Consider the following 57,671-nt stretch of genomic DNA (forward strand, 5'->3'; position numbering starts at 1 on the left):
GAGCCAAATTCAGTAAACTTAACGGCATTAGAAATTAAATTGATCAGGACTTGTAATAGACGATTGCGATCGCCTATGATTTGCGGCAATCCAGATTCAATTTCTGTGAGCAACTGTAGACCATTAGTTTCAAATAATGCGGCTGTGGAAGTAGTCGCCCAATCCAATAACTCACCAGGGTCGATGGGCTGCATTTGCCATTCCACCTTACCTGCTTCCATCTTGGCAATGTCTAAAACATCGTTAATCAAAGATGTGAGTCGTTCTGCTTCCGACACAATAATATTGAGATTGTCACCCACCCGCTTGATGGTTTTTTGCAGTTTACGATCTTCGGTGGACAGGATGGGGAATACATCTTTTTGCAGTTTTTCTTGAATGATGGAGGCAAAACCAAGGACAGAAGTTAGTGGTGTTCTGAGTTCGTGGGAAACTGTGGAGATAAAATCAGTTTTCATTTTGTCGATTTCTTTTTCCGCCGTTACATCCCGAATCAACAGCGCTGAACCAAAGCAAGCGGCAACTTCCTGGGTGTCTGTCCGCTTAAAGATGGCTGTCCCTACGGCTTGCCCAATGCGGTCTTTCGCCAGTGCTACATCAGCAGTAAACACCTCTCCAGGATGGGATCGAGTATGTTCAATCAAATCTGCTAAACCGAATATAGGTAGTTCCTGATAATGTCCATTCAGGGTATTGGCTGTTAATCCGTGCATAGCTAAAAACGCAGGATTGTAATGGGTAATTTGTCCTGTGGTGTCCACTACCAACAAACCATCTGCCAAGTTATCTAAAATGGCATTTAATCCTTGGGCTTCAGCTAGGGTATTTTGCAGTGCCGCCGTCCGTTCTGCTACTCTGGCTTCCAGTTGCTGATTGAGTTGCCTTAGAGCCATTTCTGCCAGCTTGCGGTCATGAATATCGGTACAGGTGCCAATCCATTCTTGAATACTGCCATCTTGTTTTAAGACAGGGACACCACAAACCGAGAAGTAGCGGTAAGTGCCATCTTTGCCACGTAGCTGATATTCGGTTTGGTAAATACTCCGGTTCGCTACAGCCGCATTCCAGGCTTCTAAGGAACGGGTACGGTCATCGGGGTGAATGGGATCAAGCCAACCCCAACCCTCAACCTCCGCTTCATTCTGCCCTGTATAAGCTATCCAAGTGAGCATTTCGCTACTGATTCCCCATCCTTCTGGGGTTGTTCCCCAAACAATTTGGGAACTAGCAGTTACCAAAGAGCGATATCGTTCCTTCAGACGTTGATTTTCGGCTTCGGCTAACTTGCGATCGTGAATATCTGTACAGGTGCCAATCCACTCCCGGACATTGCCATCTTCTTCAATAACAGGAGCGCCCCAGACCCAAAAGTAGCGATAATTGCCATCCTTGCCACGAATCCGGTATTCAATTTGGTATTGACTACGGTTGGCTACAGCAATACCCCAGGCTTCCCCGGTGTAGCCCCGATCATCGGGATGAACAGCATCAATCCACCCTCCGTTCTCAGCTTCCGCTAAAGTTTGTCCTGTGTAAGCGATCCAGTCTTTGAGTTCAAAGCAAATTCCTTCTGGTGAACTGACCCAAATAATTTGTGTATTAGTTGTCACCAGAGAGCGGTATCGTGCTTCGCTCTGTTTCAAGATTTTTTCTGATTGTTGACGTTCTTTTTGGGTTTGTCTGATGTTGCTAATGTCTTCTACACTCGACCACATCAGCTTCTCGCCATCTTTCTCAATCATCACAGTGGAAACTTTCACCGGAACTAAGTGTCCATCCTTGTGCAGATACTCTTGCTCATAGGCTTGGTGACAACCGGTCTGTTCTAGTTGCTCTAGTATGGTTCGCTCCGAAGCGAGATAGTTTTCAGGAGTAATCTGCCAGTAGTTTAAGTTGAGGGTTTCTGGGACAGTTCTCCCCAAAATGGTGGCATAAGTGGGATTAACATCTATCAATGCGCCATTTTTTCGCCACAATACTAGACCAACAGGACATTTTTCCCAAAGGAGGCGATTACATTGATCAAGTTGGCTAGACATGGTTGTGGTTTCCTTGGTGATTGATTGGTGTAGGCTGAGAACAACAGAACCAGGACAACAAGGTGGCGTAAAGTTTTAACGAAATTGGGTTACGCTGAAAAATTTGGTAAATTTGCTCAGAAGATGCAGTATCAACGCCTGGACTCTGTTCGGAAAGTTGGCGGATCAGTTGAGTATGACGGAGCAGCAATTCTGTTGGTTTAAAGGTGGGAGTTGTCGAGGGAATGAAACCATCTGCATCAGCAGTTGGGGATAATTCGCTTGTAGGGGTTGGTAAGGTTGCAGTTTTCAGGTCAGGAATCAGACGATTTTGCTCTTTAGCCACTTCCATTGCTGAACAATTGACTGGAATTTGAATCCAAAATTCTGTACCTTGACCTGGTTGAGAACGACATTTGAGAATTCCATGATGTCTCTCTACAATAATTTGGTGGCTGATGGCCATGCCTAACCCAGTTCCTTTACCAACCTCTTTCGTTGTGAAGAAGGGATCATAAATGCGTCCCATGATATCTTCCTTGATTCCTGAGCCATTGTCGGCAATGTGAATCACCACCCATTGATCATCTAGGGCTTCGGTGCGAATGGTGATTTGGGGTTTAGTCAAAAGTCCATAGTCCATAGTCCATAGTTTAGGGTTGTTGACTGTTAACTCTTGACTGTTGACTCTTAACTCTTCTAAAGCATCAATGGCATTTGCCAAGATGTTCATAAACACCTGATTCAACTGTCCTGGGTAGCACTCAATTAAAGGAAGTTGGGCATAGTCTTTAACGACTTCAATTTCTGAATAATTAGGGCCAGCTTTCAGACGATGGCGGAGAATCATTAGCGTCCCGTCAATGCCATCTTGAATGTTGACGGTTTTCATTTCGGCTTCGTCATGGCGGGAGAAATTCTTCAGGGATTTGACAATTTCTACAATGCGATCTGTGCCAACTTTCATGGAGTCCAGCAATTTGGGCAAATCGTCCCGAATAAATTCCAGATCAATATTGTCTAAATCTAATTCCATCTCGGACGGAGCCACAGGTAAGAATTTTTGATACTCATGTAGTAGGTATAGTAAGTCATTGGCGTATTCGGCAACATACCTCAAATTCCCACAAATGAAGTTAACTGGATTGTTGATTTCGTGGGCAACTCCGGCCATGAGTTGCCCCAAACTCGACATTTTTTCGCTTTGGATTAACTTCGTTTGTGCTAATTGCAATTCATGGAGAGCTTGCTGAAGTTTTTCTGTTTGGGCTTTCGCTTGGGCGGTGGCTTGAGTGCTTTGTTCATAAAGCAAGGCTTTTTCAATAGCGATCGCAGTTTGTGAGGCAAAAATACTTACAAGCTTGAGGTGTTCAGCTTTGTATGCTTCGGTTTTGGTTGTACCAATGGCGATCGCTCCCAATATCCGATCTTTCGCTCGCAAGGGTACGCAAATCAGTGCGTTGACGTTTTTTTGCTCATATATCCGCCGATCAGCTGGTAAATTATTGATCAGTTCTGCCCGACCAGATTGTACAATGCTGCCAATAATTCCCTGGCCTGGTTGCGGTTGATTTTGGTGAAAAAGCTGACCAAATTCTGCAATAGTTTCAAAGGCAGTTTTATCTGGGCTGAGGAGCAGAATTATCCCCGCAGACGATTCCATCAGTTGACTCAATTCTTTGAGAACCAGTTGAGCAATCTGTCGAGTATCTAAACTTCTAGTCAGTTGAGTGGATATATCCTCAAACAAATCAATTTCTTGGTATCGCTCCAACAATTCTTTAGCCAGCTCTTTCTTCTCTGCTTCTTGTTTTGCCAAAAATGACAGCAAACTAGCTACTATGCTGGCCTGTTCTTCACCAACAACCCAACCGATGATCTCTCCCGACACTTCAATTGAATGTCGGTGTTGTGAAGTTTGCTCCCCAATACTCAGCAGTTTTGTGCCGTCTACTAGCTCCACATCAATCGCTACCTTGATTTGCTCAACTAAGTTTTGCAGAAGTAAAGGTAACTCTTTTTTGCTAAAAATCTTTTTGAGGTTAATTGCGGACATACAACACTTCACCTAAAGCACCTTGCAAATTAGCTACTGTCAAACCAACACGGTGATTAATTTCATCCCAGAACAGAACAACATCACTTGCCATTAGTTGCTGTCTTGCTTTTTGTCCGATGTACCTAGCACCCCCCCATAGAAGAGTTATTGCCATAAAATTTTAAAAATATATGAATTTACTATCAAGACTAGTCTTCCCAAAAAAAATGGCAGCATAACGGTAAAGTTAAGCTGCCGTAAAGTAGAAAGTAGGGAGCAAGAGGAGAATACCTTTCTTACTCACTACTCAGCACTAAAATTACAACCAAGCTCGGTCATATTGAACTGGCCAGTGTTTCTCGTGTCCTAGTTCTTTAGCTGCTAGGTGAGGCCAGTAGGGATTGCGGAGGAGTTCACGCCCTAATAAAACTATGTCGGCGACACCAGAGCGAATAATTTGGTCGGCTTGTTCTGGGGATGTAATTAAACCTACTGCCCCTGTAGGGATATTGGCTTCTTTACGGATACGTTCGGCAAACTGAGCCTGGTATCCAGGTTTTACAGGTATATTAATACCTGGTATAACCCCACCGGAAGAACAATCTATTAAGTCTACGCCTAGAGATTTTAGTTTGTCACTGATGGCAATACTTTGTTCAATATCCCATCCTTTATCTACCCAATCTGTAGCAGAGAGGCGTACAAATAAGGGGTATGATTCTGGCAATACCTCTCGCACTGCCTCAACTACTTCTCGTAATAAACGGGTACGATTTTCAAAGCTACCGCCGTAATCATCTTGGCGTTGGTTAACTAGGGGAGAAAGAAATTGGTGTAGTAAATAGCCGTGGGCTGCATGAATTTCTATAACTTTGAATCCAGCTTGCAGGGAACGTTTGGTGGCTTGGACAAAGGCTTGAATAACTTGCTGGATACCTTCAATACTTAAAGCTTCAGGTACTGGGCTTTCTTTACTAAAAGCGATCGCACTGCTAGACACCACAGGTCGCCAACCTTCCTGAGATTCATCTATAAATTTCCCCCCTTTGCTGGGTTTAGAGGTGCTGGCTTTTCTCCCTGCATGAGCTAGTTGAATAGCCGCTACTGCACCAAAGTTATGAATCAAGCTGACGGTTCTCGCTAAAGCTTCTATATGTGCATCCGACCAAATTCCCAAATCTTGGGGGCTAATTCGTCCGCGAGCTTCCACAGCCGCCGCCTCGGTCATTACCAAACCCGCTCCACCAACTGCACGAGAAGCTAAATGAACCAAGTGCCAGTCATTAGCAAAGCCATTGGTACTGGAATATTGACACATCGGCGATAAGGCGATGCGATTGCGAAAAGTAACTTCACGAATTCTTAGTGGTTCAAATAGATGAGTCATCAGTTATTAATTCCTTCTCTTGCTAGGTGAAAGAAATTTGGAAATATTGAAGTTAGGAGGAGACAGAAGGCTTTTCCTGGGGATACCTTTTGAGAAGCAAGTTACGTATCTAAAGCCATGAGCAACATCCTAAGTAAGATATTTGTCCCCCTGCTTTCTTCCCCCAAGCCCGCCTTCATTCTTGGCTGTAGAATTTTTTGATTGAGACTGGCTTCCGCTTTGTTAATGCTTCCTGTATATCTTCACAACTACATTCCCAAATATCTTGTTGGCCTTTTCCTTGATCAATTTTTAACTGTAAATTATCCGGTAATTTTGTGTTTTGCCAATGTGAATTAACTTCTACCCATAATAGTTCTCTTTCAAGTTGTCCAAAAAACATGATTGCTGTCCCCTTTACTACAAAAAACATTAATTATTTCTTCAGAGTTTTACTATTTAGTGGTCTTTAATTTAATATTTTATTAATGTTAATAGCTGAAATAATATGTTTGTAAATAGAGATTGAAAATGCTCTTCGACAAGATAAATATTTTGCATAAACCCTATGCTACATCCTTTTTCATCTATTTTAAATAGCGAATAATATTAGTTATTATTAGTAATTTTTTTAGGTAATATTGCTCATTGTCTGCCATATTCTCAAGGTAAATACTTGGTATTTTAAACTAGCATTGCCAGCTATTCCCACATATTTTATTAATCTAAAACACGATATATCTTATCTTTGTGGTTGAAAATTGTTCCTACAAAGATACTAGAGGTAAAATAGTTTTCCATTGTTGACTAAAATTACCTGAACTCCAAGTTGCTAAATTCTTTGATGGTTCACCAGCCATAAGTAAAACGTAAGTCTCCTAAGTGGTTCAACCTCAAGTCCCATGATTCAGATGAATATCTATTTAGCAATTTAATATCACTATAGTACATTAAATCTATGAGTTTACCGTATTAGATAAGTATGAGATTTGCATAGATTAAGGAAAAACACAAGGGGATATTAAGATTTAGTGATATTGCTAGGGAAAACTGTAATTTTGGCTACAAAAATTTGCCAAAAATAAAGGACAAGATTTACTCTTGTCCTAAATCACAAAAATAGCAAATGGTGTGTCAAATACGTCAGATGCTCCTGATGACATTAACTTTCTGTGGTCGTGTCTGTGTAAAACTGTAACCGACCAACGCTGAGACACTGCCCAGCAGTTTGCTTTCCAGAAGGAAAAGCTATTACATCAAATAAATATACCCCATCATAGGAAGGATTGCGATTAGGCCGCAGACCAATTGTCACGATTTGCCCAGGTGGTATAAGAAAATCAAAGGTGACGGTTATAATTTGTGCTTGAGCGTCCCTGATTAGCGGCTTCACTCCTAAGTTTTGTCCTTTGCTGTTGTGAGTACCGACAAAAGCGATCGCCTTATTTGGCTAAAACTCATTATTTTCAGTACCAATTCTTTGAGTAAAAGTCACTTGCTGTAATGCTTCCCTGGCTGTGGCTGCTACTTTTATAGTGAAATATAGCTGGGGAATGGGTGAAAAGTCTTTTTGTGTCTAGGTTGTATAATTTATTGATGTCCTAACACTACTGGCGACAGCTATACTATGTGGGATTTCCCCAGAGACAACGCACCACCCGCTATGGATAAACTTAAAAACCCTGTAAACTCTATAGCTTTCAAGGTTTTCAGTAAGTGCCAGGAACGAGACTTGAACTCGTGACACGAGGATTTTCAGTCCTCTGCTCTACCAACTGAGCTATCCCGGCTTGTTTTTTTTCTTGACCACGATTAATCAATTTAGCAAACATAAAACGATTTGGCAATAGTTTTCGTAAAAAAGATTTATGCTGCCTTGAAGTACAACTTTACCCAAATAAATACAGCCACAAACAGGAACACCTGGATCAGAACAATGCTAGGGCCAGAGGCGAGATTGAAAGCACCTGATAGCACAATGCCAATGATGCTACTGGCAGCACCAACTAGCATTGACATGACAAGATAGTGCTGAAAGTGGTGACTCATCAACTTAGCAGTAGCAGATGGAATCACTAAAAAGGCGTTCACTAGCAGGACACCAACAGCTTTAATGGCTACAGCTACTGCCAATGAAAGTAAGACTACGAACCCATAACGGTACAGCTGAACAGGAACACCCTGAACTTTTGCCACATCCAAGTTTAGGGTCAATAAAATTTGTTGTCGTAGGGTTGAAAGTAAAAATATACTACTGGTGAGCAGTACTAGAAATGTCAAAATTAAGTCTGTGCTATCAATAGCCAGAATATCGCCAAACAAGACCCCTATTAAGTTACCGCGATATCCTTGAATTAAGTTAGTGAGAATAACACCGATCGCCAAAGCACCAGAGAGAACTATACTGAGTACGCTATCACTACCTAAATCCGTCTGGTCAATTAAATAAAGGACGACAACACCAAAAACTAAAGTAAAGGGCAGTAGCATGGAAGTAGGGTTAACTTGCAACAGCACGCCCAACACTACCCCTACCAATGCTGCGTGACCAACGGCATGACTAAAAAATGATAGCTGGCGTAAGGTGACAAAACTGCCCAGTAAACCCCCTAGTACTCCCATTAAAACAGCGCCTGCGATCGCCCGTTGCATAAAAGGAAATTGCAGCAAACTCACCAAATCTTCAACACTCGCCACACCGATTAGACAGCAAGAGTTAGGAGGCAGGAGGTAGAAGGTTGTAGTTAGCATACAATCAGTTGTTTATTTTTATTATCAGAATTCATTGCATCCATATTCAAGCTAGTGGGTACTTTTACCACACATTACTACAAAGTATCTCTGAATTTCTCAACTTTTTAATGTGATTAAAGTATATAATTGCATTTATAATCTACTCTTGTTAATAAATTGTTTTAAACATCGATCTCAAATTTAACTATTCCTCAATTAAATAATTATAGTTGACAAGTTCACATGATTAAGACTCACACAAATTGTACTGTAGAAGAAATAAATGTAAGTAGTGTTACACCTCTAATAAATGAAGTCTTGAGTACTGAAAAATCACAGCGCATGGCTGATTTTTTCAGCTTTTTAGGCGATGCTAATCGATTACGGATTCTTTCTTTTTTAGCTGCGAAAGAACTATGTGTCAGTGATATAGCTACACTACTGGAAATGAGTGAATCTGCGGTTTCTCATCAATTAAGAAATTTACGCGCCATGCGTTTAGTCAGCTACCGTAAGCAAGGTCGTCATGTATTTTATCGCCTACATGATAATCATATTCTGGAGCTTTATCAGGCTGTGGCGGAGCATTTAGACGAAAAAGATTGACTCTAAATTCAGTAAATAAATAAAAGATTCTGGTCTACTTGGATATTGTGATTTTTCCTAATGATGATGTTCGTAGCGACTAAAACCAGGCCCGTAAGTTGCTAATAAGTTTTGGGGTGAAAGTGCTATTTCTGGCTGACCAGTACAAACAACGGTTTGGTTAAGACAAAGTACGCGATCGCAGTGGCGGCTGACCATATCAATATCATGGGAAACTTGTAAAACAGTCCAACCTTCCTGCTGCTTTAATTCGTTCAGCATGGCATAAAAATCGGCTGCACCCTGCATATCAACTCCCGCAAAAGCTTCATCGAGAACCAAAATTTTTCGAGGTATGACCAAACAGTAAGCCAGCAAGATCCGCTTTAGTTGACCACCACTAAGAGTCCCGATAGCTTGATTTCGCAGATGGTAAGTATCAGTTCTGTTAAGTGCTGTGGCGATCGCTGCTGATTTTTCCCGGCTTTGAATCCTTAACTTGGAGAAAAATGAAGATTTGTGATGGCGAGTTTCACCAACCCATCCTAGTCCTACCAATTCTTCCACAGAAATGGGAAAGCTACGGTCAAAAATAAAATTTTGTGGCATATAGCCTAAAAGATGGCGTAAATTTCCTAACCTATTTATGGGACGACCAAAGATTTCAATTTGACCGACGCTGCGGGGAATCAAATCTAAAATTGCTTTTACTAAAGTGCTTTTACCAGCGCCGTTAGGCCCAACTATAGCTGTATCTGTTCCTGGTAATAAAGTAAAAGAAACATCTCGAATCGCTAAATAATTACCTTGATATACTGTCAAATTTTCTACTTTTAAAATGGGCGAGTTCATTAGTCCTATCTGGGAAATATGTGAGATTGTCAAGAGATTTTCATAGTTGTTTGTGGGTGACTATCATGAGTAGATTACGGGGAAAAAGCGATGAAGACTCAGCATCAGATCAACTCCCTGCCACCGATAACATAACTCTGATATACCCAAGTCATGATTTCTACTTACAACCCGTTTCTATAGTTTGCAAATTATCTTTCATTGCTTGGAAATAATATTGGGGATTGGTATCACCACTTTCTAAAGAGTTGAGAGAATGCAAAGTTAAATTCAAATCTTTGGATAAACTGGTAAGTAATTTGTTGTCTACACCTGGTTCACTGAACAAAGCTTTTACTTTATATTTTTTAACTGTGTTAACTGTTTTTTGTACATCTGTTGGTGAAAGTTGATCTTCAGGAACTTGCACCACAGCAACTTGCCGCAAATTATAGCGTTGAGCCAGATAGGGAAAAGCATCATGGAAGGTAATAAATGTACAATTAGGAGTTTTCTGCAAAGTTTTCTGAAACTCATTATGTAAATTGTCTAACTCTTTCATATAAGCCTCAGCATTAGCTTGATAGGTCGCTTTATTTGCCGGGTCAGCCGCAATTAAGCCATCTCGAATATTTTTTACTTGCTGTTTTGCTAACACTGGATCTAGCCAAACATGGGGGTTACCTTCAGAATGTTCATGGTCATGATCGTGGTCTTTGGTTCCTGTTTCTACAACAGGTGAAATTTCATTTAAAACTTTGATGTTTTTACTAGCATCTATTTGGGTTAATTGAGGATTTTGGGCATTTTTTACCGTATTGTCGAGAAATTCTTCCAAACCTAACCCATTTTTGACTAAAACATTAGCTGTGGCGATCGCTTTCACATTACTTGGTGTTGCTTGGTAATCATGTACTTCCGTATTAGGTGGGATTAAAAGTGATACATCTGCGGCTTCTCCAGCTACAGCTTTGGTAAATAAATATGTTGGTAAAATCGTTGCTACTATTTTAGTTTTTGGCTGCTGCACTGACGGAATAGAGGCAGCCTCCTTTGCTGTTGGCGACTGTTGGGCAGTTGTTCCCTGATTACTATTCGATTGGCCACAACCAACCGTCATGGACAACATTAGCAAGGCTATTAAGGACATGATGCCATTTTGCTGTCTACCTACTTTACTTCTGACGTGAGTCCAAATCACTGTATTTTCCTCTCCATAAGGATGCTGATGCGGTTGTTGCCACAATCAACATAGATTTTGACAATGATACTTATTGTACATTGCTATATTATAATAATTCTCATTCTCATATACTGAAGACAATAAATTTCTTGCCAGCAATCACCGGAGTGTTTTGCGGGTGTTGTGTTACATATCTCTCACTCCACCGAATGTACTGGTTGAGAGATGTTCTCTTTACATAAAATGGATCAATTACGAATTCTTGACTTTTAATGTGACAAAAATTGCTAAGTGCTGCTAATATCTTGGGAATACTTTTGAAGTAAATATTATTTCAAATGAACTTGGTATATCTATTGCCAAGAAGAAGATGTGTGTGAGTAAAGTGTGAGGAGAAAAATGCAGAAAATATGGAAGTATTGGCTGGTTAACCCAGTAATTTGCAGCACAATGCTATTTTCTGGCGCTGCGGCCTTTGCAGGAGAAACCCCTGCCACAACAGAAATAAATGAAACCTCAGAAACCTCAAAAATAGCTAATGCAGAACTAGCTACTCAACAAGAGGTAATGTCACAAGTTACCTCAGTTTCTCAGTTTTCCGACGTACAACCTACAGACTGGGCTTTCCAAGCATTGCAATCACTGGTAGAACGTTATGGTTGTATTGCAGGGTATCCCAATGGGACATACCGTGGTAATCGCGCCCTGACCAGGTATGAATTTGCCGCAGGTTTGAATGCTTGTCTGGATCGAGTCAATGAACTCATAGCTACTGCCACGGCGGAGTTAGTCACAAAAGAAGACTTAGCTACACTACAAAAGCTACAAGAAGAGTTTTCTGCGGAACTAGCAACATTAAGAGGTCGAGTTGATGCTTTAGAAGCACGTACCTCGGAATTAGAAGCCAATCAATTCTCGACTACAACAAAGCTGCAAGGACAAGTAGTATCAGTTATCAGCGATGTCTTATCAGGCGATCGCGTCAATAATGCAGATATCGTCGATACAAATACTACTCTGGGAGTACGGGCGCGATTAGAACTTGTCTCCAGCTTCACTGGGCAAGATACCTTGTTCACCAGAATTGAAGCTAACAACATTACTAGCCCCGACATTAATACTCCAGAAGGTAACCTATTCTTCGCTAGTGCTGCACCTAGTACTAACGCTGCTATTGGTACTTTGTGGTATGGCTTTCCCTTAGGCAAGAACACCCAAGCCAAGCTAATTGCTGTTGGCGGCGCAGCAGACGACCTCACCAGTACCGTAAACATATTTGATGGAGATGGTGCTTTTGGTGCTTTAACTACCTTTGGTACACGTAACCCGATTTATGGGCAGATAGGTGGTACTGGTCTGGGTGTCACTCACCAGTTTAGTGATAAATTAGCCTTGAGCTTGGGTTATTTGAGCGGTACAGCAAATAACCCATCACCCCAAAACGGTTTATTTGATGGCGCTTATGGTGCATTAGCGCAACTGACAGTTAGACCAAGCGATCGCACCAGTGTTGGCTTAACATATATCAATTCTTATCGGCAACCTCTAGCCACTGGTAGTAACGCTGCAACCACCTTCCAAGGTTTAGACGAAAGATTCTCCAGCAATTCCTACGGTCTCCAAGCTTCTATCGGTCTCAGTGAAAAATTAGTCTTGGGTGGATGGGCTGGTTACACCAATAGCCGCATCTTGACAGGCGATCGTGGAGATGTTGATATTTGGAACTATGCTGTTACTCTTGGTTTCCCCGACCTTGGGAAAAAAGGTAACTTAGCCGGTATCATTGCGGGGATGGAACCAAAAGTCACAAGTTCTAGCGTTGCTGGACTAGATAGAGATAGAGATACTTCCTATCATGTGGAAGCATTTTATCAATACAAAGTCAGCGATAATATCACCATCACACCAGGCATTATCTGGTTAACATCACCAGACCACAATGACAATAATGATGATGTTGTTATTGGTGCGTTGAGAACCACATTTAGTTTCTAATTTCTCTAAACTCACCAAAAAGACGCAAAGTGATTCTTTGCGTCTTTTTTATGGGTAATTGGTAATAGGTAATTGGTAAGAATTTTCTTTTACCCTCTGCACTCAGTCTCCAATCCCTAAGCTTATTCCAAACCATCATTACCAACAGCAGCCCTAACCAGTGATGTAAACTCATCTAATGTGAGATTGCCGTATCTGAGTCTGTCCACTACAGCACCCCTAATAGACCCGCCTACATCGTATGGAAGTTTAGCTAGTCCACCAGTATGTAGTGTTAGGGCTGGATATGCTGCATGAGTAATAGGATCTATATACGAGAATGCTGTAACTGTATACGCACCGTTGAATCCTGCAAAATAAGTTCCTTTCGGTGCGACCGCCTCAGCCGCAATAGTTGATAGATAAGCACCAGGAGTAAGATACACTGCTGCACCTGCAAAGACAGCAGGCTCTCCAGAACTGAAGTCAGAGATTGGGTCTTCTATTATTGCTTGGGCTGATGCTGGAGTTGATGCAAAGCTTAAGCAAGCAATAAAACCTGTTAGAGCTAGACTAGCTTTCAATATCAAGCCAGTAACGCCAGAAAATAATTTCATATAAATCCTATGTTTTTAGGGGTTGAGCTTGATTTGTTAGATATTTGGATATACTCTTTACAAGAATTGAGAGATGTTTAACTTAAAGATGAACTAATAACAAATATATGTTATCTAGATAATTTTATGTATATAAATAAAGGCAGTTAATTAGACATTAAATCGTCATAATAATAGACATAAAACTCTCAATAATGTTCTTCTTATTCTTTCTAATTGCTCAAAGTATTACGAATAAAAATAAACACCATCAATAACATGATAAATTTTAGTATTTAGTCTTATTATTACTCTTCATGCCGATCGCCTAAATTTCTGTTCTTGATGGCGCTGCTGTAACTTGTGCATATGATTGAATAAATGCCAGCAATATTCTTCCGGCAATCCGCAGGTAACTGCACCCCTAAGAACAACATTGAAGTACCAGTCATTAGGTGCAACTTCTTCCTCTGATTTATTCACCACTACGTATGTGCGAACATCTTGATACACTCGACTGTGGCTGTGAATCTCTACTGATTCATGACGATAGAGGTTTTGGGATACACCTTCACGTTGATCTAAGTATTCACTTAAGCGTAAAGGTAATTGGTAAAGTACGCCTTTAACACTGGCTTTGGGGTCTTTAACTATATCTAAAACACCACATTTACGGCTTGGTAAATAGAGATAAAATCCCAAACGATAACCTTTCAATACTCCAGGGCCGATAATATAAGGGTGCGTGTTCTCACCAAGCGATCGCTTCAAATCCACCGGACACATACAACTGCCATAGGCAAAATAATAAAACATCGGCTCTTTGTGAGGCGGCGACTTTGTCTCTAAATGTACAGGATGATGAGATTGCACCCAAGTATGGTGTGGGTGCGTACTTTGATGGCTCATTGATCCCTGGAAGTATATGGTACTATCAGAGTTATACTACATTCATCTTCAGTATTCAACTAAATCTCGATAGATAAACCGTAGTTTAAGATGTAGGCTGAAGAGTCGTTTTCCTTACGTCCTGCATTAAAATATTTTCGGCGTTGTATAAATGCGGGATGATTTCTATCACGCAGTAGACGCTTTGCTGCTTGCCGCAGGCATCAGAACTTTTTAAGACAGAGACGCAAAGAGCAATTGTTGATAATATATCAAGCTAAACAACTAGCAATTGTTGCTAAAACAGACTGAGAAAGCGTAGGCAAATCATAGCCACCTTCTAAGCCAAATAAAATTTTACGGGTTATTCCTAAACAATAATTAGTGAATAAGCCATAGTCTTTTGGTTGTAAATTGACGCTAGCTAGAGGATCGTCAGCATTACCATCATAACCAGCGCTAACAATCAGTAAATCTGGTTGAAACTCTGATAAAAACGGGATTATCTTTTTCTCCCATAATGGCTGATATACAGCCAGATCACTACCAGGTGGTACGGGCAGATTTAACACATTATTATGGAAACCCTTTTCTGTGGCTCTACCTGTCCCAGGATAACAGGGGTACTGATGGAGAGAACAGTAAGCAATTTGGGGATTAACTTCCACGATCGCCTGTGTACCATTACCATGATGTACATCCCAATCGATAATGGCGACACGGTTAATTCCTGGCTGTTCTAAGGCATAATAAGCGGCGATCGCTGCATTAGAAAATAGACAAAATCCCATCCCTGCATCGCCTTCTGCATGGTGTCCTGGTGGACGCGCCAGCACAAAAGCGGGATTTGCCGACTCTAACACAGCATCCATCCCGTTTAACCAAGCACTCACCGCCAATAAAGCCACATCATAACTACGAGGTGAGACTGGTGTATCGCCATCCAAATAACCGCCACCAGTAGTAGCGATATCCCTGACTTTATTAACGTAACCAGGACTATGAACCTTTACCAAAAGCGGCATTACAGATGAGTTTTCTAGGGCTGGTGTAGGTTCAATCCAAGTAACTTTTTCCGCAAACGCAGCCTGTTTTAGTGCATTAACAATTGCTGTCAAACGTTCTGGGCTTTCTGGGTGATATTTGCCAGTTTTGTGATCTAGAAACTCATCAGAATATATGACTGGAAACATGGCAGGAGATGGACAGCATGATACTGAATGCCATTGTATCGTCTGTTAAGGACTGGGGATTGCTTTACTTCTCACTCCCTATCTTTTGAACTGCTTAGGGACTTCCAGATAGAAAAATGTCCCAAATGTAGGGTGCGTCAGTGCGAGAAAACCTAACTACAACAAGAAATTATTCATACTGACGCACCCTACTAACTCAATTGCGAATTGGTATTAGACCACCTCGAAAGCAAGAGATCACAAAATTATTCTAAGTATGATGTTATTGTTTTGGGTAATTGCACCAAAATCCCTGAAATAACAACAAAATTGTTACATGACCTCTGGTTCACTGCCTACTAATCCCTTTGTGGCTGCGGGGATGATAGAAGATCCCAGATTATTTGTTGGTCGTAAAGAAGAATTATATGCGATCGCCTCTCGCATGACTGGCGTACAGCCGACGAGTATCAATATCGTCGGTGATAAGCGTATTGGCAAATCTTCACTGCTGTATCATTTCTTTCTCACTTGGCAGCAGCGAGTACCAGACCCGAATCGTTATCTAGTAATTTATCGCTCACTCAGAAACGCCAATTGTCAAACTGAAGCGGGATTTTATCAAGAAGTTGCTAATGGTTGGGGTAATTTTGGTAGCAACAGGCGATTCTCTCTAAATAATCCCTTGAAGCCGAAATTGTGGAATCGACAGACATTTTTTGAGGCTATCAAGGCGATGGAACAGCAGCAAGTTTTACCTGTTCTGTGTCTTGATGATTTTGAAAGCCTGTTCGACTATCCCCAGGAATTTAACGACGGATTTTATGATAACTTGCGATCGCTCATGGAAGACAACGCCTTGATGTTGGTAGTAGCTTCCCGCAAACCACTCAAGGTTTATGGTGAAGAACATCGATATGTCTCCAGTTTTTTCAATATTGCTCACTGTATTGTTTTGCGAGAATTAACTACAGATGAAGCAATTGAACTGACGCGCTTACCAAGTCGTTCTAGTCAGGGTGCGGTGTTGAGTCAAGATGAACAGAATCATGCTCAACAGTGGGGTCAGCGTCATCCTTATAAGCTACAACTAGCTGGTACTTGTTTGTGGGAAGCACATCAAACAGGTAAGCCAATCAAATGGGCGAAACAGCAGTTTGAACAACAGATTAATCATCCTGCATCGGGAAAGCAACAAAGCTATTGGCAAAAATGGCTACTTTTTATATTTGTGGATTTGCCCAAGCGCTTGGGTAGTTTCACCAAATTGATAGGTGTAACTGTAGATGATGTGAGTAGCTGGATTATTGGGACAGCAATTGTAGTTATGTTTGTCCTGGTTTTTATGCGTGTACTCGAATGGAAGCAAGTTTGGGATTTTGTACGTGATCAGTTGGGGATTAAGTAGCCATGAGTAAATCTCGAACATCAGCCTTTTGGAATTATGTAGCTGAATGTGTCCGCCTCCTATACTGGTCTTGCTTTAAGCCTTACACCTTTGAACGCTGGCTACGCGATATCCATCCAGAACTAAAGCCACAAGATAACCCATTTACCAAAAGGATTGAGTTTTCGACCAACCCGCATTTGCGTCGCTATGCTGAGCAAGTTAGCTGGCTAATTGCTGTAGTTCCCATATTTGCTGTGTTGCTAGCCGCACCAATCTATACTTTGGTTACTGGTCAGTCATTTGACTGGTTAATAAGCTGTAATTTTTGTCTGGGTTGGTTTTTAGGACGGTTTACAAGAAATCTTCTGGAATGTAGTGATAAAGAAAAATTAGTAATTTGGCTTTTTATAATTTTTATATTTATTTGGATACTGAAGTTTTTACCAGGCATGGCATTAAGTGCGAAGTTGAGCTTGGTATCTAGTGTAGCGTTAGGTATGACCTTAAATATACTGATAATTTTATTGATTGGCGTGGCATTTAGCTTGTTTATAGGTATGCCAATTGGTATTTTGTTGGGCTTAGATTTTAGCGTAGCACTTCTTAAAAAGAGAGTACATAAAGAAGAAATAGCAAGCAAAATAAGTAAAACGTTAGGTGCAGTGGTAAGTATATCGATAGGTGTGTTCGTAGGCTTATTAACAAGTATAATGTCATGCTTGGTATTAGGTATAGCAATTGGCAAGAAACAAGGTGTAGAGTGGAGTGTATTAATTAGTATTAATGTACTTGTTATTTCTGTATTTAGCAGTCTATTACGCGTTTGCTTATGGTTGCCGGAATTATTGTGGATATTTCTCCTATTTTTGTACTCTAAAATAGATATTTTATTCTCAATGACTGAGGAAAAAAACCTCAGCATCGACTTTCTGGATGATGAAGTACCTAATTTTTATCAAATTAAAACGCAAGCAAAATATTTAAGTTATCTACCCCATCGTTTTGATGAATTAATTATTTTACCTCTACCTTTCTTGGAGCAGATGATTGCCGAGGCTTACCAAGATAACTCTCTGACTGCGCTTGAGACAATAGATTACCTGATCACTTCCACAAATCAGCAAAAAGTAGCAGTACAGGCAATGCTAACTATTGCTGCTGATATTTTCAATAGTTGTCAAAGGTTAGAAGATATTGTAGACATTGCTAATCAATTAACTTGGGTTCCTTCACCACTACCAAAAGAACTTGGCTTTGTTCTACCGCCATTTTTAGATATTAGCCAAAGTGTCAGGGCATCACAACAAGCAACTACATTCTATCGCCGATATGAATTACTCAACCCTCCCATCAGCGCCTTAAACGAACTGAAAAACACACTAGCTTTTGGTAAAAATGCTTCATTAGCTACCAAGTTTGGCAGCATAAGCGATCGCTGGTTAACCATTTTACAGTTAGCACAACGTACCTTAGAGGAAACAGCAAGACAATCACAAGAAATTCGCCAAGTTTATATCGCTGGTAATTCACTAGATCCAGAAACAGCCAAGTATCGTTTTAAAGGGCGAATTGACATCTTTCGAGAAATCGAAACCTTGACACTTTCTGACCAACCGCCAGTTTTGTTACTATACGGTGGACGAAGAACTGGCAAAACTTCCGCACTGAAATATTTACCTTATAAAGTCACTTCAGATATCATACCTTTGCTGATAGATGTACAAGGTGCAGCATCAGCCACCACCATCAAAGGATTCACCGAAAATCTAGCCCAACAAATTATCGATACTGCACGACGCTTACCCCGCAAACTACACTTACCAAATCCAGATAGCAGCAAGCTGAATGAAGATCCTTTTCCCGCACTGCAAACTTGGTTAGCAGAAATAGAACGCAGTCATTCTGGTAAACGATTTCTTCTCTGTTTAGATGAATTTGAACGCTTGAGTGAAGTAGTCAACGCCACAAATAGCCGTGCGCCACTCAACTTTATTCGTCACCTACTGCAACATCAAAAACAATGGATTTTGCTGTTCAGTGGTTCTCACCTATTATCTGAACTTGATGCTTACTGGAGCGATTATTTAATTAACACTCGCGCCTTGCGAATGACTTATCTGCAAGAATCAGAAGTCCGTGAATTAATTCTCAAGCCAGTAGAAGATTTTACTAATATTTACGAGCCAGAGGCAGTAGATAAGATTATCCAAATTACTTGCTGTCAGCCTTACCTTGTGCAGTTGGTGTGTTACGAGTTGGTAGAATTGCTAAATCGTGATATTAGGGCAAACAGGCGACAACCAAATACGGCAAAAGCCACAGTCGCGGATGTGCAAGATATTATCCCCATCGTTCTAGAACGAGGTGATCAATATTTTCGGGAATTATGGACAAGTTTAGAAGAAAGCGATCGCAATTTACTGCGTCGTCTCATTGATGGCGAAACTCCCACACCACAAGACAGCAAGATAGTCAAAAAGCTATCACGCAAGGAAATCTTGACTCCAGAAGGTAATACTTTTCAAGTGCCTTTAGTAGAGAGATTTGTCGAATATCTGCTAGAAGAAGAATAAGTATCGGCACTAGTTAATTGTAAGCGACTCTAGCCACACAGTACGAGCCGCTTTTTGTTTACTCTTTTGAAAAATCGGTCATTTCATCGGTGGGTTCATCTAGCATTTCTGGAACTAAAGCCTGGTTTCCTCGTTTTTCATCTGCTGATTGTTCTCGAATTACATCATCCATTTTTGGCGGATGTTTAATCATGTCCAACACTTCTGGACTTAATTGAGAGGAATCACCTTCTGGATTGCTCTTTTCAGCTTGGCTCGGAACAGTTTCTTTATTCATGATTATTGCCCCAAATCTATATACACCAGCTTAAAGGTCTGTACGATAAGTACACACTGTCCTGAGACTCATAAACCTACCTTCTTGGGACTGAACATAGGGCATCGGAGTAGTCAAAAATCCCAGGATTCACTTGTAAGGTCAATAGCCAATATGAGACTATACCCAATATTATGAGTATGTCAGATTAAATTTTATACAAGCAACAGAGTCAAGGAAGTTTGACAATTTTATGTCATCTAATTCTTAACTTGGAAACAAAACCATAATCATCAAATTGATGAGGTTTAGACAGTAGCTTATCCTATGCTGAACAACTCCCCATAACCGTACTCAATTAAATAAATTCCTATTCTGGTTTTCGTCTCAATAAGTTTGGGCAAGTTTGAGGCTACTATTACAATGGATACTATTTATCAGTGAGGGAAACCCATGACCCAAGTGGTTTTAGGAGAAAATGAAGGCATAGATTCAGCACTACGTCGGTTCAAACGTCAAGTTTCTAAGGCTGGTATATTAGCTGATGTTAAGTATCATCGGCATTTTGAAACACCGTTAGAAAGACGCAAACGCAAAGCAGTGGCAGCGAGACGCAAGCGCCGTTTTTAAATAAACCTATTTTGTTGGTTTGCATAGGCGGTGTTGCTTGAGAAAATGAACCAAGAACAAATAACAGTAAGTTGCCACTATTGTGACAATCAAAAAGTAAGATGTGCTGCACCCCAATGTGGGGTGTGAGTAGCTCATCTGAATGATAAATAAGTCTTATATAAGGTGTGACTTTGGTTGGATTGGACAAGCCATAGTCGTTAACCACCAACCAATGTTCAACACCTAAAAACTGGAGATTGCTTTAAGATTTAGGAGCCTCGACAGTATAACTATTGCAGCGATTCATCGCCTTTTCTACGCCTTGTTTGAGACTCAATTCTACGCATTCAACTACGAACTGCAAGACAAGGGACATGAGTTGAGTCTCGGTGGCAGAAAATTTTCCTAACACATGAGAAACGGTTTCTGAGTTATCGCCATTCACGGCATTTTTTGGCTTACCTATACCAATACGTAAGCGGGGAAAATTTTGCGTGCTAAGATGAGCGATCGCACTCTTCATACCATTATGCCCCCCAGCCGAACCAGACAAGCGCAGACGAGTCTTACCCAAAGGCAGGTCTAGATCATCATAAATCACCAACACAGACTCACCTGACAATTTATACCAGCTTGTTACTGCTTGTATCGCTTGTCCTGAGCGATTCATATAAGTTAGTGGCTTAAGCAAGCGAATTTTTACACCTCCAGGGGCAGTACCTTCACCGTATTGACCCTGAAATTTGCGATTTTCAGCCAAGGAAATATTCCAAGCACGAGCAAGAGCATCCACAGCTGCAAAGCCAATATTATGGCGAGTTTGGTCATATTTAGGCTCTGGATTCCCCAAGCCAACAATTAGCTGGGGAATCACCAAAGCAGGTTGCGTTACAGGTTCTGTCATCTATCTTGTTTACAATCAACCGCTTGCTGCACTTCCTTAGATAACGGGGGAAGAACCAGCACTATCTTGCTCAGATTTCACCGATTCGATTTGCTTGGGTTCAAGTTCAGCAGTCGTCTTTACAGCCTGTTCCAATTGTTCAGCTTCGCGCTTGAACTCGCTCTGAAACTCATTAGAGGCCTCTTGAAAACCGCGAATTGCTTTTCCCAGACTCCGACCAATTTCTGGCAATTTTTTTGGGCCAAAGATGAGTAGCGCCACTACCATAATTAGACCCATTTCCGGTAAACCAATACCAAATATATTCACGCGGGTTCTCCTGTTAAGTGTTTGGGCTTGGGGACTGGTGATTGGGTATTGGGGACTAGGTAGAATTTTTCACCCTACTCCTGACCACCCTTTTTTAGAGACTATATTCAAAAAGCTATCATTATTCTTATTCAAGAGTAACGTTTTCGGTATACCAACCACAAATAGAACTTAGGCAGGAGCCTTAACGTAATCTGCAATTATTGTCAACGGTTAAGTACAAAAAAACAAATGTATTTTTGTACTCACGACTAAGGGAACACCAAAAATTCAAAATTCAAAATTCAAAATTCAAAATAAATGTTTTACACCCTTATACCCTGTCTCAACGGAAAATCTAGGCGCATAAGTCCTAACTACAAAAAAACCCGGATAGGCCGGGTGTAGACTAACTAATTAGTTAGCTTGGTTATTGTGTGTTGATAGCTACCAGCCAACTCTGACATCTTGAATCAAGATTGATTTGTTGTAGAGTTGCAAAATAATTAGCAGAAACACAAGAAACAGGGCCATAAAAACACCCATTACAGGGGTAGTTCCCCAGCCTGGAGCCACTTTACCATACTCAGAATTTAAAGGTCGCAGGATATCTCCCAACCTAGTGCGTTGTGCCATAGTTCACCTAAGATTAGTTGCCAAAGCTTTTTTTAATCTTCTGTAATATTCTATAAGAATAACATTCATCATCTATAACTCACTTATGGAACCCGCAATAGTTCTTATCATTTCTGTCGGTGCTGCTCTCGTTGCTGTGACTGGGTATGGGATTTACACCGCTTTTGGCCCTCCTAGCAGAGAATTGTCCGACCCTTTTGAAGATCATGAAGACTAAACAGGGTGTGGGAAATTGGGAGTAAGGAATGAGGTAATAGTAGCGCTCACTCCTCAAATCTCTCGTTTCCTTCCTCTTACCCCATTTCTAGCCTCTGACCTCTAAAACTTTAAAAGTCGCAATTTTCCAAGGTTCAATTGTGGAGATTTGTTGCCCAGATGAGAATTGGCTAATGGGGCGTTCCAGTAAATCTACTGGAATACCCAAGGTTAACTTTAAATCGCTCTGCAAAGATAATTCTGTAGTCACACCATGAGATTCATAAAAGCGCAGAATTAATTGCTGCTGGTCGTCTTCCGATGGTTTGACAGCCATCAAGACCAGATTCTCGGCTGGTAAATTTAAAAAACTTGCTTTGTCTCTGGTGTTTGGTGTTGATTTGGAAGTGTTGAGTTGGAAGTGTTGAGTTGGGTTTAATATTACTTGCAGGGGAATGTTTAATTCATATCCCTTTTGTACTGTATGGGCTGATTCCCAGCTATCAGCGTGAGGATACACAGTATAAGCAAATTCGTGTATGCCGCCTGTGTCAGCTTCTGGGTCAGGCCAAGTAGGGCTACGGAGTAAGGTTAGCCTTAATAGCTGGGGTTGACTGTCGTAACCATATTTACAATCATTCAGTAAACTAACACCGTAAAGACCCTCATCTGTCTCTGCTGTTAAATCAGCCCAACGTAAAGCTGGGACTTCCCATTTTGCTTTATCCTGCGGGGTTTGGGGTTGAGTCGGGCGACGAATTGCACCGCAGGGAATTTCGTAGGTGGCAAAGTCGGCTGTAACGTTGAGAGGAAACGCTGCTTTGACTAAAACGTGCTTTTCTTGCCAATTGACTCTAGAAACGATTTTCAATTGGGGTAAGCCGACTTGCAAGATATAGTCTTGGCAAAATTCCGACTTACCCAATTGACGCACTACGCGGAGACAATTCTGTACAGTTCCTTGTTCTAACCACTGGATAGATTTGAGGTTAGTTGCTGGTAGGGGATGCTGACTATAATTGGGGTCGATATTCCAAGCATCCCAATATTGACCACTGTCTTTAAAAGCTTGTAGTTGATTACCCGCACCAGACAATACTTCTCGTTGATGAGTTTTGTCATAGATACTTGATAAATCTCCAGTATCAGGATCTACAATAACGCGCAGGTGTTCATTTTCGAGAATATAGTCTAGGGATGTGGAAGATGTGGGCGATGTGGAAGATGTGGGCGATGTGGGGGAAAGCCAAAAGAGGCGATAGCCTACAGAGGGAATATCTTCGGCGAGGAATAGTATGGTTGATGGTTCAGTTAATTGGGAAATGATTTGTTTGCCAGTAGTATCGTAGACTTGCCATTGTTGGTTAGGTGGTGGTGGGGGTAGGGTGACTGATACTACCTCAGAGCGCTGCCAGTTGAGAGAATTGAAAACGAAAATGGGTAGACTATCGGTTTTTGGTGGCTCTGGTAGAGTAAAGTGAGATGCGATCGCCTGTAATGATTCTTTTAATATTTTGGTTCCCGTTTGTTCGACTTGCTGCCATTCGGGCAAGGCATCTGTATATACTTGGGTAATGGAAGAACCAGGTAAAATATCGTGGAATTGGTTAAATAATACTTGCTTCCAAGCTGTTTCGATGTCGGATTTGGGATATGTCACGCCACAGATAAAAGTTGCCAAGGTAGCAAATAGTTCGGCTTCGTATAGTAAATTTTCAGAATGCCGATTCCAACGTTTTTGGTCTGCGTGGGTAGTGTAACAACCACGATGAAATTCTAGATATAGTTCATCATTCCATATAGGAAATGTTGACCGTTGACTATTGACTATTGACTGTTGACCATTGACCGTTGACTGAATTTGCTGGAGATACTTTTCGGCGGTGATAAATTCTAGGTCTGGGAAAAATGGTGAAGTTTGCCAGCGTTGGGCGGTTTCTAACATATCACGGGTGGGGCCGCCGCCGTGGTCACCGACACCAGGAAGCCATAAAGATTGAGTTAAGCAGGTTTGGGTTTGCCATTCTAGAGAATAGGCTGCCATTTTGATGGGGTCAATGCCTTCGCCTATGGTTGCAGACATAACACTTAATACTTGACTACCGTCAGGCGATCGCCACCAAAAAGCCCCATAATCAAATTTAGTAGTATCGTTCCATCGTAATTTTTGCGTCACGAAATACTCAATACCTGCATTCGCCAAAAATTGCGGTAGGGTTGCACAAAAACCAAAGGTGTCGGGAACCCAAACTACAGTCGTCAGTTTGCCAAATTTTTCTTGGAAATAGCGTTGACCGTATAGTAACTGACGGACTATGGATTCCCCAGCGATTAAATTAAGGTCAGGTTCTACCCAAAAACCGCCGATAACTTCCCATTTTTTGGCAGCTACAGCTTGTTGAATCGCTGTAAATAAATCTGGACGATGTTCTTCAATCCAAGCATACAGGGCTGGGGTGGAATGACAGAAGATTAATTCGGGAAAATCTTGTTGTAGTTTGAGGACTGATGTAAAAGTGTTTTGGGCTGCATTCCAAGTTTCACTGACTGACCATAGCCATGCTAAATCTAAATGAGCGTGACCTAATAAATAGATTTTAAATTTTGGGTCGCTGATAGAGAGATGATTTATCAGGTTTTGACGGAAGGTAACTAGAGATTCTGGGTTGGAGGGATGAATTTCTGGGATTGCTTGTGTGAGGATATTTAACTTTTCTGGGGCGAACTTTTCTAAATAAAGCTGTAATATTGCTAACTCATCGGCAATAAAACCGGGGTCAGGATAATTATAATCTGTAGACTCGTAGACAAGGAGCGATCGCACTAAAGCACCATCACAATGACCAGGACTCGCCAGCCGCAAAGCCACTACAAATTCTTGTCCTGGTGATACTTCCCGACTGAGTAAAACTCTGGGGGAACAATCAAATAAATCTCCTTCTAGCACTAATTGCCCATTCACGTAGATTTTGGCAGAGTCCGCCCACCAAAGTAGAGACAGCCGCAAAGACAACCCCGCCAAAGGATAATCATGTAAATTTTGGGGAACTACGAATTTCTGTTCTAGCCAAAGTACTTGCTGTCCACCAGTCCAAGCAATGTTACCCTTGGTATCTAACTCTACAGGTTGCCAATTGGATATACTAGATGTAGCAACGCCAGTAATTTCTGTGTTCGAGTCCTGGTATAACCAAGTAGATTGAACATTAACTTGACAACAACTGCGTAATTTCTCAATTGTGTCTGAGATTAAATCTGTCTGATACTGAGATTCGGTAGGGGTCATATATTCGCTAAAATCAAAGCACTTACAAGAATTATTGAGATAGTAGTCAGAAGTCAGAATTGGGAATAAAGTTGTGTAAAACTGTTGGCAGGCTAGATTTTCCTACTTTATCCTTGACGAGAAAAGTAAAGCTGAGAATTTTTTGCTTTTCCATCTCTGGCGCTTATTATGTCTGTGCTGAATCCTGTATTCTAAATTTTGAATACATCTATATTGTTGGGCGGGAGTCTCAAAAATCAACAAGGCTCACACTAATTAATTACTACAATGTCATCTGGTTCTTCTGGTCGTTATCAAAGCAGATTATTTAACTTTGTCAACCAGCAATCTCGGCGGTTGACGGAAAATTGGGGAAGTACCTTGCGGAATTTACAAGTTGCGACTAAGTGGGGTGTGTCAGCACTACTTTATCCTGTGTTTATGTTTTTGCAGTCATCTGATTCATCGGTGAAAAAGTTATACACCAAAGAACCAGAATTGCGGAAAAGGTTACAGCCTCATGATACTGACTTATTTTCCCCAACTCCCCTAGCTACTGATAGACCTATTCAACGCGTATTAGAGTCTGTCCAATATTTATCACCAGAAGAAACCCATATCACGGCCTCCACCACATCCAGATTTGCCAATATTCTGGAGTTATTGCAAGGGAAATTTTTTACCCATCGCCCAAACAAGCCTAAACTTTCACAATCCTTAACTATTTCAGATGCAAAGTTAGCAAAAGTTAACCCTTCTCTTCCAGAAAACCCACTCCAACGCCATCTACCAATGGTTAGAGGAGTAGCCTCAGATGTAGTTAATCGTCAGTTGGTACTAGTCAGCGCTGAGAACCAGATTCTAGATATTTTGACACCGCAGCAACAAGCCAAATTAACAGACAGAATTCTCAGCGAAGTGGCTGAATATTGGCATTCTTGGCAATTAACTGAAGCGCAACAGCAAGCCCATTTATTACCTGAAATTAATCGTATATTAGCAAAGTTGACAGGCGAAAATATGAGCAAAACGCCTGTAATTGCTGAGGGAATTACCAAAAGAGTACTGAACACAGGTAAAATGGTAGCTCTACTAGATGCAGCGATCGCTAAACTAGAACAAACTGCGATAGTCCCGACACAGCAACGCAGTCTAGAAATAATGCGAGTTGCCCAAACCCAAGTCAACATCTTTCTTTATGGCAAAGAACAGCTAAACTCCAGAAAAGAAATAGTAGCTAATCCAGAGAGTGGATTTACCCAAAAACAAAATATTTCGGCTTTAATTGAAGCAGCCCTAAATTACTTCTTTGGTGTACCTAAATATAAAGTACTAGAGTCTAGCTTTTTTGAGCAAAAATTACCTGATAGTTATCAGTCACCGCATGAGTATTTCACAAACGACCCTTGGTTAGATTGGACTGATTTGTATGATGATGCTGAAAATCTTACAGCAAAGATTATGCAATCATCAAGAATCAAATCTAGTCTTCCTCTTCATAAATCGGTTGGTTTATCTGGAAAGAAAAAACAGCCTACACCACAGCAAAAATCAACCTCTAGTTTGTTACCAAAGAAAAAACACACGTCGAGAAAAGTTTCCTCTACAAAACAAATCCCAGCCTATCTCTCGCAACAGCAACCTTATCCCGACGCAAACCAAGCAGAAGCCCAACCAGACTGGATAGAAACGACAGCGACCGTATTAGGCTATGAAAAGCACCTCCTAGAATATATTCTGGAATGGTTAGATCGCGCTATTCTCTGGATAGAACAAATATTGACAAATATTTTTTACTTTTTGCAAGGTCTGTTGCGGGGTAAATAAAACTTAATTAGTTAGTGAGGTTATGATTTTTTGGTAATGGGTAATGGGTAATGGGTTGTTAATTTTTGTTATTAGCTATTGCCAATGACCGATTACCAATCCCCACCAATTTAATTAGTTTCACACGCACAAGATATACACTTTCACCACAACATATGGTTAAGAAAATGTCGCAGTAGTTTTGAGCCTGTTGGTTCCTGATAATCTGTGGGTAACAAATCCTGCATTGCTTCTTGCAACTTATGTAACGCTACATCTACTTCTTGGCGGTTTGGTCTGTTAGTTTGGTCAAAATACAAAGGTTCACCAACCCGAACAGTTAATTCTTTGCCCCAACACAAATCATGAGTACCGATTAAAGCTATTGGTACTATGGGTACGCCAGCCCTTAAGGCGTAAATCACAGTCCCTCGTTTTAGGGGGAGATGTAACTTACCCTCCACATTTCCCAGTCGTCCTTCAGGAAAAAGAATCATCCCGTCCCCTTGGGCTAAAATCCCTAAAACAATGCGGTCTATCTGTCGCAGTGTAGGTATATCTCCCCCAGTTGGTACAGTTTCCTCAATGGTTTGGGCTAATTCTGTCAGGTCTTGTCTTCCTGCTTTAGCTGCTTGAATGACGGCGATTTCTTCTTTCCATATCCTGGCTAAGGGAATCACCCCTCCAGCAAAACCCAAGATAAAACGCTTCCACCATTTGTTGTAGAGGGTACGAGCGTCGCCCACAATATAGTAGTGGGGTTGGGTGGGTATTTCCGCCAGCAGCAGCAGAGGGTCGAGATGGTGCAGATGATTAGCTGCGATAATAGCCGATGTTTGGGGAATTTTTTCCAAATTTTCGACGCGTACCCGAAAGATAGCATGAATGAGCGATCGCAATACAAAACGACGTATCCCCGCATCAACTCTAGGTTCCATCTGCCCTTCATGCCTAGCTTCCAATCCAGCCAGAGTTTTAGCAATTATCTCACGCACTGAGCGATCGCCTGCTGCCGCCACCCCTTCTTGTACCCGCTTAATAGTTGCAGTCGTTAGAGATGGTAAGACTTCTGTTCGCGTAATAGTTTCTGGCTGGTCGTTGGATTTCACTTTATTTAAGCCTGACTGAGCAGATTTGTGAAAAAAACGTTTGATCAGCTAATAATTATTTAAATTGTATAGAGCTAGTAAAGAAAATGTTTGTTTAGCTTGCATTTCTTAATTTTGAATTTTGAATTTTGAATTAATTCATGGTCTACCACAACGAAGGCGTATTTAAAAGTGTCGATGGACTTGAGCTTTATTATCAGAATTGGTATCCAAAAGGCACAGCAAAAGCCATCTTGGTGATTGTGCATGGACTGGGAGGACACAGCGATAAATATAGCAATATCGTCAACCATCTAACAGCCAAAGAATATGCCGTTTATGGCTTAGATTTACGCGGTCATGGGCGATCGCCTGGACAGCGTGGTCACATCAACGCCTGGGCTGATTTTCGCGGGGATTTGAGTGCTTTCTTAAAGCTAATCCAGACCCAGCAGCCCCAATACCCAATTTTTTTACTAGGGCATAGTTTAGGTGCAGTAGTTGTCTGCGACTATATTTTACGCTGTCCCCAAGAAGTCGCAAAATTACAAGGTGCGATCGCCTTAGCACCAGCCATAGGCAAAGTCGGCGTGTCGAAATTCCGCCTACTTGTAGGTAAATTGCTTTCGCAAATATGGCCGCGCTTCTCCTTAACTACCGGACTTGACCTCAGTGCAGGTTCACGAGACGAGAAAGTTGTAGCCGCTTATGCTCAAGACACCCTACGCCATAACCTTGGTAGCGCCCGTTTAGCCACAGAATATTTTGCCACTGTCGCCTGGATTCATGCTCATGCACCTGACTGGCAAATCCCCCTGCTGATTCTTCACGGTAGCAGCGATCGCATCGCCTCACCCGAAGGCGGAGCAATTTTTTACAAATACGTAGGTTGTTCAGATAAGTTACGCATCGAATACCCAGAAGCCTATCATGACCTACAAGCAGACCTCAACTACCAACAAGTCTTGGCTGACCTAGAAAACTGGCTAGAAAATCATTTGCCATAAATTCTTCCCCTGCTTCCCCTGCTTCCCTTGCTTCCCTTGCACCCCCTGCTCACCAAGGCGATTGGATATTTCTTAGTGAGAATTCCCTTCTTCTATCCCCAATCCCAAAATTTCTTTTCCTCTACCTATTGACATCACCTGAAAAATCCGTTAATTTATAAAAGGTCTGAGGTTGATGCCCCCATCGTCTAGAGGCCTAGGACACCTCCCTTTCACGGAGGTAACGGGGATTCGAATTCCCCTGGGGGTACTAAAAAATTAAATTTAAACTTTCTAAGTTTAAAGACCTATACTAATCTAAACCCCTTCAAGAATAATCCTGAAGGGGTTTAAATTTGCACCTAGAGACTCTGGTTAGCCAAACACTCTACCCTTTGGTAAATTGCCAACAGGTTAGACCTAAGATCCTGACTCAGACGACGCTCAATAATAGTGATTGGCATCGTCAACTTAGGCCAAACTTGGATTGTGTAACATAGGTCAGTACCAATTACATCACCGAGCGCATAGGGTTGTAAACACCAATTACCAGAAAAGCCTTTAAAATCTCCCTCAACCATTTGGAAATTTATTTCCTTGGGGAAGTATTCCTCCAAATCTAGAACTACACGGGCGCAAAATTTGAAATTGAGTAAGCGCTGAGAGCCTACTTGTTCCAGTCGGATACCACCATTAGGATGCTCAAGTAGGGAACTTTTAGCGAGGTTAGGAATGAAGTCAGCTAAGGCTTCATAATTTGTGAGTACCTGCCAAACTTGTTCCACTGGTTGGGGGATTTGGACTCTAGCCGTAATTTGCCGTTGTCGGTCGGCGATTTTCTCAACTTGGATTTCTACAGATGGTAGGTTGTCTGCACCTGCAACCAATTCACCATCTAAATCGGGGTTAAATTCCAAGTCTTCTGTAGGGTTGTATTGTTTAGTCACTTTCAGAATATGGTGTGCTTTCATCAGAAAACTGGGGCAAAGTTAGGGTAAAGCAAATTTCGCTGAGTTGAGAACCGGGAATAGGGTTACTTTCAACTGCGATCGCCCCGTTCAAGTGCTGTACTAAGGACTTGACTAAAGCGAGTCCCAAGCCAGTCCCTGGAGTCCAGCGACCTCCTCTACCGCGACGGAACCTATCAAATATATAGGTAGCCTCTTGTTCGGAGATGCCACGTCCTGTGTTAGTCACTTTAATCATAACTTGATCGACAAGCTGATCAACTTGATGACTGGCGTGCAGGTGAACGATAGTGTCACGTTCCGAGTATGTATAGGCGTTATTTAGTAGCTCATGCAGGATGCGATCAAAACTTTCCAATTCGGTTTGGAGTTTTAACGGTTCATCCGGTATGTCTAAATCTATACTTAATCCTTTACCTGCCAATTTGCTGGCTAAAGAATCGCTTAAATCTTGGATTTTGGCGTTTAAATTGATGTTTTCCACCCGTGGTGGTTCTTGCTCAGACTCTAATTTCTGGAGAGTCAGCAAGTCATTAATTAAGTTGATTTCCTTAGCGCATTCGTTCTCCAGAATCTCTAAGTATTTCACCTGGCGTTCTGGGGGGATTCCTGGGAGACGGAGATTTTTGATTGACATCATCATATTCGTCAACGGGTAGCGCAGGCGATCGCTGATATTGCTCATAAATTCGTCTTTGAGCTGGTTCAGTTCCCGCAACTGCTCCACATATTGCCGCGTTCTTTCATGAAGTTTTGCTTGCAGTTCCAAGCTACTTTGGAGCTTTGCCGTGCGCTCATCTACTAAAGTCTGGACTTGCCGCAGTGTTTTTGATTGAATAATGGCATTGCTAACTTGAGCGCAAACCATTTCCACCAAATTTAACTCAGACTGTTGCCAATTACGCGCCACACCCTGCTGTAACACTAAAAATCCCAATATTTTGCCTTGGTTCTCTAATGGCATTAACAGTACGGCTGGCAGTTCTGTAATGGCAAATAAAGGAGCAACGGTAGAAGTATCCTGTAATTCTGAGTAATCATTAATAATGACTGGTTTACCCGCATCTTGGAACACCCTTTGACATAACCCACAATCAGCCAAGGAGAAAGATCCAGGCAAGGAATCTGTTTGATTGGCATTTTCCTTGCGCCATTCACCGACAACATCAGCTTTAGCTTGAGGAATTTGTTTTTTAATGGGAGTTCTAAATAGTGGATCTGTATATTTCAGTAGGATCAGCAAACCGCGATCTGCTTGTAAACACTCGGCAGTAGATGCTATGGCCAGTTGGAGCATTTGATTTAACTCCAAGTTGCTACGACTTAATATAGTTAGTTGTTTAATTAAGCTCTGATGTTGATTACTCTTTTGTAGGTGTTGCTGCTGAGAAGAAATCAACTGTGCTTGTGTTAACTGAGAAAAAGCGATCGCACAAGATGCTTCTATCGTCTTCAAGATTTTTTTGGCTGAATCATCCCAATCATGAGATTGGAATTTAATCAGACTAATTACACCATTAGTTTTGCCACCAAAGCGGGTAGAAATTGCCAACACGGCTTTGATTGGTAAAGGCAAATGTTGACATCCCACCACCAAACTATTACGGATGATGGAAATCTCATCAATATTGCGTGGTTCTACCGCACATTGCAAAACTGGTAATTCCATCAAGAAACGTTCTGTAGAGAACATCTCATTAGACAGAGGTACTCCTAGAAATTCATCAGAACACCAGTTAGCTGTTGTTGTTTCCGTGGATTCCTCATTGGTAACTGTCACCAAGCAGCAACAATCTACATTTGTGACAGTCCCCACCAAGTGGGCTATCTCTTGCAGCATTGCTGCTGTTGCTGGACGACTGGCAACGATGTGATTAATTTTATGTGCCAACTCCTGGGCTGTTTCTTCCTGATGTTGCATCAGTTTGACTGGGTAGGGTTGTAGTCGCTCTGGTCCATCGGGGTACTGTGGCGGCAATAATAAACGCTTTTTCATTCCTAATATGCTCTGAGATTTTTACCCCATTGTTTATGCACCAAACTGTTTGGCATATTATTCACCTTGAGTTGTGTTGCTGCACCTGATGGATGGGAAATGTTTGATGAAAAATTTCTCTCATCTGTTATAGCCCCTTTCTATTGCAGATGATCAAGTTATCAGTAAATTAAACTAATTTATACAGTATTGTGACAGCCGACCAAGATGACTAAATGCCTGATCAAGCTACTATTTAGTTTCGCGTTGCCAGTCCAAATAGTAACTTGGACTCAGGATACCTTGTTTATAACTATACATAAACCGTAATTTCTCTAGATTGGCAACCATAACTTCATTGTGATTAACCGCATTAGTACTGTTGTGACTCAAATCACAAATGAAGATGTTGAGGAAAATTTTCACCAGCGTCGTTTTATTGTTGATGGCTCTGAATAACTGGGGAACACTCTGACATTCAAGTTATAGAAAAACTTTTGAAAACTAAATCAAGAATCATATGAGAAAAATTTATGGTTTTTCCATTTCCCTCTATAATATTCTATAGTTTTTTACTTATTACATTAATAGTGTGAGTATGTCAAGATCAGTGCTGAGTAGTAACTAAAGCATACTAACTTATTAAGCTAATAGCGAATACAGCCTAGTTACTCATCAGGGCAACTAGGCTGTATTCGGAAAAATGTAAAACTAGCCGGCTAAACTCTCGACACTGAGCGGAACCATATCGCCATTTCTGGTTAATCCTAATAACATGGGTTGTTGGGGTTGGATAAGTTGACCTGTGAGTACACAACGTTCTTCTTGTTGAGCTGTGGCGGCTATACTGGCACGAATGTCGGCTCGTGAAAATCGCGGTTTCCACTCACCCGATTTTTGCTGCACATAATTCCAGAGGATATCGCGGATAAGTGCCTGATATCCCTGATTCCCAGCTATTTCTTTGAGTTTCTCTTTCAGTTCTCGCTCTAAACGGATGCTGGTAACTTCCATATCGGTTGTTGGGGTGCGAGCGATTGTGTGCATGATTTTTCTCCTTAAAGTATGGACAGGATAGTAATACAAGTGTAGTATGTTTAAAGAAATGTTCAATAGGTGAAATTTTCCGTGAAATCCATTTACCCCATTTCCACTCCCTTAGCGGCGACCAAATCCCCCTTTAGTTGGGAATTTGGCGTTGCGGGAGTGGAGTATTTATTTATGGGCGATGGTAGCCGTGATGGCGCACAAATCACAAAGGGAAATTATGACTTTATTATTGATGTCAGCATCGATGGGCTGAATAGCAAACCACAACTAGATAGCAAAAGCGGGAGGTACAGACAGAGATATGCTGTACCAAAATAAGACCAAAAATCTGACGGTCTATTTCTCACCCCCGCTTCAACCAAACCAGAAGCGGGGGTTTTTTATTAAGGAGTGAAGCTGTGGCTATCACAATACCAGTTTTAGAGCAATCTGTGGTGGTATTTTCGCAAAATTACTTGCCACTGTGTCGGGTGAATATCAAACGGGCGATCGTCCTGTTACTAACAAACAAAGCTGAACCATTAGTTGGTTATACAGAAAATGGGTGGCGAGTTCATTCACCCAGTTTGATAATTGATGTACCAAAACATATCCGCTTAAAAATCACCTCTATTGAGAGGACATGGAAAGTTCCGCCTGTGAATCGACGAGAAATTTTGCGGCGAGATCACCACAGTTGTCAATATTGCGGTAGCAGGAAGCGTCTTACCTTAGATCATGTGATTCCCAGGTCTAGAGGTGGTTCTCATACTTGGGATAACGTGGTTACGGCTTGTGAAAGATGTAACTCGCGTAAGGGAGACCGAACACCGGCGGAAGTTGGTATGCAGTTGCGTACTAAACCAAAACCACCAGTCCACCCGGCGGTAGCTTTTGCAGTCAGCGATACTTGGCGTGATAACGCCACACAGTTTTGGATAGATATGCAGGCAAACCTGGAGTAACAGGAGAGCAGAAGGAATGCTGAAATTAACTTACACTGAGAACAGTTTTTACTTGGAATGTCTCACATTGTCTTTGGAGGAATGGGTAGCGCAACGAGTAATTTTTACACTACGGCTAGGTAAAAACTTGTCCATCCAACCCAGCACCGCTTCCTTTTTGTTACCTTTAGATTTACCAGGAATTGAAGCGCTGAAGGCAGAAGCCAGACGGGCTGACAGTGAAATCATTGACTTGGTGACTTGTGATCCTGAGTATTTGGAAGTAACTTTGCGCGGTTCTTGGTTATCAGATGGTTCTGAAGATGCTGATGGCGTATTTGTGACTCACATGAGCGATCGCACCGAATTTTTTCTACATAAACTCTGGAAAGCAGCTCAAGCCTGCGCTTCTGTAATGAGTGAATAAGAAAGGTTAGTTCTGAGTTATCTGATAACTCAGCACCCATTACACTAAGCGAAACATAAATGGATAGCGATACGGTACATTTGGCGTATTGACAACCTTAATAATGGCAATGATGGGCATGATGATACTGACTGCCCATAAACCCATAAGCAAGAGAATGCCAATGCCGATAAAAATTAGTAATCCAAATATAATGCCGTATATGTAAAGGTTTATGTGGAAATTCAGCGATTCTTTGGCATTTTCTTTCACCACAGGGTCTTCATTGAGCAATAAAATTGCAATGGGTATGCCAATAGAGACTATCGTAGAACTAAAAAATATTGCTCCGTGACTTAGAGCAGATAACAATTTGCGTTGCTCGAAGCTTTCCATAGCATAACCCCTCTAAATTGTCTTCATCATATTGGTTTATACTTCGTGTTGGCATCATTCCGCCAGAAGATATTTAGACCCCAGCCTAAAAAGCTTAACCCCACTAATAAAGGTGTGAACCAATCACCCCAACGCACGTATAAAGTTTGTGTCTGACGACGATAGATAGTTTCTGCATGAGTTTCGTAGGTGTTGTATCCAGATATCCACAAGGTTCTACCGTGGGGATCAACAAAAGCTGAATATCCTGTATTTGTTGCCCGTGCTGACCATCTATCTGTTTCAATCGCCCTCATGATATCTTGTGCATGGTGCTGGAATGGCATAGCAGCACTGTAATGAGCATCGTTGGAAGAACTGAGGATAAATTGCCCACCAGTAGCGGCTTGACTACGAAATACTTCCGGGAAGGCCGACTCATAACATATACCGACGATCGCCCGACCGAATGGAGTGTCAAAAATTTGGTTGGGTGAACCATGAACTTGGTGTTCATCCAAGGGTGACAACCGTTGTACCAGACCACCAATAAAGCCCTCAAAGGGAATATATTCGCCTAAAGGTACTAACTTGGATTTATCGTAGCGGCTGGTGATTTCGCCTTGGCTATTCACGGTAAATAGACTATTAGTATAACTGCGTCCGCGATCGCCAAAAGCACCAATCCAAGCAACTACACCTTTTTCCCGCACGGCTGCAACTAGGGGTGTTGTCGGTAGATTTCGTTGGAAAAATGGTAATGCGCCTTCTGGAGTGAGAACTGCTTCTACACCTTGATTGACTAAAGTTAAGTATCCATCTGTGTAGCCTGTAATAGCACGGCGCAGTCCTTGGGGAAGCAGCTTAATTTTGTTGGGAATATTTCCCTGAACAATTCCTACTTTTAATGCTGCGTCTGGTGATTGGGCAATAGGGGCGCTATATAAGCAGAAACCAATTAGATGTAGGGTAATTAATAATCCGGCGGCTATTGCTAAATATCTACCTAACAATCCCTGTTTGCGACTTAGCCACGCCTCAGCAATTAAACCGTTGACGCTGACAATTGCTGCTGTGACAAGATTCGGCCCAGATATCTGTCCCAAGTGCAGAATTACCAAGTTATGGGGTGATTGGGTATAAGCTAGGGAACTCCACCACAAAGGCCCGGCACTCCAAAGGCTTTCTAAAACACACCAAATAGCTGTACCTATAAGGATACGTAACCAGGATTTCTGCTCAGAAAAACGAGTTAAACAAGCCGCCCAAATAGCAGCAAACAAACCACCATAGAAGCTAATAAATAACCAGCAAAATATGGTGATTGCCAAACTCGGCCACCAGGGAACACCCAACCAATCCATAGGATGAATGCCGGTGATCCAAAAGAGGGCTACACCATGATAGCCGATACCCCAGGTCAGTCCCAGAAGGAGAAGAGATGAGGGGGGGTGATTTTTGCTTTTGCTAGAAACTAGTAATATCCATAGAGGGGCTAGGGCAATCCAAGCTAGGAACCATGCAGCGAAAGGGGCTACAGTTAGCCCCATGAAGATGCCACTAGTTAGGGTAATTAGGGGAGGGAGAAGGGAAATAAGTTTCTCTCCCTGCTGTTTATTCAGCTTCTTCCTCATCACCAGTGTCGGGGGGAACTATAGCTACTCCAGTAATTGCGTCATCTTCGTCCAGGCGTTGGACTCTAACACCTGTTGCCGATCGCGATTGAATGGAAATTGCGTTGACAGCTTGGCGTATAATGATGCCGCGATTGGTCACCATCATGATTTCGTTATCGCTGTTGACGATACCAAGGGTGGCTAATTTGTCTTTGGTTTTGCGATTTTTGAATTTAGTCGCCATCAAACCTTGTCCAGCACGATTTTGCAGACGGAATTGACTGACTGGTACGCGCTTGCCATAGCCTCCCATTGTGATGACTAACACCCAAGGGCCGACACTAGCATTACTAGATACTTCTACAGCTTCTAAGTTTTCTAAGGTTTCTAAGACTTCTGTTGTTTCTACTGCGGTTTCGATATCTTCTGTTTCGATATCGTCGATGTCTGGTTCTTCTGTGTTTAATGTATCGAGAATTGCTGCCGGCAGAATATCCATCCCTACCAGTTCATCGCCTTTCTTCAGTTTCATAGATTTTACTCCACGGGTTGCCCTACCTAAAGGACGGAGTTGCTCGTGGGTACATCTAAAGTGAATTGCCATACCTAAACGAGAACCGATAATGATACTATCCTCGACTCTGGCGCGGCGTACCCATCGCAGTTGGTCGCCTTCTTCTAAGGAGATGGCAATCAAGCCATTGGCACGGATATTACTAAATGCTGCCAATTCGGTTTTCTTGATGTTGCCGCCTTTGGTAAGCATGACCAGATATTCTTCACTGGTAAACTCATCCACAGGGACAATGGAAGTGATTTTTTCTTCTTTGGGAATGGGTAATAATTGGACAATGGGTGTACCCCTACTGGTGCGGGAACTCACGGGGATTTGATAGGCTTTGAGACAATAGACGACACCGCGATCGCTAAAAAATAGCACGCTGTCATGGTCACAACAAGTCAAGAAATGCTCAATGGTATCATCGTCTTTGACTTTGGCGGCGGCTTTACCTCTGGTAGCACGGCTTTGAGCTTCAAAGGTGTTGACCGGCATCCGTTTGATGTAACCTTGTTGCGTTAGGAGGATAATTGCTTTTTCGTTGGCGATGAGGTCACGCTCATCTATTTCACCTTCGGCGTGGGTAATTACGGTACGTCTGGGTGTGGCAAAACTGGTTTTGATTTGGGTGATTTCGGTTTCGATGATTTCCAGTATCCGTTCCCGCCGGGCCAAAATATCTTGTAAGTCGGCAATTTGGGTTTGTAAATCTTCGTGTTCTAGGCGGATTTTGTCGGCTTCTAAGGCTGTCAAACGGCGCAACTGCATCTGCAAAATTGCGTCTGCTTGGACTTCCGAAAGCATATAGGTGGTGATTAACTCCCCTTTAGCTGTGGGTGTATCGGAAGCACTGCGAATCAAGTTAATGATGGCATCTAAATGAGATAGGGCAATTAATAACCCTTGTAAAAGATGATCCCGTTCTTCCGCTTTCCGCAGTTCGTAGCGGGTGCGTCTGGTAATAGATTCGATGCGGAAATCGAGGAAGACGTTTAAGAATTGTTTGAGGGTGAGAATTTGGGGTTCGCCATTCACCAAGGCCAGCATATTGGCCCCGAAGTTGGCTTGCAGAGGCGTTTGCTTATAGAGGTTATTGAGGACTACGCGGGGATAGGCATCGCGCTTGAGTTCGATGACAATTCGCATCCCGTCGCGATCGCTTTCATCTCGGATATCTGCAATGCCTTCAATCCGTTTTTCGTTCACCAACTCCGCTATTTTCTCAATGAGTGCGGCTTTGTTGGTTTGATATGGCAACTCAGTAATGATGATTGCTTCTCTGTCTGGTCTTCCCCGATGTTCAATGGTTTCGATATTGGCCACACCGCGCATGGTGATGGAACCGCGTCCGGTGGTGTAGGCTTCTTTAATCGCTCCCATCCCCAGAATTTGCGCTCCTGTGGGGAAGTCTGGCCCGTGGATGTATTGCATTAATTGCAAGTCAGTGATTTCTGGATTGTGAATCACTGCTACCACCCCATCAATTAATTCTCCTAAGTTGTGGGGCGGAATATTGGTGGCCATACCCACAGCAATCCCCGAAGAACCATTTAGTAGTAACTGGGGAATGCGAGATGGCAAAACTGTGGGTTCTTGTTGGGAACCGTCGAAGTTATCGGCAAAATCTACTGTTTCTGATTCGATGTCTTGCAGGAGGGCGGAACTGGTTAAGGCTTGTAGGCGACATTCTGTATAACGCATTGCCGCCGGGGGGTCGTTATCTACAGAACCGAAGTTACCATGTCCGTTGACTAGGGGCGATCGCATGGAAAAGTCCTGCGCCATCCGCACCAAGGCATCATATACTGCTGTGTCGCCGTGGGGGTGATATTTACCCAACACTTCCCCGACCACACGGGCGCATTTTTTAAACGGGCGATCGTGGGTTAAACCCAATTCGTGCATGGCGTAGAGGATGCGACGATGCACAGGTTTTAGACCATCCCTGGCATCTGGTAGCGCCCTACCCACTATCACACTCATGGCGTATTCCAGATAAGACCGGGACATTTCGTTCCGCAGATCCGTCGGGATAATCCTCTCCTGTGAGGTTGTCATAACTTAAATAACTCCAAAAAACTTAGATTTTAGCCTTTACGCTACGTCAAGCGCAAAATTATGCAAAATTTCTCTTGAATAGTTGCCATATTTTGATACAATTCTAACACAATATTCCCTGTATCTGCCGAGATAGGTTATCTGTATCATCTCGCCATATATCTTGTTTAGATTGAGTTAGTTACTATTGTCTATTTTCTAATAGAAAATAAATTTGATTTTTAAAGACAAATTTTATAGTTAAGTTTTCTCAAAAGATTTCTGTGTCTTGATTTGAGAGGGAATTAAGGAAAGTTTTTATTCTCAAAAAAAGCCTATTCAACTAACAATAATAATTGCCGTAAAACAGCTAATTCCAGTTTATTTTAGACACAAAAGACCATATTTATTGGTGTTTTTATGATTGCTGCCTAGTTGGCTATCATCGTAAAAATCGCAACCAATAGATGATTTATTATGAATAGTTCTTTAATTTAGCATAGGAATAATATTAAATATTTAATCCCACAACTGTTAACTCTGGCGGATGCTCAACAGCAAACTGATAAGATACTTCTTGCTTTACTTGGGGTGGGATAGTTAGTTTCCACTCTAAAATACCCATTTCACCTAGTTGGCTGGGAGGGTTGCTGCGATTGAGGCGGACTTTAATTTGCTCATTGCGGCTTACGGGCAATTGTTCAGTTAAGTGCAACTGAGTTTCTTGATTGAGCAAGTTAGTAATTATGAGACGATAACCATATGTAGTGCGGCGTTGATTACCAATAAGTTTTTTATCTACTTGACGCTCAACTAGATCCCGTTCAATTTTTAAACCTTCGTCAATGCCTAAATTAAGTTTAAATTCTTGTCCTGGGGCAACATTTTCTAATTGAGTGATACCAACATACATTTCATCACGGAAAATATTGGCTTTACCAGGTAATAAAGTCACGCCATCAGCACTATTTTTCACATTAGCTTCCAGATACGCAAAACTAACCAATCGGGGCATTGCTACATAATTAAAATTACAAGGGTAATCATCATTAAAGACAGTGATTTTATGAGGTGTGCCATCACTAGGAATATTACCACCACCATGAAGTTTAAATGTGACGATACTTCCTTCTTTGGATACCTCCGCCGTGATATTTTCTGCGGAAATCAAACTATCATCGGCTGTTTCTGCTTCCTCTTCTGCGGGAATTCCTGCCCCAGATGGAACAGCTGTAGTTGATATGGTAGGTAAAGAAGGGCTGGCGGCTAATTGTCGCCGTGATCGCCATACTTGAGGAGTTGGTGCGTCAATATACCAAGGTTTGAGTTTGGGGGGTAGTGTACCTAATCCTGGTTTGGCTGTAGATAGGGTAAGCGCCACATCTAGCCAATCTTCCCCGGTATTTTGGTTGACTTCAGCAAGGTAACTCAAATTTACGGTCTTATTTGTACTATTTAACCGTAAGTCATATAAGGGAGTCCAACTGGCATGATTCACCATGTAAGACACTTCCAAATCAAATTCACCTTCTCCCATAGCTTCAATGAGTGCAATCAAACTCACACTTTCTTGGGGATGGGGTGTTTGGATCATCTGCAAAGAGGCGCGGAGTGCTTGTATTTGCTTGTCTAATTCTTGTTGTTGGCTTTTACATTCCCCAGAGGCGATCGCATATTCGCTGTATTGGCTACCTAAAAAGTTGAGAAAGTCTAGGGTTTCGCTGAGGCTGAGATTTTTCCGCGATAGGCTTTGGGCAAAAGGTTCTTCTGTTTTTTCCCGTAAACCTTCAATAAACTTAGCTTGTAGAGATAAAGCATCTACCTGGGCTTGCAGATGACGTTTTTCCGTTTCTAATTGCTGAATTTGCCGATTTAAATGGGCGGCTCGTTCGGCTACAGGTTCAGTGGTATAGATGCGATCGCAGTTTACTCCCAACAAGCGCACCCCTACCGTACCTGTACCACTAACCCGGACAGAATCAGTTTCTAGAGTTACTGGCAGTGAATTAATCACTAATTCTCGTTCTGTTCCTAACAAGGAAACCTTACCCTTCCTTGTAACTAAGGCTTTGTCACTGTAGACTGTCACCGCTACAATCTGACTGTGTACTGTTGTTCGCCAAGATGGTGTTTCTTCTGGGTTAACCACTGCCAGTTTTCCCCTATATTGAATGACGCTGCTGGTTAATTGTGAAATTTTCCAGGTCTACCCGTCAAGTGATTTGAAACGAATTGTCAGTATTGAGAGTCATGAGAGCGGTAAAGCCTTGTAGTCATAGCTGCGGAGTTAGGAGTAAAAATATATTGCTGATTCTCCCCCGGCTTTCTAGCATTACTCAACTACACTATACTCAGGCACAGGAACAGGGAAATTTAGTTGCTCTGTTTGCTCTACAAACTTTTTGGCTGCATCTAGCAAATACTCGTAGTAGGTACGAGCCACAATAGATAACTGTTTGCCAGACGGGTAAACCATGTACCAAGTCCGCTTAATGGGGAAGTGCTGCACGTCCAGAATGCTGAATTCGGCGGCATCAGACAATAGGGTATGTCGAGATAAAACAGAAATTCCCAGTCCACCGGCGATCGCTTGTTTGATTGCCTCATTACTACCTAATTCCAGCTTCACTTTTACGGAAATACCTTGTTCTTCCAGCAGATTTTGTACAGCACGGCGTGTTCCCGAACCTGGCTCCCGCATAATAAAGGGTTCATTGGACAACCGTTGTATGGGAATATTTTTTTCTTGTGCTAGTGGATGATTTGCGGGAGCAAATACTACTAAAGGATTATCTAAAAATGGCTGACTAGTTACATCCAAATGCTCTGGGACTTGACTCATAATATACAAGTCATCCATATTACTCATCATCCGCTCTAGGATGCGTTCGTGGTTCGTGACTTGTAATGAAATGTCAATGCCTGGATAAAGTTGGCAAAAAGGCCCCAATAAGCGGGGAATAAAATATTTAGCAGTGGTGATTACTGCTAATCTTAATTGCCCTTGTTTTAGCCCTTTTAAATCAGCTACTTTCATTTCAAACTGGGCAATAGTCTCAAATATTTGCCGACAGGTTGCGAATAATTCTCGTCCTGCTTCGGTCAAATATAGGCGCTTTCCCACCTGCTCAAATAGTGGTAAACCTACAGATTTTGTCAGCTGTTTGATTTGCATAGAGACGGTAGGTTGGGTGAGAAATAACTCCTCAGCAGCACGAGTAAAGCTACCGTGCCGTGCCGCCGCCTCGAACACCTTCAACTGGTGTAGCGTTGCTTGGTTCAAGGTGATTCTCCTCTAAATAGCGATTTTATAGATATAAGACTAGTATCACTGAATACTTGCCCATGATATTAATTCACCCATACGAAAGTTATGAGTTTATTATAGATAAAAATCTATCTTTGCTATTAGAAGGAAATCAAATTGCTTATAGATAAAGAAATTCATTCTCGTTACAAGTATGAGTAAATCTCCAAAACTATAAGAATTTCTGACTGTTTGTAGTTTTGAAAACTATTTTATATAGATAAAAATCTATTCTCGCTATTAGAACAAACTTCTTTCACTTATGGTCTAGAGAAGTTATTATCAAAAAAACAAGCAAAGCGTAAGATGCCTTCCAGCTGCAAGATGAATGTTGAATACTAGATATAGTAATGTTGAATCAGGATATTTCCAAATTCACTTTTATTTTAGTTAGTAATTCATCATTCATCATTCATCGTTCCATACTTCTTCTGTGATTTTCATAGGCAAAGCGGCTAAGTCTGGTAACTGTAACACTTCCCTTTCGGCAACTTGCTCTCTAATGTTCACCGGCAATCTCAACGGTTGCTGATGCTCTATCCAACAACTAGCGATCGGCAAGGTTTGCTCCAATTCATCTAGTGGGCGAGGAATTACCATCACTGCGTTCAGTTCCCCAATTCGTTCAGCCTCAAACATTCCTGCTTCCACTGCAACTGCGACGTTAGCAACAGACCCACGAATAATGGCTGTACACAAGCCTGCACCAATTTTTTCATAGGATGCCAATTGGACATCAGCCGATTTAAGCATGGCATCACAAGCACCTACCATTGCTGGAAAGCCCCGCGTTTCTACTAAACCAATGGCTTGGTTACTCAAGCGGCTGTATGTACCTTCCTCCATTAACTGGCTCAGGCGGTTAGTAATGGGCAACACGACATCAAGATTAGGAAAAGGTCGGGGAATCACCAAGCTAGAAACCAGTTGTCCAAACTGTTCAGCAGTTTGCACACCGGATTCTACAGCCAAACGAACATCAGCAATTCCACCCCGGACGATCGCCGTACAGTGACCACTACCAATTTTTTCATAACCAACCAGGTGAACCCCAGCTGATTTCAACATCATGTCAGCTGTGCCGACGATCGCCGGAAAACTAAGAGTAGAGACTAACCCCAAGGCTGTATCCCTGAGGTCGTCTTGACGACGATATGTCCGGTTTGTGTTAGTAGATCGCTGATTATACATCGTAAATTCTCCGAGATACTCACAACTTAACACTTACTCAGAACTATCGTCAGAGACAGGGTTATTTAGGGCTTGTCTATGAGGAAACAATGTCACCAAAAGTCTTTGGATGCTCCCTTGCCCATAAATTTGAGTCCCGAAGCTATTAGGGGATTCAGTGGCAGATTGATCCGATGCTGAATCTTCTGGGCTAAGTTCTGTCACATTAGGGTCAGTCCCATTAGTAGTATTTTCTTCTACGGTAGCAGACTGATTCTCTGGTGATGGTGGGGGTTCTGTTACAGAAACTGAATGCTGTTTAAATTCCACAAAAGCTGATGCTGAAAGGGTAGTTGAGGTAATCACCTTACTTTCATTTTCTTTAGGCTTTTGGGTAGCCTCGTCAACCTGATTCGTAGATGTTGCTGGTGATTCAGTGGCGGCAAGTTGCCGAGTTGTATCACCTAAAATCGAACCTGGTGGCACTACTAAGGCTGGAGGAATAGAAGAGTTAAATAATGTTGTGGCTGCACCTATGCAAGCATTAGTGCCAATTTTGCCTTGACCAACCATCAAAAAACCTGCTCCTAAGCTGGCTCCTGCTTCTACTTCTATGGTTCCCTCATCCACTTGGAGAATAGACCCCATGCCAATACAGACTCCTGCCCCGATGATGATTTTGCTGTTTGCAGCCGCTTGGAGTATCACCCCTGGTGCAATTACTGCACTCGGATGAATTGTCACCTCGCCACTAATGTAGGAATCAAAGTTGTTGTGGAGGCGTAGTGGCGGCACAGACATGGAAATTTTAACCTCGGAAGCCGAATATCACTTGGGGACTAGGGATTGGTGAGCCAGCGACGGGTACGTAGGGGTTTCCCCCATGTTGGCGTAAGCCTTCCCGTAAGGGTGCGACTGGCGAACCCCGAAGGGGGGACAGGGGACTGGGTGGGACTTTTTTCCTGATGGCCATACTCCCTTTTTCCCTAGTCTCTCATCCCTCGTTCCTCGTCCCTTTTACTATGGACGCTGAATGATTGTTTCCAACACTCGCCTCTTGGCTTTGGGGTCGATACCAATCAAGCGCACATATTCTCCAGCAAATTCGGATAAGGAGGCTTCTATGACTGCGATCGCTTCTCTTTCGGAAGTAGCGGAAATTGCCCCGGTACTAGTCCAAGAACCAGTACGGAATCTTCTTTGATCTACGTGTTCAATGCTGAGTTTATACCCACCACCCAGTATTTGCCGCACCTGATCTACTACTTCTGTACTTAAGCGGGTAGCTGTTGCGGTAGCTGTTCCGGATGAAGCAGATGAGGCACTCACGACGGTTCTGGGGCTACTCGTCGATGGAGCTACTTGACCGTTGGGACGTTGGATAATACTTTCCAATACACGCCGTTTGGCTTTCGGGTCAATGCCGATGAGGCGGATGTACTCACCTTGATGACTGTCGATACATTCTTCTAAAGCCGCCACTACTTCACCTGGGGAGTTTGCTTCAATTGGCTTACAGCTATTCCAGGAACCTGTACGGAAGCGACGCTCATCTACGTGTTCTGTGCCAATTTTGTAACCACCAGCCAATAACTGGCGAATTTGGTCTACGGTTTCAGCACTGACTTTACCACTGGCTGCACCGTTACTATAACCGTTACCATTGCCGTTGCTGTGGTAGCTACCATTGCCATTGGTGTTACTAGCAGGCGCTTTGAAGCTGGTAGAACCTGCCACCACACCATCGGGACGTTGGATAATTGTTTCTAAAACTCGCCGTTTACCTTTGGGGTCAATGCCGAATAAACGTACATACTCACCACTATGGTCAGCTAAACAAGCTTCTAAAGCTGCTAAGGCATCTCCTACGGATCTACCTTCAATTGGCTGGCAACTAGTCCAAGAACCTGTACGAAATCTTCTTTGATCTACGTGTTCTGTCCCAATCTTATAGCCTTGCTCTAATAAATAGCGTACCTGCTCTATGGTTTCTGCACCCAAGCTGTTGCTTGCCACTTCACTACTCCTTTCTAACCCAATAACTGTATTACTTGTATAAGATTTAACTTGATCATTGCGAAGGGGGGCAATACACTTGCTATCCGCAGCACAAAGATATCCAGCCCGCAATGCTTGATTAATCCCAATTACGTGATGAGCAAAATCCCTGTCTTGAGGTTGCACATCTGGCAAGCGATCGGCCTGCTTTTGATTAGTGATGATCGCTCCTGAAGGAACGTACTTACCAGGGGGAACTTCTACGTCCTTAATTAAAGCGTGCATCATGACGATGCAACCTGCTCCCACCTTGGCATTAAATACCGTAGAGCGAAAACCAATAAACGAGTTATCCCCAACGTAAGCAGGGCCATGAATCAACGCCATATGTGTCAAGGAAGCGCTGCTACCCACCCAAACGGAGTATTCTTGGTTGTCATCACCAACGACTCTACCTTGCTCTAAACCGTGAATCACTACACCGTCTTGAATATTGGTATTTTCACCAATATGAAAGGGTGTACCTTCATCGGCTCTGATTGAAGTCCCTGGAGCAATGATGACATTTGCACCGATATGAACATCCCCAATAATGTTAGAAAACGGATGTACAAAGGCGCTTTCATGGATTTGGGCTTCAGCTAAACTCCTCGACCACGGGGTTGGGGGTGCCGCCGTGCTGCGGACTGCCATTGCGAGATTCCTCCTGAATTTTGTTGCTTGTCAGTTGTCAGTTGTGAGCCAGTGCGGTCTTGGGGGTTTCCCCCATGAACAACTGGCGTTCCCCGGAGGGGTTCTCGGAGAGTACCCGAAGGGTCAGTTGTCAGTTGTCTTGCCACTGACTAACGACTAATGACTTATGACTATCTATATTGGTCTTTTTTGCTGTAAATCAGACGATCTTCAACGTGAATAGTATCAATTATCGCCACTACTGCCGCATCCACAGGACGTTGCTCATTACCAAGTAATTGACGTGCCGCACTACCACGGCTAATCAGTACCCATTCGTCAAATCCTGCACCTACGCTATTATCTGCGGCTACCTCGTATTTTTGGAGGAGGTTTCCTTCTTCATCTACTAATTGCAACAACAGTAGTTTTACACCCCTAAGACTTGGATCTTTTTGGGTGCTAACTACTGTGCCACGAACTTTAGCAATTTGCATTACTAATTATGGTCTTCTGCCGAAAGGACGAATTGCGTTCACATTTTCCCGAAACTGTTCTACATCTTCGGTATAACGAATTGGCAGGACGTATTCTAAGTTTTCGTGAGGACGAGCAATGATGTGTGTAGACAATACTTGTCCGCCGTTGACGCGCTTAACTGATTCCACACCTGCGGCTACAGATGCTTGTACTTCAGACACATCGCCTCTAACGATTACTGTTACCCGACCACTACCGATTTTCTCGTAGCCTACTAGAGTGACACGAGCGGCTTTCACCATTGCGTCTGCTGCTTCTACCACTGCTGGAAAGCCTAGCGTTTCTACCATTCCCACTGCAATAGACATTTCTTTTTGATTCCCAAATAAAGTTTCTAGCCTTGGATTCCAGTCATGCTCAAGACGGCAACCCCATCAATGTGTTTTTTTACTCGGCTTTTGATACAGCGCAGTGTAAAGAAAACTACCATTCAAGATTGATAAAAAGCTTGCCTACTAACTCAGCTTTTTATCTTCTCCTATTAGCGTATTAGGTGCGGAACTGTTCTACGGCTTCTGTGTACCGAATCGGTAAGACATATTCCAGGTTTTCGTGGGGGCGAGCAATGATGTGGGTAGATACTACTTCACCACCATTTACTCTTCTGGCGGCTTCAATGCCAGCAGCTACGGAGGCTTGTACCTCAGAGACATCCCCCCGCACAATTACGGTGACTCTAGCACTACCAATTTTTTCATATCCTACCAAAGTTACACGGGCAGCTTTCACCATCGCGTCAGCAGCTTCTACTACTGCGGGAAAGCCTTTAGTCTCAATCATTCCAACTGCAATTGGCATCGCAGAACTCCTAAAAAATTAATCCAATCAGTACTGTGATTTGAAATTTTGGACGGGGAAGCTCATCTTGAGCTATCAAAACACTTCCAAAATAAGCATAGAAAAGCTTGGCGTTTCTGGCAATATAAATTAGTATAATAGTTTATGATAAAAAAGTTTAAAAAAACTTAATAAAAATTTATGGCGGGGTTGTTAGCAATGAAAGTTCATTGATTCCTAGAGCAACCGCTTATGCTTTATAATTTTTTTATGTCATTCATAAAAAGACATTGATAACCAGGACTAACTCTATCTGGCGAGGAGTGTTCAGAGGCTGTATGTTTTACTGTTTCTGTCTTTCCTCTATTTTTTGGCGCAGTCCAATATTGCCTAAAAAATATATAAGTTTTAATAATATCTTAGATAAATTAATTTACTTCAGACAGAAACAGTGCCTTGGGAGCAGAAAGAAAGATTTAATAAAAGCCAACATTTTTTCAGAAATAAACCTATAGTCAATTAAACCTTAGTAAGGGAGCATAATTACAAAATAATCGTTTAAGTTTAGTGAAAAGAAAGTTAAAAAAAGCATATTTTTTGGCAAATTTTATTTTTTTTAGTAAATGATTGTTTTAAGAGTTTTAGAAAAGTTAAGGCTGAGTCTTCAAGGGAAATCTAAATGAATCAGTTTCTATTTGCAACAAGTTGGTGTGTGCCTTTTTACAGCTTGCTAGGCGCACTGTTGACATTACCTTGGGGAATAGGAATAGTTCGACGTACTGGGCCTAGGCCTGCGGCGTATTTTAACTTGTTGACTACCATTGTGGGCTTTGCTCATAGCCTATGGGTATTTAAGGATATTTGGAGCAGAGAACAAGAAAATTTAGTGATTACTTGGTTTCAAGCTGCGGATTTAAACTTATCCTTTGCGTTGGAACTCTCACCTGTCAGTATGGGAGCGACTGTATTAATCACAGGGCTGAGTCTGTTAGCGCAAATTTATGCCTTGGGTTACATGGAGAAAGATTGGTCATTGGCGCGTTTTTTCGGTTTGCTTGGCTTTTTTGAAGCAGCACTGAGCGGTTTAGCTATTAGCGACTCTTTATTTCTCAGCTATGGACTATTGGAAATATTGACGCTTTCCACTTACTTGCTTGTAGGATTTTGGTACGCTCAACCGCTAGTGGTAACGGCTGCAAGGGATGCCTTTTGGACAAAGCGCGTGGGTGACTTGTTGCTGTTGATGGCTGTGGTCACACTTTCCACCTTGGCGGGTAGTTTGAACTTTTCGGATTTATATGAGTGGGTACAAACTGCGAATTTAGACCCCGTAGCTGCAACATTATTGTGTTTAGGGTTGATTGCGGGACCGGCTGGTAAATGCGCTCAGTTCCCCTTGCATCTGTGGTTGGATGAGGCCATGGAAGGGCCTAACCCAGCGTCTGTGATGCGGAACTCACTGGTGGTTGCTGGTGGTGCTTATCTACTATACAAACTGCAACCAATTTTAATTCTGTCACCAGTGGTGTTGAATGCCTTGATTATCATCGGTGGAGTGACAGCAATTGGTGCTAGTTTAGTTTCTATTGCTCAGACTGATATTAAGCGGGCGTTGTCTCATTCCACCAGTGCATATATGGGACTGGTATTTCTGGCGGTGGGTTTAGAACAGGGTGGTGTAGCTTTGATGCTATTGTTGACCCATGCGATCGCCAAAGCATTACTATTTATGAGTTCTGGATCTATCATATTCACTACCCATAGTCAAGACTTGACAGAAATGGGTGGTTTATGGTCGCGGATGCCAGCCACTACTACTGCCTTTGTGGTTGGTTCCGCCGGGATGGTGACACTCTTACCATTAGGTAGCTTTTGGGCAATGTTGTCTTGGGCTGACGGTTTGGTAAGAGTTAGCCCTTGGGTAATTGGAGTTTTAATTCTCGTCAATGGTTTGACGGCTTTAAACTTGACGCGAGTATTTAGACTGGCATTTTGGGGTCAACCGCAACAAAAGACCCGCCGTGCGCCAGAAGTTGGCTGGACAATGGCTTTCCCAATGGTGACATTGACAATACTGACTTTATTATTACCCCTGATGCTACAGCAGTGGTACTTGTTACCAGCTTGGGAAAGTATTGACTGGTACGTTGTTTTAGTTTTGGTTTCCTCTACGGTGGCTGGTGTAGTGATTGGGTCAACGATTCATTTACACAAAGCTTGGTCTCGTTCTACAGTCCTGGCTTGGAGATTGGTACAGGATTTATTGGGTTACGACTTCTACATTGATCGCATTTATCGCCTGACAATAGTGAGTGCAGTAGCTTTATTGTCGAAGATTTCGGCTTGGAGCGATCGCTATTTAGTTGATGGTTTAGTGAACTTAGTAGGCTTTGCTACCATTTTCGGTGGGCAAGGCTTGAAGTATAGCATCTCTGGTCAATCCCAAGGATATATGTTGACTATCCTCGCCGTAGTTGGTGCTTTAGGCTTTTTCATTAGCTGGTCATTGGGCTTACTGGATAAATTGCCTTTTTAGTCAGTTGTCAATAGAAGAGACGTTGTATGCAACGTCTGTACATTAATTCTTACCCCTGCCTAATATTCCTCATCTCCCCATGATTATCTATGCTTAGTGTCTTGATCTTTGCCCCATTATTGGGTGCGCTGCTAATTGGTATATTCCCGTCTGGTATTAATGGGAGAATTTCCCGTAATGTGGCATTGATTTCTGCCAGTGTAACTTTTCTGTGGTCGGTGATACTAGCTAGCCAGTTTCAAACAGGAGAAGTTAACCAGCAGTTTAGTGAGTTCTTACCTTGGATAGATTCCTTAGGATTGAGTTATAATCTTGGTGTGGATGGTCTATCTTTGCCGTTGCTGGTGTTGAATGGATTATTAACTGCCATTGCCATTTACAGCAGCGATGAATCCTTGCAACGTCCTAAGTTTTATTATTCATTGATATTGGTGTTGAGTACTGGGGTAGCAGGAGCCTTTCTGGCGCAAGATTTACTGCTATTCTTCTTGTTTTATGAACTAGAACTCATTCCCCTGTATCTCTTAATTGCTATTTGGGGTGGTGCCAGACGGGGTTATGCAGCTACGAAATTCTTGATTTACACTGCTTTTTCAGGAATTTTGATTTTAGCCAGTTTCTTGGGCTTGGTTTGGTTGAGTGGATCTGGTAGCTTTGCACTATCAACCTTAAATGCTCAGTCTCTACCTTTAGCAACTCAACTGCTACTTCTAGCGGGGATTTTAGTAGGTTTCGGCATCAAAATGCCCTTAGTTCCTTTTCATACTTGGTTACCAGATGCACACGTTGAAGCCTCTACACCGATTTCTGTGTTGCTGGCTGGTGTGCTGTTGAAGTTGGGAACTTATGGCTTATTGCGATTTGGCATGAACTTGTTACCAACAGCCTGGAATTATTTAGCACCTTGGTTGGCGGTTTGGGCAGTGGTGAGTGTGTTGTATGGTTCGTCATGTGCGATCGCGCAAACAGACATGAAAAAAATGGTAGCCTACAGTTCAATAGGACATATGGGCTATGTGTTGTTAGCGGCGGCGGCGGCTACACCATTAAGCACCTTGGGTGCTGTTATGCAGATGATTAGCCACGGTTTAATTTCGGCACTGCTGTTTTTGTTGGTGGGGGTTGTGTATAAAAAAGCAGGTAGCCGCGATTTAGATGTACTCCGAGGTTTGTTGAACCCAGAACGGGGTATGCCTGTAATTGGTACTTTGATGATTGTCGGCGTGATGGCTAGCGCCGGAACTCCGGGGATGGTGGGATTTATCTCCGAATTTATTATATTTCGGGGTTCCTTTGCGGTTTTTCCAGTGCAAACCCTGTTGTCGATGATTGGCACTGGGTTAACGGCGGTTTACTTCTTAATTCTCGTTAATAAAGCATTTTTTGGGCGCTTATCGGCCCAGGTTATGAATTTACCACGGATTTATTGGAGCGATCGCGCTCCTGCTTTTATCTTAGCGGTGCTAATTGTGATTTTTGGTATCCAACCTTCTTGGTTAGCCCGTTGGACTGAACCTACCATTACAGCTATGTTTAGTGTTGAAGGTACGGTGGCAACAGTCTCTTTAGATAAAGTAAAGGGTAAAAGTTAATAATGGGTAATTGGTAATAGGTAATTGCAGTTTATTTACCTTTTACCTATTACTAAATTCCAAGAATAATATAAACCTAAAAACAGAAAGATATTTTTATTGATGACGGAGAAATTATCATGGTAAATATTAAAAATAAACCAGCTAATAAACCTTTGGCTGAATATATCGAACGCCTGCAAATAGGAGAAGCTTTACTTGTAGATAGTCCCCGAAATGTTTTAGAAGTTGTGGGCATTCTCAAAAGTTATGGGATTGTTTTAGATGCTTATTCTAAAAACCTCATTTATATTGCCGAAAATCAATTTTTAGTATTTTTTCCATTTTTTAAATATTTCAATGGCGAAGTTTCTTGGGGAAATTTACTCCGTCATTGGTGGCATGATAGAATTAATTTTGAATATGCAGAATATTGTATGAAAGCCATGATGTGGCACGGTGGCGGTGGCTTAGACGCATATTTAGACACTACAGAATTTCAACGCCGAGCCGAAACTGTTATTCAAGCGAAATTTGCGAACAATCCTTTGGTTAAAGGAATTAATCAACTGTTTCCTGATTTTTTAACGGAAAATTTAAGAGTATCTGCTTACTATAGTGGTTTGGGTCAGTTTTGGCGAGTTATGGCTGATATTTTCCTGGAATTATCAGACCTTTATGACCAAGGCAAAATCCAGACTATTCCCGAAGTTGTAGAGCATATAAAAGCTGGGTTAGTCGCAGATGCTATGAAGCCAATTACCTATGCGGTGAAAATCCAAAATAAAGTCTATGAAATTATTCCCAAAAGTTTAGGTTTGACTTTCTTGGCAGATACGGCAATACCTTATGTAGAGGCAGTATTTTTTAGAGGAACTCCCTTTTTAGGAACAGTTTCCTATAATGCTCAAGCTTATCAAATTCCTCCTGACCAATCTCGATTTCAATATGGCGCATTATACGCTGACCCTCTACCTATTGGTGGCGCAGGTATTCCACCTACCTTGCTCATGCAGGATATGCGTCATTATTTACCAGAGTATTTACATGAAATTTATCGCCAAAGTCCCAGAGGTGAGGATGATTTGCTAGTGCAGATTTGTATTACTTTCCAAAAGTCAATGTTTTGCGTCACTACAGCCACCATTTTGGGATTGATGCCTTATTCTCTGGATACCAAGGAACCATCAGAACAGAAAGCTAACCAAGTTTATTTTGAAAAGTGGATGGATAGATTTGTCACATCACGCTTGGTTGATGTGAATAAGTAATTGGTAATTGGTAATGGGTAATTGGTAATTGGTAGTTGGTAATAATTTTCTTTTCCCATCCCCAGTCCCCAATCACAAGACCTGTTGCAATTTCTTGCTGGCAAATTCTCTTACTTGCTCATCTGGATCATTGGTGGCGCGATCGCGCAATAATTGTAGAGTCTGGGGATGGTGGGGATATTGTTCAATAATTGTTTCTAGAGCTAGTTGCCGGGGGTTAATTTGAAAGTTATACTCACGGGTAAAGGGGTCATTGACGGCACAGTTATAAAACACCTCAAATATACTAGGGTCGTCTTTGAAACTGCGGGTTAATTCTTGCAAGGCTGTATGGCGCACATCTAAATGTTGGTCTGTCATAGCCCGTTTTTTCAGGATTGGTAAAGTATCAGGGTCATCTTTGAAACCCCTGGCTAATTCTTGTAATGCGGCTTGGCGGACGTTGGCATATTTATCAGAGGTGGCGCGTTTTTTCAGGATTGGTAAAGTATCAGGGTCATCTTTAAAACCTCTGGCTAATTCTTGCACCGCCGCCCGACGGACAGATTCATTATCATCAGTTGTGGCGCGTTGTTTGAGGATAAGGAGAGTATCAGGGTCATCTTTGAAACCCCTGGCTAATTCTTGCACCGCCGCCCGACGGACATCTGCGTGTGTATCAACAATAGCTCGCAGTTTGAGAATAGGTAGAGTATCAGGGTCATCTTTAAAGCCTCTAGCCAATTCTTGCAATGCAGCCCGGCGGACATACTTATCACCATCAATAGTGGCATATTGTTTTAACCAGGAGAGAGTTTGCGAGTCATCTTTAAAACCCCTGGCTAATTCCTGCACTGCAACTTGGCGGACATCAAAAGACTTGTCAGCGATCGCACTCTGTTTAAGAATAGGTATGGTATCGGGGTCATCTTTAAAACCCCTGGCTAATTCTTGCACTGCGGCTTGGCGCACATACTCATTTTCATCATGAGCTGCACTTTGTTTGAGAATAGATAAAGTATCATAGTCATCTTTAAAAACCTTGGCTATTTCTTGCAATGCAGCTTGACGCACTGTCCAATCATGAGCAGTGGTGCATTGTTTCAGCCAAGGTAACGTATCGGGACTATCTTTAAAACCCCTGGCTAATTCTTGCACTGCTACTTGTCTGACAGCTCCCGAATTATCCTCTATGGTGCGTTGTTTCAGCCAAGGTAAAGTATTTGGGTTATCTTTAAAAACCCTAGCTAATTCTTGCACTGCTACTTGACGGACATATTCATTTTCATCAATAGTCGCCCGTTGTTTGACAATAGGCAAAGTATCAGGGTCATCTTTAAAAACCTTTGCTAGTTCTTGGACTGCGGCTTGGCGTACAGTTCCATCACTATCGGTAGTCGCACATTTTTTCAGCCAAGGTAAGGTATTAGGGTCATCTTTGAAACTCCGTGCGAGTTCTTGCAAGGCCACACTCCGCACATATTCCCGTTCATCAGCCGTGGCTAGTTGTTTTAACCAAGTCAGTGTTTCTGGGTCATCTTTCCAAGTTGTGGCGACAGATGTCACTGCTTTGGTACGAATTTCCTGTACTAGCTGCGTTTCTTCCTCATCTAAATAAGGTTGATAATAGTACCCCAGGTCATATTTGGTTAATGCTTTGATTTGGTGTAGTAATTTAGTGGCGGTGGATGCTACTAATAAACGATTTCGTACCTCTGCTAGACACTTAGCGGCGAGGAAAAGATTGATAAACTTTTCTGTTTCACCGTTTTGAGCCATTAAATAATCGAGAATCTCGCAGACAAACCTCGGCTCAATCATACCTGTAATTAGGCGTAATACCTCATGCCAAGTTTCATCTTGCCAGTGTTTACCAAATACCTCATAATTTAGGTCTTTAATGGAAAGCGTTTGTGTTTCTTTAAATTGCCAGACAAATTCCCAAGCACAGAAATATTCTAAAAAAGTTCTGTGGACAAAAGCATAATAGTCTGCGCCCAAGTAAGACAACATAAAGTTGCGAGTCCGCAATTGATTAATCATGACTCTGGCAACTATGACTGGTTGTTCAAATTCAATATTTTTTAAATAGCGGATTAAAATCTTTTCTAAATCACCCGTACTAATCAAATTCCCAGCCAAACCTTTCTCACTGGTTTGCATACGATAGGCAACTTGACGCAACATCGCCTGCTTATCTTTATAGTCGATAGTTTTCGGGTCTAAGCGATAATCTTCCACTAAGGCGCGTTCCACATCCCATTGATGCAGCAATACCCGTGATGCTTGTTCGTACAAGGTGGCTCTATCTCTGGGCAGTTCTTGATTACGGTTGAGAATTGCCATCATCGTTAATAATAAGGGATTACCAGCTAGTTCGGCGATCGCATGGGATGTATCAATTGCCCTATGCAGGCGCTCTTTTTTCCGCCTTCTATCTCCCTCATCACAGAAAGTCAATTCATGCCAACGATGGATAAAGTCTTGAATTTGTTCTGGTTCTAAATCTTGTAACATAAAGTGGCGAAACTCTGCATCTCGCAACCTTTGAGGCTTGTAACCAATCACGCGAGAAGTAACAATCACGCGCACATCAGGATACTGATTTGTGAACCGATGAATATCCGTAATAATATCTTCTCGTTTTCCCGGTTCAAATACTTCATCTAAGCCATCAAACATCACTAAAGCATTACCAGTCTTTAGCTGTTCATGTAGTTTATGTTGATTTAAGTGATGTACTATGCCACTACTTTTATGAAAGAAATCAATAAAATTACTGCATTCATTATTTTCCCGCCTCCGCATATAAGTGCGTAGCTCAATCAATAAAGGTAGTGGCTGATAAATAGCATTTCCTAAAGGTGTTTCTGCCCAATTTAATGCGAGAAACTGTAATAATGTGGATTTCCCTGAACCTGGGTCTCCTAAAATAACTATGTATTGATAATTTTGTCGGTTATTAATAATATCTAATATAGAAAATGTTGGTTGTTCAATATAGACTTGTTTATAATAAGTTAGTTCATCTAAGGAAATATCTTCTATTTGGTTACTTTCTCTGAGCCGCTTTAAATGTTCCTTGGGTAGTTCATGAACTTGAGGTAAAACCTGATGGACTTCCCGCACATTTTGCGCGATAAACATTCGCCATAGCTTTAACTCATTGTAAGCATAGCCAGTGGTATCTAAACTATCTAATTTTAAGTTACCATATCGTTCCCGCAGACCTTCTTGATAACCAAGCAAATCAAATTCCGTCGGGATACCAGCCATTTGCTGTAGGCTATCTCTCGCCTCTTCTAAATGTTGGGAATCAAAAATAGGGCGTAACTTATCTGATTCTCGAATAATCGCTTTCACTTTCTTGAGATAACGTTTCGCTAGTCTTTCCCAATCAAATGCTGGGGGTAAAGGTAGTAAATTATCTGCATACCAAGCGGTTACTAGACTCTGATAATCTATGACTTGACAGTCTGGTTGAAAGGGAAGACCAAGAAGATGTTGCAGAGATTGATTATGAATAAACGTAGTTAATGGCTGATTGTATCGTTGCAGTTCTGCTTCGTCTAAATCTGCATCTTCTAATTCCTGCTGCATCAACTGCAAAAATTCCTTCAATGCTTTACCCGCAGCAGTTTCAATATCTTCCTTTTGCAGCTTCTGTAAAATATTATTGGGAACCGCCTTTAATAAGTCCTTAGCCCAGTCTTTCGCTGCGTCCTTTGCTAAGTCCTCAAAAATCGACTTAAAAGCAAACCCGACAGCTTGAGTTACGCCCCAAACAGCTAACCAATCTAACATCATACCCGCGTTTGCCTAGCTTTAGACTTCGAGTATATCCATCAACTATGGAAATGGCTGTAGATTTCAGCATATTTGAAGAAATGTATTGTAGGTATATATTCATCTAAATTAGTTTTGAAGCTTCCTAGTAAGTAATTCAATTTTGTAACTTTTACTGTGAGCGATCGCACAACACTAATTGCTACAATGAGAAATCGCAAGTTCCGCAAAATTTTCCGCAATCCAAAAACTGTCAACCCAGAACTAATTGATAGCTTCAATTATCAAAAAAATATAAATTTCTATCTTCAATTTAGATTAAAAATAAAGCTGCAATCCTTATGTAAAGCTAATTTAAGCTTATTATGTTTGCCAAAAATCAAATCATATTCCTATAATATATTCCTAGAAAAAATAATTTGAGATTGCTTCAATAAATTAATAAACCTGTGTTAAGCTAACAATAGGAATCAAAAAAGTAAGTAAGCAAAAAGACTTCGAGATAAATATTGGGGCAACTCAATCAAGTCCTTTTGGTCTGGTAAATCCACTTCAATATCGTTATGATTTTTTATAGCGATAGAACTTGTCCAGGTAAAAAGGATAGAAGCCTCAGTAAAAACTTGAAGTTAATGATAACTGGCTGTGGTCATAATAGCCAGTGAACATTGCCTCTCTTCGCTAGTATTACGAGCCAGTGAAAAGTACTCTAGGAGCCTGGGAAGAAAGACTCTTAGTCAAAGCTGGTAATCCCCAATAAATCAGAACGGTT

General features: G+C 42.0%; 49 protein-coding genes and 2 tRNA genes (1 of these 51 only partly in view). 15 read left to right on the forward strand and 36 right to left on the reverse strand.

What is annotated here, in order from left to right; translation table 11 throughout:
- From GSQ19_RS01910 to GSQ19_RS01945, 8 genes are all read right to left on the reverse strand, one after another.
- A protein-coding gene (locus tag GSQ19_RS01910; protein ID WP_011321107.1) for a PAS domain S-box protein crosses the window boundary here: on the reverse strand, window positions 1-2,039 show its 5' portion. Its footprint begins 970 nt before the window's first position; the window shows 2,039 of its 3,009 coding nt (coding positions 1-2,039); it begins with the start codon at window positions 2,037-2,039; its stop codon lies off the left edge, out of view.
- The gene (locus GSQ19_RS01915; protein ID WP_011321108.1) at window positions 2,032-4,074 is read right to left on the reverse strand and encodes an ATP-binding protein; all 2,043 of its coding nucleotides are present in this window, start codon (window positions 4,072-4,074) and stop codon (window positions 2,032-2,034) included. Before GSQ19_RS01915 ends, GSQ19_RS01910 begins: the two co-directional genes overlap by 8 nt.
- Window positions 4,061-4,231, reverse strand: coding sequence for a hypothetical protein (locus GSQ19_RS01920; protein ID WP_011321109.1), 171 nt, complete (start codon window positions 4,229-4,231; stop codon window positions 4,061-4,063). Before GSQ19_RS01920 ends, GSQ19_RS01915 begins: the two co-directional genes overlap by 14 nt.
- A gap of 144 nt (window positions 4,232-4,375) precedes the next feature.
- Window positions 4,376-5,443: an NADPH dehydrogenase NamA gene (namA, locus tag GSQ19_RS01925; protein WP_011321110.1), complete on the reverse strand. Its 1,068-nt coding sequence runs from the start codon at window positions 5,441-5,443 to the stop codon at window positions 4,376-4,378.
- A 175-nt stretch (window positions 5,444-5,618) separates the two neighbouring features.
- Window positions 5,619-5,855 (reverse strand): hypothetical protein, encoded by a 237-nt coding sequence (locus GSQ19_RS01930; RefSeq protein ID WP_041456430.1) that lies wholly within the window; start codon window positions 5,853-5,855, stop codon window positions 5,619-5,621.
- Window positions 5,856-6,584: 729 nt separating this feature from the next.
- Window positions 6,585-6,815 carry a DUF2808 domain-containing protein gene (locus tag GSQ19_RS01935; protein WP_235622521.1) on the reverse strand — a complete coding sequence of 77 codons (231 nt, stop codon included), beginning with the start codon at window positions 6,813-6,815 and terminating at the stop codon, window positions 6,585-6,587.
- A gap of 324 nt (window positions 6,816-7,139) precedes the next feature.
- Window positions 7,140-7,212: transfer RNA gene (locus GSQ19_RS01940), tRNA-Phe, on the reverse strand.
- Between the two features lie 76 nt (window positions 7,213-7,288).
- Window positions 7,289-8,173 carry a metal ABC transporter permease gene (locus GSQ19_RS01945; protein ID WP_011321111.1) on the reverse strand — a complete coding sequence of 295 codons (885 nt, stop codon included), beginning with the start codon at window positions 8,171-8,173 and terminating at the stop codon, window positions 7,289-7,291.
- 225 nt (window positions 8,174-8,398) lie between these two features.
- On the opposite strand from GSQ19_RS01945, the gene GSQ19_RS01950 reads away from it, so the two are divergent.
- Entirely contained in the window at window positions 8,399-8,761 is a 363-nt protein-coding gene (locus GSQ19_RS01950) for an ArsR/SmtB family transcription factor (protein WP_011321112.1), read from the forward strand.
- A 57-nt stretch (window positions 8,762-8,818) separates the two neighbouring features.
- Here GSQ19_RS01950 and GSQ19_RS01955 read toward each other — a convergent pair whose 3' ends face one another.
- Both GSQ19_RS01955 and GSQ19_RS01960 read right to left on the reverse strand, forming a co-directional pair.
- Window positions 8,819-9,592, reverse strand: coding sequence for a metal ABC transporter ATP-binding protein (locus GSQ19_RS01955; RefSeq protein WP_011321113.1), 774 nt, complete (start codon window positions 9,590-9,592; stop codon window positions 8,819-8,821).
- Window positions 9,593-9,752: 160 nt separating this feature from the next.
- A complete protein-coding gene (locus tag GSQ19_RS01960) occupies window positions 9,753-10,772 on the reverse strand; it encodes a metal ABC transporter substrate-binding protein (protein WP_011321114.1) in 1,020 nt (339 codons plus the stop codon).
- 381 nt (window positions 10,773-11,153) lie between these two features.
- On the opposite strand from GSQ19_RS01960, the gene GSQ19_RS01965 reads away from it, so the two are divergent.
- Window positions 11,154-12,749: an iron uptake porin gene (locus GSQ19_RS01965; RefSeq protein WP_011321115.1), complete on the forward strand. Its 1,596-nt coding sequence runs from the start codon at window positions 11,154-11,156 to the stop codon at window positions 12,747-12,749.
- Between the two features lie 122 nt (window positions 12,750-12,871).
- Here the strand turns inward: GSQ19_RS01965 and GSQ19_RS01970 are convergent, their stop codons facing one another.
- The 3 genes from GSQ19_RS01970 to GSQ19_RS01980 form a co-directional block, all read right to left on the reverse strand.
- Window positions 12,872-13,345: a hypothetical protein gene (locus tag GSQ19_RS01970; RefSeq protein WP_011321116.1), complete on the reverse strand. Its 474-nt coding sequence runs from the start codon at window positions 13,343-13,345 to the stop codon at window positions 12,872-12,874.
- A 294-nt stretch (window positions 13,346-13,639) separates the two neighbouring features.
- Complete coding sequence (locus GSQ19_RS01975; RefSeq protein WP_011321117.1) at window positions 13,640-14,233, reverse strand: gamma-glutamylcyclotransferase family protein; 594 nt, start codon at window positions 14,231-14,233, stop codon at window positions 13,640-13,642.
- A gap of 251 nt (window positions 14,234-14,484) precedes the next feature.
- Entirely contained in the window at window positions 14,485-15,405 is a 921-nt protein-coding gene (locus GSQ19_RS01980) for a histone deacetylase family protein (protein ID WP_011321118.1), read from the reverse strand.
- A gap of 316 nt (window positions 15,406-15,721) precedes the next feature.
- On the opposite strand from GSQ19_RS01980, the gene GSQ19_RS01985 reads away from it, so the two are divergent.
- Both GSQ19_RS01985 and GSQ19_RS01990 read left to right on the forward strand, forming a co-directional pair.
- Complete coding sequence (locus GSQ19_RS01985; RefSeq protein WP_011321119.1) at window positions 15,722-16,792, forward strand: nSTAND1 domain-containing NTPase; 1,071 nt, start codon at window positions 15,722-15,724, stop codon at window positions 16,790-16,792.
- A gap of 2 nt (window positions 16,793-16,794) precedes the next feature.
- The gene (locus GSQ19_RS01990) at window positions 16,795-19,347 is read left to right on the forward strand and encodes an nSTAND1 domain-containing NTPase (protein ID WP_011321120.1); all 2,553 of its coding nucleotides are present in this window, start codon (window positions 16,795-16,797) and stop codon (window positions 19,345-19,347) included.
- Window positions 19,348-19,405: 58 nt separating this feature from the next.
- Here GSQ19_RS01990 and GSQ19_RS01995 read toward each other — a convergent pair whose 3' ends face one another.
- Entirely contained in the window at window positions 19,406-19,624 is a 219-nt protein-coding gene (locus GSQ19_RS01995) for a hypothetical protein (RefSeq protein WP_011321121.1), read from the reverse strand.
- Between the two features lie 432 nt (window positions 19,625-20,056).
- Between GSQ19_RS01995 and rpsU the strand changes: the two genes are divergently transcribed.
- Window positions 20,057-20,233: a 30S ribosomal protein S21 gene (gene rpsU, locus GSQ19_RS02000; protein WP_011321122.1), complete on the forward strand. Its 177-nt coding sequence runs from the start codon at window positions 20,057-20,059 to the stop codon at window positions 20,231-20,233.
- Between the two features lie 244 nt (window positions 20,234-20,477).
- Here rpsU and pth read toward each other — a convergent pair whose 3' ends face one another.
- The 3 genes from pth to psbH form a co-directional block, all read right to left on the reverse strand.
- The gene (pth, locus tag GSQ19_RS02005) at window positions 20,478-21,119 is read right to left on the reverse strand and encodes an aminoacyl-tRNA hydrolase (protein WP_011321123.1); all 642 of its coding nucleotides are present in this window, start codon (window positions 21,117-21,119) and stop codon (window positions 20,478-20,480) included.
- A 36-nt stretch (window positions 21,120-21,155) separates the two neighbouring features.
- On the reverse strand, window positions 21,156-21,428 hold the full coding sequence (locus GSQ19_RS02010; protein WP_011321124.1) for a TatA/E family twin arginine-targeting protein translocase: 273 nt from the start codon (window positions 21,426-21,428) through the stop codon (window positions 21,156-21,158).
- 426 nt (window positions 21,429-21,854) lie between these two features.
- Window positions 21,855-22,043: a photosystem II reaction center phosphoprotein PsbH gene (gene psbH, locus GSQ19_RS02015; protein WP_010995020.1), complete on the reverse strand. Its 189-nt coding sequence runs from the start codon at window positions 22,041-22,043 to the stop codon at window positions 21,855-21,857.
- Window positions 22,044-22,128: 85 nt separating this feature from the next.
- Here psbH and psbN point away from each other — a divergent pair, with 85 nt between their 5' ends.
- Window positions 22,129-22,260: a photosystem II reaction center protein PsbN gene (gene psbN, locus GSQ19_RS02020; RefSeq protein ID WP_010995021.1), complete on the forward strand. Its 132-nt coding sequence runs from the start codon at window positions 22,129-22,131 to the stop codon at window positions 22,258-22,260.
- Window positions 22,261-22,347: 87 nt separating this feature from the next.
- Here the strand turns inward: psbN and GSQ19_RS02025 are convergent, their stop codons facing one another.
- On the reverse strand, window positions 22,348-25,524 hold the full coding sequence (locus tag GSQ19_RS02025) for an alpha-mannosidase (protein WP_011321125.1): 3,177 nt from the start codon (window positions 25,522-25,524) through the stop codon (window positions 22,348-22,350).
- 267 nt (window positions 25,525-25,791) lie between these two features.
- Here GSQ19_RS02025 and GSQ19_RS02030 point away from each other — a divergent pair, with 267 nt between their 5' ends.
- Entirely contained in the window at window positions 25,792-27,330 is a 1,539-nt protein-coding gene (locus tag GSQ19_RS02030) for a hypothetical protein (protein WP_011321126.1), read from the forward strand.
- A gap of 143 nt (window positions 27,331-27,473) precedes the next feature.
- On the opposite strand, the gene GSQ19_RS02035 is transcribed toward GSQ19_RS02030, so the two are convergent.
- A complete protein-coding gene (locus tag GSQ19_RS02035) occupies window positions 27,474-28,418 on the reverse strand; it encodes a lysophospholipid acyltransferase family protein (protein ID WP_011321127.1) in 945 nt (314 codons plus the stop codon).
- A gap of 140 nt (window positions 28,419-28,558) precedes the next feature.
- Here GSQ19_RS02035 and GSQ19_RS02040 point away from each other — a divergent pair, with 140 nt between their 5' ends.
- Both GSQ19_RS02040 and GSQ19_RS02045 read left to right on the forward strand, forming a co-directional pair.
- Window positions 28,559-29,404: an alpha/beta hydrolase gene (locus GSQ19_RS02040; RefSeq protein WP_011321128.1), complete on the forward strand. Its 846-nt coding sequence runs from the start codon at window positions 28,559-28,561 to the stop codon at window positions 29,402-29,404.
- 177 nt (window positions 29,405-29,581) lie between these two features.
- A tRNA-Glu gene (locus tag GSQ19_RS02045) sits at window positions 29,582-29,654 on the forward strand.
- Between the two features lie 91 nt (window positions 29,655-29,745).
- Here GSQ19_RS02045 and GSQ19_RS02050 read toward each other — a convergent pair.
- From GSQ19_RS02050 to GSQ19_RS02060, 3 genes are all read right to left on the reverse strand, one after another.
- Window positions 29,746-30,354: an SRPBCC family protein gene (locus GSQ19_RS02050; protein WP_011321129.1), complete on the reverse strand. Its 609-nt coding sequence runs from the start codon at window positions 30,352-30,354 to the stop codon at window positions 29,746-29,748.
- Entirely contained in the window at window positions 30,323-32,347 is a 2,025-nt protein-coding gene (locus tag GSQ19_RS02055) for a GAF domain-containing sensor histidine kinase (RefSeq protein ID WP_011321130.1), read from the reverse strand. Before GSQ19_RS02055 ends, GSQ19_RS02050 begins: the two co-directional genes overlap by 32 nt.
- 690 nt (window positions 32,348-33,037) lie before the next feature.
- Window positions 33,038-33,373, reverse strand: a complete 336-nt coding sequence (locus tag GSQ19_RS02060; protein WP_011321131.1) for a ribbon-helix-helix domain-containing protein — start codon at window positions 33,371-33,373, stop codon at window positions 33,038-33,040.
- A gap of 69 nt (window positions 33,374-33,442) precedes the next feature.
- On the opposite strand from GSQ19_RS02060, the gene GSQ19_RS02065 reads away from it, so the two are divergent.
- The 3 genes from GSQ19_RS02065 to GSQ19_RS02075 all read left to right on the forward strand — a co-directional run bounded on the left by GSQ19_RS02065 (window position 33,443) and on the right by GSQ19_RS02075 (window position 34,726).
- Window positions 33,443-33,694, forward strand: a complete 252-nt coding sequence (locus GSQ19_RS02065; RefSeq protein ID WP_011321132.1) for a hypothetical protein — start codon at window positions 33,443-33,445, stop codon at window positions 33,692-33,694.
- 80 nt (window positions 33,695-33,774) lie between these two features.
- Entirely contained in the window at window positions 33,775-34,320 is a 546-nt protein-coding gene (locus GSQ19_RS02070; protein ID WP_011321133.1) for an HNH endonuclease, read from the forward strand.
- 16 nt (window positions 34,321-34,336) lie between these two features.
- Entirely contained in the window at window positions 34,337-34,726 is a 390-nt protein-coding gene (locus tag GSQ19_RS02075; protein ID WP_011321134.1) for an alr0857 family protein, read from the forward strand.
- 39 nt (window positions 34,727-34,765) lie between these two features.
- Here GSQ19_RS02075 and GSQ19_RS02080 read toward each other — a convergent pair whose 3' ends face one another.
- From GSQ19_RS02080 to GSQ19_RS02140, 13 genes are all read right to left on the reverse strand, one after another.
- Complete coding sequence (locus tag GSQ19_RS02080) at window positions 34,766-35,101, reverse strand: DUF4870 domain-containing protein (RefSeq protein ID WP_011321135.1); 336 nt, start codon at window positions 35,099-35,101, stop codon at window positions 34,766-34,768.
- 26 nt (window positions 35,102-35,127) lie between these two features.
- Window positions 35,128-36,714, reverse strand: a complete 1,587-nt coding sequence (gene lnt, locus GSQ19_RS02085; protein WP_011321136.1) for an apolipoprotein N-acyltransferase — start codon at window positions 36,712-36,714, stop codon at window positions 35,128-35,130.
- Complete coding sequence (gyrA, locus tag GSQ19_RS02090; protein ID WP_011321137.1) at window positions 36,695-39,313, reverse strand: DNA topoisomerase (ATP-hydrolyzing) subunit A; 2,619 nt, start codon at window positions 39,311-39,313, stop codon at window positions 36,695-36,697. The genes lnt and gyrA overlap by 20 nt, the downstream gene beginning before the upstream one ends.
- A gap of 490 nt (window positions 39,314-39,803) precedes the next feature.
- Window positions 39,804-41,441, reverse strand: a complete 1,638-nt coding sequence (locus GSQ19_RS02095; RefSeq protein ID WP_011321138.1) for a mucoidy inhibitor MuiA family protein — start codon at window positions 41,439-41,441, stop codon at window positions 39,804-39,806.
- A gap of 183 nt (window positions 41,442-41,624) precedes the next feature.
- Entirely contained in the window at window positions 41,625-42,575 is a 951-nt protein-coding gene (locus GSQ19_RS02100; protein ID WP_011321139.1) for a LysR family transcriptional regulator, read from the reverse strand.
- A gap of 432 nt (window positions 42,576-43,007) precedes the next feature.
- Window positions 43,008-43,790 (reverse strand): beta-carboxysome assembly protein CcmO, encoded by a 783-nt coding sequence (gene ccmO, locus GSQ19_RS02105; RefSeq protein WP_011321140.1) that lies wholly within the window; start codon window positions 43,788-43,790, stop codon window positions 43,008-43,010.
- A gap of 33 nt (window positions 43,791-43,823) precedes the next feature.
- Window positions 43,824-44,570 carry a beta-carboxysome scaffolding protein CcmN gene (ccmN, locus tag GSQ19_RS02110; RefSeq protein ID WP_011321141.1) on the reverse strand — a complete coding sequence of 249 codons (747 nt, stop codon included), beginning with the start codon at window positions 44,568-44,570 and terminating at the stop codon, window positions 43,824-43,826.
- Between the two features lie 7 nt (window positions 44,571-44,577).
- Window positions 44,578-44,742 carry a hypothetical protein gene (locus tag GSQ19_RS02115; protein ID WP_153228353.1) on the reverse strand — a complete coding sequence of 55 codons (165 nt, stop codon included), beginning with the start codon at window positions 44,740-44,742 and terminating at the stop codon, window positions 44,578-44,580.
- A 47-nt stretch (window positions 44,743-44,789) separates the two neighbouring features.
- Complete coding sequence (ccmM, locus tag GSQ19_RS02120) at window positions 44,790-46,460, reverse strand: beta-carboxysome scaffolding protein CcmM (protein ID WP_011321142.1); 1,671 nt, start codon at window positions 46,458-46,460, stop codon at window positions 44,790-44,792.
- Window positions 46,409-46,606: a hypothetical protein gene (locus GSQ19_RS02125; RefSeq protein ID WP_153228352.1), complete on the reverse strand. Its 198-nt coding sequence runs from the start codon at window positions 46,604-46,606 to the stop codon at window positions 46,409-46,411. The genes ccmM and GSQ19_RS02125 overlap by 52 nt, the downstream gene beginning before the upstream one ends.
- A gap of 24 nt (window positions 46,607-46,630) precedes the next feature.
- Window positions 46,631-46,936, reverse strand: coding sequence for a beta-carboxysome shell vertex protein CcmL (gene ccmL, locus GSQ19_RS02130; RefSeq protein ID WP_010995040.1), 306 nt, complete (start codon window positions 46,934-46,936; stop codon window positions 46,631-46,633).
- A 6-nt stretch (window positions 46,937-46,942) separates the two neighbouring features.
- On the reverse strand, window positions 46,943-47,287 hold the full coding sequence (locus GSQ19_RS02135) for a carbon dioxide-concentrating mechanism protein CcmK (protein WP_010995041.1): 345 nt from the start codon (window positions 47,285-47,287) through the stop codon (window positions 46,943-46,945).
- Window positions 47,288-47,468: 181 nt separating this feature from the next.
- On the reverse strand, window positions 47,469-47,777 hold the full coding sequence (locus GSQ19_RS02140; RefSeq protein WP_010995042.1) for a carbon dioxide-concentrating mechanism protein CcmK: 309 nt from the start codon (window positions 47,775-47,777) through the stop codon (window positions 47,469-47,471).
- A gap of 658 nt (window positions 47,778-48,435) precedes the next feature.
- On the opposite strand from GSQ19_RS02140, the gene GSQ19_RS02145 reads away from it, so the two are divergent.
- The 3 genes from GSQ19_RS02145 to GSQ19_RS02155 all read left to right on the forward strand — a co-directional run bounded on the left by GSQ19_RS02145 (window position 48,436) and on the right by GSQ19_RS02155 (window position 53,134).
- Window positions 48,436-50,292: an NAD(P)H-quinone oxidoreductase subunit F gene (locus tag GSQ19_RS02145; protein WP_011321143.1), complete on the forward strand. Its 1,857-nt coding sequence runs from the start codon at window positions 48,436-48,438 to the stop codon at window positions 50,290-50,292.
- Window positions 50,293-50,381: 89 nt separating this feature from the next.
- Window positions 50,382-51,884: an NADH-quinone oxidoreductase subunit M gene (locus tag GSQ19_RS02150; protein WP_011321144.1), complete on the forward strand. Its 1,503-nt coding sequence runs from the start codon at window positions 50,382-50,384 to the stop codon at window positions 51,882-51,884.
- A 119-nt stretch (window positions 51,885-52,003) separates the two neighbouring features.
- Entirely contained in the window at window positions 52,004-53,134 is a 1,131-nt protein-coding gene (locus GSQ19_RS02155; protein ID WP_011321145.1) for a CO2 hydration protein, read from the forward strand.
- A 72-nt stretch (window positions 53,135-53,206) separates the two neighbouring features.
- On the opposite strand, the gene GSQ19_RS02160 is transcribed toward GSQ19_RS02155, so the two are convergent.
- Window positions 53,207-56,920, reverse strand: a complete 3,714-nt coding sequence (locus tag GSQ19_RS02160) for a HEAT repeat domain-containing protein (RefSeq protein ID WP_011321146.1) — start codon at window positions 56,918-56,920, stop codon at window positions 53,207-53,209.
- Window positions 56,921-57,671: the final 751 nt, after the last annotated feature.

It is taken from the genome of Trichormus variabilis 0441 (assembly GCF_009856605.1).
Lineage (GTDB): Bacteria > Cyanobacteriota > Cyanobacteriia > Cyanobacteriales > Nostocaceae > Trichormus > Trichormus variabilis.

What these genes read in the sequence shown, in the direction of transcription:
- GSQ19_RS01915 (WP_011321108.1), bottom strand. Translation starts at nt 4,074, where the DNA reads ATGTCCGCAATTAACCTCAAAAAGATTTTTAGCAAAAAAGAGTTACCT.
- GSQ19_RS01920 (WP_011321109.1), bottom strand. Translation starts at nt 4,231, where the DNA reads ATGGCAATAACTCTTCTATGGGGGGGTGCTAGGTACATCGGACAAAAA.
- namA (WP_011321110.1), bottom strand. Translation starts at nt 5,443, where the DNA reads ATGACTCATCTATTTGAACCACTAAGAATTCGTGAAGTTACTTTTCGC.
- GSQ19_RS01930 (WP_041456430.1), bottom strand. Translation starts at nt 5,855, where the DNA reads ATGTTTTTTGTAGTAAAGGGGACAGCAATCATGTTTTTTGGACAACTT.
- GSQ19_RS01945 (WP_011321111.1), bottom strand. Translation starts at nt 8,173, where the DNA reads ATGCTAACTACAACCTTCTACCTCCTGCCTCCTAACTCTTGCTGTCTA.
- GSQ19_RS01950 (WP_011321112.1), top strand. Translation starts at nt 8,399, where the DNA reads ATGATTAAGACTCACACAAATTGTACTGTAGAAGAAATAAATGTAAGT.
- GSQ19_RS01955 (WP_011321113.1), bottom strand. Translation starts at nt 9,592, where the DNA reads ATGAACTCGCCCATTTTAAAAGTAGAAAATTTGACAGTATATCAAGGT.
- GSQ19_RS01965 (WP_011321115.1), top strand. Translation starts at nt 11,154, where the DNA reads ATGCAGAAAATATGGAAGTATTGGCTGGTTAACCCAGTAATTTGCAGC.
- GSQ19_RS01970 (WP_011321116.1), bottom strand. Translation starts at nt 13,345, where the DNA reads ATGAAATTATTTTCTGGCGTTACTGGCTTGATATTGAAAGCTAGTCTA.
- GSQ19_RS01975 (WP_011321117.1), bottom strand. Translation starts at nt 14,233, where the DNA reads ATGAGCCATCAAAGTACGCACCCACACCATACTTGGGTGCAATCTCAT.
- GSQ19_RS01980 (WP_011321118.1), bottom strand. Translation starts at nt 15,405, where the DNA reads ATGTTTCCAGTCATATATTCTGATGAGTTTCTAGATCACAAAACTGGC.
- GSQ19_RS01985 (WP_011321119.1), top strand. Translation starts at nt 15,722, where the DNA reads ATGACCTCTGGTTCACTGCCTACTAATCCCTTTGTGGCTGCGGGGATG.
- GSQ19_RS01990 (WP_011321120.1), top strand. Translation starts at nt 16,795, where the DNA reads ATGAGTAAATCTCGAACATCAGCCTTTTGGAATTATGTAGCTGAATGT.
- GSQ19_RS01995 (WP_011321121.1), bottom strand. Translation starts at nt 19,624, where the DNA reads ATGAATAAAGAAACTGTTCCGAGCCAAGCTGAAAAGAGCAATCCAGAA.
- rpsU (WP_011321122.1), top strand. Translation starts at nt 20,057, where the DNA reads ATGACCCAAGTGGTTTTAGGAGAAAATGAAGGCATAGATTCAGCACTA.
- pth (WP_011321123.1), bottom strand. Translation starts at nt 21,119, where the DNA reads ATGACAGAACCTGTAACGCAACCTGCTTTGGTGATTCCCCAGCTAATT.
- psbH (WP_010995020.1), bottom strand. Translation starts at nt 22,043, where the DNA reads ATGGCACAACGCACTAGGTTGGGAGATATCCTGCGACCTTTAAATTCT.
- psbN (WP_010995021.1), top strand. Translation starts at nt 22,129, where the DNA reads ATGGAACCCGCAATAGTTCTTATCATTTCTGTCGGTGCTGCTCTCGTT.
- GSQ19_RS02025 (WP_011321125.1), bottom strand. Translation starts at nt 25,524, where the DNA reads ATGACCCCTACCGAATCTCAGTATCAGACAGATTTAATCTCAGACACA.
- GSQ19_RS02030 (WP_011321126.1), top strand. Translation starts at nt 25,792, where the DNA reads ATGTCATCTGGTTCTTCTGGTCGTTATCAAAGCAGATTATTTAACTTT.
- GSQ19_RS02040 (WP_011321128.1), top strand. Translation starts at nt 28,559, where the DNA reads ATGGTCTACCACAACGAAGGCGTATTTAAAAGTGTCGATGGACTTGAG.
- GSQ19_RS02050 (WP_011321129.1), bottom strand. Translation starts at nt 30,354, where the DNA reads ATGAAAGCACACCATATTCTGAAAGTGACTAAACAATACAACCCTACA.
- GSQ19_RS02055 (WP_011321130.1), bottom strand. Translation starts at nt 32,347, where the DNA reads ATGAAAAAGCGTTTATTATTGCCGCCACAGTACCCCGATGGACCAGAG.
- GSQ19_RS02060 (WP_011321131.1), bottom strand. Translation starts at nt 33,373, where the DNA reads ATGCACACAATCGCTCGCACCCCAACAACCGATATGGAAGTTACCAGC.
- GSQ19_RS02075 (WP_011321134.1), top strand. Translation starts at nt 34,337, where the DNA reads ATGCTGAAATTAACTTACACTGAGAACAGTTTTTACTTGGAATGTCTC.
- GSQ19_RS02080 (WP_011321135.1), bottom strand. Translation starts at nt 35,101, where the DNA reads ATGGAAAGCTTCGAGCAACGCAAATTGTTATCTGCTCTAAGTCACGGA.
- lnt (WP_011321136.1), bottom strand. Translation starts at nt 36,714, where the DNA reads ATGAGGAAGAAGCTGAATAAACAGCAGGGAGAGAAACTTATTTCCCTT.
- gyrA (WP_011321137.1), bottom strand. Translation starts at nt 39,313, where the DNA reads ATGACAACCTCACAGGAGAGGATTATCCCGACGGATCTGCGGAACGAA.
- ccmO (WP_011321140.1), bottom strand. Translation starts at nt 43,790, where the DNA reads ATGTATAATCAGCGATCTACTAACACAAACCGGACATATCGTCGTCAA.
- ccmN (WP_011321141.1), bottom strand. Translation starts at nt 44,570, where the DNA reads ATGTCTGTGCCGCCACTACGCCTCCACAACAACTTTGATTCCTACATT.
- GSQ19_RS02115 (WP_153228353.1), bottom strand. Translation starts at nt 44,742, where the DNA reads ATGGCCATCAGGAAAAAAGTCCCACCCAGTCCCCTGTCCCCCCTTCGG.
- ccmM (WP_011321142.1), bottom strand. Translation starts at nt 46,460, where the DNA reads ATGGCAGTCCGCAGCACGGCGGCACCCCCAACCCCGTGGTCGAGGAGT.
- ccmL (WP_010995040.1), bottom strand. Translation starts at nt 46,936, where the DNA reads ATGCAAATTGCTAAAGTTCGTGGCACAGTAGTTAGCACCCAAAAAGAT.
- GSQ19_RS02135 (WP_010995041.1), bottom strand. Translation starts at nt 47,287, where the DNA reads ATGTCTATTGCAGTGGGAATGGTAGAAACGCTAGGCTTTCCAGCAGTG.
- GSQ19_RS02140 (WP_010995042.1), bottom strand. Translation starts at nt 47,777, where the DNA reads ATGCCAATTGCAGTTGGAATGATTGAGACTAAAGGCTTTCCCGCAGTA.
- GSQ19_RS02145 (WP_011321143.1), top strand. Translation starts at nt 48,436, where the DNA reads ATGAATCAGTTTCTATTTGCAACAAGTTGGTGTGTGCCTTTTTACAGC.
- GSQ19_RS02150 (WP_011321144.1), top strand. Translation starts at nt 50,382, where the DNA reads ATGCTTAGTGTCTTGATCTTTGCCCCATTATTGGGTGCGCTGCTAATT.
- GSQ19_RS02155 (WP_011321145.1), top strand. Translation starts at nt 52,004, where the DNA reads ATGGTAAATATTAAAAATAAACCAGCTAATAAACCTTTGGCTGAATAT.
- GSQ19_RS02160 (WP_011321146.1), bottom strand. Translation starts at nt 56,920, where the DNA reads ATGATGTTAGATTGGTTAGCTGTTTGGGGCGTAACTCAAGCTGTCGGG.